Here is a 52,937-nt window from a genome sequence, read left to right on the forward strand (position 1 = left end):
GTCGCGGACGGCAAGCAGTCGGACCCGCCAATCGTCGTCGTCGAGGTCCGCAATGCCATGTTCTTCGAGCGTCCGATCAACCGTGAAGCTTGTTTCATCAACAGGGTGGAATGTGTGCGTCCGGATACGGTCGAGTACCGCCTCTACGGACAGTCCATCGGAGGAGCTCGCTTCGGTATCGTTCATACACCCACGAGGCGGCCGGACCAGAAAAGGATACGCGACGGCGAGAGACCGAGACGGCGGCGGACGCCGGTAACCGTGCTGTGAAATCAGACGACTAGCGTCTCGCCCGTTCAAAAAAGATGGATCGATCGGCGCGCCTTTGAAATGCGTTCGGAGCCGGCCTACGACGATCGGGCCGCGGTCTCGTCGAGACTCGAGAGCCGATCCCGGTCGTGGGGTTGGTCGTAATCGAGCCCCGGCCCGATCGGCGTGATCTCCCCCTGGTAGTAGCCGTCGTCCTTGATGTGCTCCATCCGTACGGTCTCGGCGACTCCCGGCGTCTGGTAGAGGTCACGCAGGTACGGCCAGAGGTTGTCGTACTGGTGGAGGTACTGCCGGTTGCACTTGAACGACGTATGATAGCACTCGTCGAACCGGATCAGCGTCGGGAATATGCGCACGTCCGCGAGGGTCAACCGGTCGCCGGCGAGATAGCGCTGGTCGGCCAGCACCTCGTCCCAGTGATCCAGCGCGTCGAAAACGTCGGTGACGGCCTCGTCGTAGGCGGCCTGCGACTCGGCGAAGCCGGCCCGGTAGACGCCGTTGTTGATCGAATCGTAGATGGCGTCGATGATGCGGTCGATCTCGTCGCGGTCGCCCTCGGGGTACAGGTCGCGGCCCGCGTCGCCGTAGTCGGCGAACTCGGTGGCGAACATCCGCATGATCTCGATGGACTCGTTGTTGACGATGGTCTCGTGCTCGCGGTCCCAGAGCACCGGCACGGTCACCCGGCCGGTGTACTCGGGGTCGGCTGCGACGTACACGTCTCGGAGGTAGTCACAGCCGTTGACCGTGTCGGGAGTGCAGCCGTCCTTCTCGGGGGTGAACTTCCAGCCCTCGTCCTCGCGCCACGGGTCGACGACATCCATCGAGACGACATCAGTCAGCCCGGCGAGGCGACGCGTCAGCGCGGCCCCGTGTGCCCACGGGCAGTTCCGCGCGATGTAGAGGTGGTACCGCCCGGCGGCCGGCTGGAACCTGCTCTCCGGGTCGTCGCGAATCCAGTCACGAAACGAGGTTTCAGCCCGATCAAACGCACCACTCTCGTCGGTGTACGGTTCGATATCCGTCTTCCACTCCCCGTCAACGAGCATATTCCGGCCCATACCCAGACCGATGGGCTTCTCGTTTACAATCCTGCCGCTCGGAGACACTACAACGTCCCTCGACAGGACGGACACCGGCGCGATGTCCGGGCGAGCCGGGGGTCTCCGAACTACGAACCGCGGTTGCAGTTACCGCCACATAAGTAACTTACCTCGATATTACTCCATAATTAAGTCGGTACACCCCATACAGGGTTACTGAAGGTAACTATGTCTGAACTCGAACTCAACAGTGATAGTACCGCCGTATTGATTACTGACCCACAAGTCGACTTCCTGAAGCCGGAGAGTGTCGTCTGGGACAAGGTCGGCGAAACCGTCGAGGAGAACGCTGTCGTCGATAAGCTCCGTCGCCTCCGTGACGCCGCGCGCGAGGGCGACATCCCCGTCATCTACTCCCCGCACGAGTACCAGGACGCCGAGTACGAGAGCTGGCAGCACCTCAACACCATCGACCAGATCATGTTCGACACCCGGATGTTCGATGTCGACGGCGACGGCAGCGACTTCGTGCCGGAACTGGAGCCCGACGACAACACGTTCGTCCTCTCGCCGCACAAGCAACTATCGGGCTTCTGGAGCAACGACGTCCAGACGCAGCTCCGCCAGCGCGGCATCGATACGCTCGTTCTCGCCGGCATGAGCGCCAACCTCTGCGTCGAGTCGCACCTCCGGGACGCCGTCGAAAACGGGTTCGAAGTCCTGACCGTCACTGACGCGACGGCCGCAGCCGGCGAAGAGGCACTGCAGGCCGCACTGACCAACTACGGGTTCATTGCTCACGAAACCGCCACGACCGACGAGGTCGTCCCGCGACTGGAGCAGGCGGCGTCCACGGTTACCGAGGCCGCAGAGTAGGCCCTTCGTCGAATCCAACCAGGGATTTCTTTTTAAATAGAATCCACACTCAGTTCCGGCTCAGAGTGTATACTGCGAAAGCCGGGGTCGCGTTCCGACGGCGCGTTCAAATGAACTCGGAGTTCTGGGGGCCGTTCGTGATGTGGACCTCGAACGGCTGTGTACTGACGTCGTCCTGTTCGACGAGGTGCCAGTAAGTCTCGGCCATTTCATCGGGATCGAGAAACGTCTCGTCCTCCCGGTCGGGGAACTGGTCACGAACGCCTGGCGTGTCGATCTGCCCGTCGATGACCACGTGCGCGACGTGAACCCCCTCGGGGCCGAACTCCTGGGCGATGTCCATCGCCATGCCGCGGGCGGCGAACTTCGCAGCCGTGAATCCGATTGCGCCCCCGAGGCTCCGTACTGCAGAGGTCGCGCCTGTGAAAATGACCGTCCCACCGCCCGTCTCAAGCATGTCGCCCACGGCTTCCTGCGAGCAGACGAACGCCCCTCGCCCATTAACCGCCCACGCCCGTTCGAATTCCGCAACGTCCACGTCCATGAGTCCCTTCCAGGAGGCGGCACTGGCGTGGTTCACGAGAATATCGACCGGCCCGAATTCATCGCGCACTACTTCGAACCCGTCTCGGATCTGATCGACGTCGGTGAGATCAGTCTGGACGGCAAGCCCCTCACCGGGGTCAGGAAGATCCGCTGCGAGGTCGTTGATGTAGTCTGCCGACCGAGCGAAGAGTGCGACCTGACAGCCCTCAGCTGCGAATTTCCGTGCGAGCGATTCACCGAGTCCTGGACCGACACCTGCGATGACTGCTGTGTGAGCCATGGGCCGGCCTACGAACCGGACCGGCAAAGCCGTGGTGACGGACTGCCTACTGGTCGGTCGACAACCGGGCAGCGAGTTCGCCACTCTCGCCGAGGTCGATGAGCGCGCGATTGAGCAGTTCCCGAACGACGAACTCCTCGTAGTGCTGCGTCTCGCAGTATTCACACGGCTTCATTTCCCGAGCAACGGCCTGAATCTCGTCGCCGTGTTCCTCGGCCAGCGTCTCGATCAGGGCAGCCAGTTCCTCGGTCGTTGTGTCCTGAGCCGAAGCGAGTTGCTCTGTGCTGCTTTCCGGGAGGTCGTACGAGAAGACCCGAGTGTTCGACTTGTAGTACTTCCGCGTCCCCCCACCAGCTTCCTCGAGCCGTGCGATCTCAACCATCCCAGCATCTTTCAGGACGTTCACGTGGTGGCGCACCGTCGTCTCGGCCTTCTCCTCGCCACGACGGTGCAGTTCGTCGTGAATCTCCTCGATCGTCATTTCCTCAGCAGCAAGCATGTCGAGGATCTTCGCCCGGACGTCGTTCTCTAAGGCTTTCGCTTTCTCCGGGTCCGTCGTCACGACCTCGCGAATCGGCACGTCTGATTCGAGGAGCGCCATTCTTGTGACGACGTAAGCGGACGACGACAGTAAGAGTAACGCCACACTCCCGACAGCGGTATTAGTACTTCGAGACCGCTACTATGTTTGTCGTAATGGTTATCCGCGTCGCGCGATAAGCAACATCCACGATGGGAGCGACACACGAACAATTCAACGTCGGGGGGATGTCCTGCTCGTTCTGTGCCGAGAGCATCAAGAAGGCCTACAGCCGCACCGACGGCGTCGAGGACGTCGACGTAAGTCTCGCCCACGAAGAGGTCCTCGTCCAGTACGACGACGACCTCCTGAGCGAGGTCGAGGTAAAGGACACGCTCCGGGACCTCGGCTATACTATTCGGGATCCGGACAAGACGAAGCGATACGAGCAACAGCAGGCCGAACTCGCAGACGGGAAGCGGCGCCTCCTCTTTGCAGGCGGCGCATCTATTGTGGTCGCTGCCCTGATGGGATGGATGATTTTCGCGATGGGACGCTTCGAGTCGGCATCGCTCGGGATGGATCTGGTGACGCTGGGGCTGGCACTCGAGACGATGTTCGGCCCCGGACGATATATCAAACAGAAGGCGTTCCAGAGTCTCCGTCGTGGGATTCTGAACCAGCACGTTCTCCTCGAAGCGGGCGCGTTCGCAGGGCTCCTCGGCGGACTGCTTGGCCTGTTCGTGTTTCCGGGCTTCCCGACCGTCCACTTCTTCGCCGTCTCCGTGTTCATCACCACCTACCACATCCTCTCGGAGTACACCAGCCTCATCGTCCGCACGCGCGCCTCACAGGCCGTCCAGAGTCTCCTCGACCTCCAGCCCGACACGGCACGCCGCGTCAGTGATGACGGTGGTGTCGAAGAGGTCCCTGTCGACGACCTCGACGTCGGTGATCGCGTCCGGGTCAAGCCCGGCGAGAACATCCCTGTCGACGGCGAGGTCGTCGAGGGCAAATCCACAGTCGACGAGTCGGTCGCCACCGGTGAGTCCATCCCCGAGGAGAAGACCGAAGGCGACGAGGTGATCGGCGGTAGCGTCAACGAGACCGGGATGCTGCTCATCGAGGTAACAGCAACCGGCGAGGACGCGTTCCTGAACCAGGTCGCCCGCGAGATCGAGGAGGCGCGGGCGATGAAACCCGGCATCATCCAGCTCGCCGACCGCGTCCTCAAGTACTTCGTCCCAGGTGTCTTGACGATTGCCGGTCTGTCGTTCCTCTTCTGGGTGGTTGCACCGCTCGCATGGGGGGCAGATCCAAACGTCCAGCGCGGGGCGTTCGCAGCACTGGCCGTCCTCGTGCTCGGCTATCCGTGCGCCCTCGGGATGGCGACTCCCCTCGCCCTCATCCGGGGCGGTGGGAAGGCCGCGAACCGTGGCATCCTGATGCGCTCCGGCGACGCGTTCCAGATCTTCCCGGACGTCGACCACATCGTGTTGGACAAGACCGGCACCATTACCGTCGGCGAACCCGCCGTCAGTGAGGTCGTCGCGTTCGGTGCCGACGAGGTGGATGTACTCACGACTGCGGCCAGTGCAGAGGCGTTCTCCGAGCATCCTCTCGCCGATGCGATCCTCGAGTTCGCCGACGAGCAAAATGTCGAGTACGCTGACCCCGATGCCTTCGACTCCGTGACTGGCAAGGGCGTCCGGGCAACCGTGGCCAGCGATGACGTGCTGGTCGGGAAACCGGGATGGCTCAGCGACGAGGGGATCGACCTGTCGAAAGGAGACGACGATATTGAGCGACTCCAGGGCCGCGGCCTCACCGTCTCTGGGGTCGTCCGTGGCGGTGACCTCATCGGCCTGATCGGCATCGGCGACGAAATCAAAGCCGATGCCGCCGAGACTGTTCAGCGGATGCGCGACACCGGCATCACGCCCGTGATGATCACCGGGGACAACGAACGTACCGCGAATGCAGTCTCCGAGGAGGTCGGCATCGACCGGGTTATGGCTGACGTCCTCCCTGACGAGAAACGCGAGGAAATCGGCCGACTACAGGATACCGGCCACCGCGTCGCGATGGTTGGAGACGGCATCAACGACGCCCCCGCACTCACGCAGGCGGATATCGGAATCGCCATCGGCGCAGGGACCGATATTGCCATTGAGTCAGCGGATATCGTCCTGATGGGCAACCGGCTCGGCGGCGTGATGGACGCCTACGAGATCGGGAACGAGAGCTATCGGAAGACTCGTCAGAATCTCGTGACGGCCTTCATGTTCAACGGCGTCGGCGTCGCCACCGCGACGACCGGGCTCGTACACCCGGTGTTCGCGATGCTCGCGATGGTGTTGTCCGTCTCGGCCGTTCTCGCCAACAGCTTCGCTGGTCAACTCCTCTCCGGTGAGGGTGTCAACACCGAGTTCGCCCTCGACGAACGCACAGAAGGTGACGTGAGAGACGGTCGAGCGGCGGCTGATTAGGCCTCTACGTCGTATCCAGCCTGTTCGATTGCCGCGTTCACGTCGTCGTTGGAGACCCCATCCTCGAGGACCACGTCGACCGTGTTAGCGTCGTGGTCGGCCTCGACCCGATTCACACCATCGAGGTTTCGCAGGGCGGTCTCCACGTTCTGTTCGCACCCATTGCAGGACATCCCGGTGACGGAGATCGTCTTTCTCTCCATACGGGCCTGTAAACACTCGCGGGGGATGACCATTACGGTAGCTGTTATACCGGTAGTATATCTATTAGAGAGGGGGCGTTATCGTCCGGAGAGTTGTTTGTGTCGGCCCCAAAGGGGTGGAGGCTTTTCGAATGGGAACCATTGACGACAAAGAGAGCGACGAATTCCCACCCAAGAAGCGTCTCGAAGCACCGAACACGCGCCTGATCAAGGCCGGTATCGCGACGATCCCGGATATGGAAGCCCTTCAGGAGTGTGTTTCCTACGAGAACGCCCACCAGAACCGAACGCAGATTCTGCGCCGGCTCAAATGGAAGGCTGAAGAGCTGCGTGAGGACGAAGAGTAAGTCCCGTTGTTAACCAACAGTCCCCGCATGAGTTTCCCTGTTGTTGGTTAACAGACTGCGCCTCGGTTTTTCAGGCCCCTGAAGGGGCGCGGGGCGGCCAACAGCGGCCTCGTGACTCCAATTATGTCCCTCGATCTGAGCTTCAGCGCCAGCACGGCGAGCGACATCGCTGCCGCCAGACAAGCCGATATTGTGGCGTTCCTCCATCGAGCGCCGTTCACTCTGGATGCCTATAAGCTCGGTTTCCTTCCCGGCTTTCGGGAGGACTGCGGGTATCAGGAGACCCAATATCAGAATCTCACCCTCCCCGTCGGGATGCTCGACAACGACTTCCGGAATCCCGATCTGGATCGATTCGTCGAACGGTTCTTCGAGTACGAGCCACAGGTCGGTGTCATCGGCGACATCTACGAACCTACTGACGTTGACGCCCACGTCGCTGCTGCTCGTGAGATTCAAGACAGCTTTCCCGATGCCGAGGTCATCATCGTCCCGAAATCACAGGCGGTGATTGACGCGATCCCAGATGATATCATCCTCGGCTATTCACGGGGGTACGCCGACCGCCTGGCGCACGAGTTCTCCGACCCAGCCGATTGGAGAGGGCGGCGCGTCCACATCCTCGGCGGGAGTCCGCCCAAGCAGCTCGATGCCATTCGACTGCTGACCCGGCCGACACTCACCGATGATCCGCCAGCCGACATCGTCGGCCTCGATTGGAACGGGCTGCATCGCGGCGCGCAGTTCGGGGAGTTCTGGACGGCTGACGGCTGGGATGATAGCGGCCGTGACGCCTCCCACGTCACAGTTCGGAAGACAGTCCGACACAGTCTCGCCCGCATCAAGGCCTTCTGGCAGTCTCACGGTGTCTGGCCCGATTCAACACCACATAACGACACCCTAGAAATCGAGTACGAGGGACCGTCACCGAGCGATCTCGATAGTGCTGCGTGTACCGAATGCGAAGCGAACGTCTGGACGACTCGGCGCGGTCCCTTCATCGCTGAGTATGATACCGGCGTGGTCTGCGGGTACTGCAGCTACGAGTGCTACTTTTCACATCGCCATCGGAACAACCTCGAGGAGATTGCCGGCGAGCAGAGCGTGTACCTTCCGCCGGCGTGACGCCACGAGTGGTTTTTCGCGCCCCGGAGAGGGCGAGGGCTCGATCCAGAAAGTCCTCCGAGAAGGTGATTTTCCGTGAGTCAACAACAGCGTCCGAACGATGTCTCGATCGACGATATTCCAGTCGACGTATCGAACACCCAATCAGGTGAGGTCGACTCCACTGAAGTACCCGAGGAAATCCGGTCGATCACTCGTGGACTCGCAAGCGAGCAACCGCCGACGAATCCGCTCGTCGTCCTGAAGGCCGCCCGCTGGTGGTATATACATGGCAAAGGCGGGACCGACCCCGTGTTCCAATGGGCGATCGAGTGGGCACGACACCTCGCGACGGATACACCCAGCGACGTCGACCAGTTCGATGCATTCCTCGAGTATCTCGTCACGATCGGTTTCGCTGACGAGAAGGCAGCGCTTCGATAACCGATCCCCCATTGACACTACGGGGTGTTTGACCGGACACTATCTCGAACAGAAACGAGCCTGACCGCAACCTGTTAGATAGGTGGTATGTTACTTAGAACCGGTAACATGCAACGTCTTCTCCACCACAGGTCGGACACGTTTCGGCGTCCTCGGAAAGGGTCGTTCCGCAGTGTCGGCACTCATACAGGGTAGACGGGCTGGACGTGCGAGTCCCAACGACCCCGCGGAGCGTTTCGACGAGACCCATTCTCCCGGTGATTGTGTCGCACTGGTTGTTAATCCCAGCCTCCGATAGCAACCCTAACATAAACCCCGCAGTCGCGCCGTCGTTTATTGTGCGCCCCCGAGGGGTGCGGCGCGTCCTGACTTCTCGGAGACGTCGTCGTACTCGATGTGATGCAATCCATGATGACAGCCAGTGAGTCGGGGATCTCGTTCGAGGAGACCGACACCCGACACGACGAGATGCACAGTACCATCGAAGACTGGATCGACGAGCTCGTCGCAGACGTCGACGAGGCAAAAGCCAGCCAACAGTTCCAGGAGTGGCTCGATGTCCAGTCCCGGTTCCACGACTACTCCCATCGCAACACCCTCTTGATCAAGCTCCAGTGTCCCGAGGCAACCCGCGTAGCGGGCTACAATACGTGGCGGTCGGAGTTCGACCGGCACGTCCAAGAGGGCGAACAGGCGATCTGGATCTGGGCACCCATTATTACGAAGCAGTGCCCTGAGTGCGAGAACTCACCGAGTTACCACGAGCAAAGCGACTGTGACTATGACGAGACGCCGCCCGAGGAGTGGTCCAAAGGACTGGTTGGATTCAAACCAACGGCAGTCTTCGATGTGTCTCAAACCGAGGGCGAACCGCTCCCCGAGTTGGAAACCGAGGCCACTGGTAACGCCGACGACCTGGTACCAGCACTCCTCAATGCAGCAACTACGCTCGATATCGACGTCCGTGTCGTCGACGCTGCTGAGTGGGAGCATGGCGACGCGAAAGGCGTCTGCAAACACCGGACTCTCCACGAGGGCCAGCCCGTCGTCGAAGCGAAAGCCCGCTCAAATCAGGCCGATCTCGCGGTGACGCTGATTCACGAGTATGCCCACGCGCTGCTCCATTTCGAGGGCGACGACGAGCCCGTGCGCGCAAAACGCGAGGTCGAAGCGGAAGCCGTTGCGTACATCGTCGGACGGTATTTCAACCTGGATACGAGCGGGTCAGCGTTCTATCTTGCCGCGTGGCAGGACGACGATCCGGAGAGCATTCAGGAGCGTCTCGGCCGGATCAGTTCGACCGCGCAAGAGATAATCGACACAGTTGTAGAGGGCTGAACACGCCTTCCCCGGCTGTTAACCAACATCTGGGGGTACTATCCCACTCTGTTGGTTAATTCGTTCGACGTCCGACCCTGCGTGTTTCGATCGGTCCCGAGACATACCCATCGACAGTCGATGTTATCGTTCAGAATCGATTCGGCGCTGCTGGTCACGAAGGAACTCGACGACGGCATCGATATCCTGGTCGGGAACCGTTTGCTGTTCGAAGACCCCTTTGAATGCGTCCGCGAAATTCTCCGACGTGAGTCGGTCGAGGACAGTCTCGATGCGACCAGTGAGCTTCGCAGATTCTCCGCGATGCAGATGGGTCGCGATGCGGTCGAAATCCGCGCCAGCAGCCAGCACCACCAGATCCCGGGAGTCTGCCTTGCGGCCACTGTGGAGTTTCACCGCGAACAGCAACTCCCGTTCCGGAATCCTGGCTGTTACCGGGCGCCCGGTTCGCAGTTCCTCGGTGACAGAGTGCTGGGCCAGATAGCGATACGACCACTCGGCCTCCGTCTGGCGACAGCCCAGCGCGTCCACCATCGCGTCGAACCGAACCGGATTCCCGATGTCCTTCTCAAACCTGATGGTACGGCCCTCGTAGAGCTCGTTTCGCTCGACACCGGCCGTTTTCTCGTAGCCACGGTCGGTGAGAAGGTCAGTGTAGTCGTCGACCGCTTGTGCCGGAATGACGACGTCGACGTCCGTCGTGAAGCGTTGATTGAACGCCGCGATCGCCCACCCACCGACGAGCACGTACGGCAGGTCAGCTGCAATAACTGCCTCCAGCGTATCCAGTAGTTCGTCTTCGCGTTCACCGAGGCTCATGCATTCAAACGCGGATCCTCGTGGGACGCGTCGATATCGCGGTCGTACTCGTCGGCGATCATCTCCAACGCCGGCTCGTAGTTCACCCGGTACTCCAACATGTGCTCGATCGTCTCGTCCAACGGAATAACCGGATTGCCGTCGACCCACTCGCGAGTGATGCCCCCACTCGTCGGGAACAACACGTACGAGACGGTCGCGTCGGAGTCGGTCGCGTCCGGTCGTTCTTCGATCCGGCTCGGAATCCCGAACTCATCAAAGAACGCCGTCCAACGTTCAACATCCTGGTCGGCGACCTGGATGAAGATGGGATAGTCGTCGTGGCCGCGGGCGATCTGATAGCCACCGTGGGTCCAAACGTAGACGCCGTCGATTTTCGTGTACGCAAAGGGCATCCCGGCAAAGTGCGGAATGACGTAGCCCTCGTCGATCGAGGGGGGAACAGCGCGAGAGATGGCCGCGACGAGATCGTAGTAGCGATCCCTGACAGCGTAATTCTCGATGTAGACGCCGTCCTCACGTCGGATGAACCCTGCGTCCTCCAACCGCTCGATCCAGTCGTACACCCACGAGTAGGAGCCGTCGATCTTCTGGGCGACCCGACGGATCGAGTCGCCCGGTCGGGCCGCGACCATGATCTTCGCCGCGGTCTCGTCGACGTACTCCATCATCGCTAGTTATCGGTATCACATCTAACTGTATTAGTCTTGTCCCCCGTATTCCCTGTAGAATTATCTTTATACAGATATCTTATTCTTGGCTCCGGTAATCCGATCCGGCTCAGCATTTGAGCAGAGATGAATTAACCAACAGGGAATTCTATTGGCCGCTATTCGTTGGTTAAGTCTATCAGCGCCCGCCGAGGGGCGGAGGCGCACTCCCGTCTCCACCGACCCATGACCGACCGATATCTAACGACCGTTCTCGACGAGGCAGAGCGAGTCGCAGAGCACCACGAGCAGGTCGCCCAATCATCAGACCATCCGGAACACGAGTATCTCCGGTACGCTGTTCTTCGGCTGCTCGAAGACGAGGCTGACGAAACATCGGTGGAGATACCGCAGATTGACGGCGTGACTGTCGGATACGGGGAAGACAAGGCGATGTACGAGAGCTGGGACGACGACGTCGAGTGGTGGGAGACGGTTCCGCCGCAGGAAGAGTGTACTCGCTTCCGGATGTTCTACCCCGACGAGTACGAGGCTGTTCCGCGAGTCATCGTCGACGTGATGGCAGCACTCGGGGCGTGGCGTGTCTGGACTGGGAGCGCTGCCGCCTGTGGCTCCTACGATCATCGCGAACGGCGGGAAGTCCACTACCTGTGGCCGGAGGGGCATCCGGTCGAGGCCTTGCTTGCGAATCAGATTCGGGGGCCCACGGCCACCGTTGCGCCAGATGGGGGACGAACAGGCGACGTTCGCGACCGGATGGTCATCGCAGAGCATTCGACACCGAAGGACGATCTCGAGCCTCGAACCAGACGTGCTGTCGACGAAGAGATGAACGTCTCGTTGCTCGAAAAAGGCGGTAAGTACGACGTTCAGTCAGCGTCTGGGAACTGGTATGAAGTCGACGTAATAAGCGAGTCGTGTACGTGTCCGGACTGGCGGAAGCGTACGCCCGAGGGCGGCTGTAAACACCTCCGGCGAGTCGATCAGGAGATCAAGCGGGGGCGGGTCCCACGACCTGATGGGCGCCTCCCCTCGAGGTCATAGCGTCACTGATCCTCGGGTAGTTTAGTCGAGAGTAAACTACTTTGCCGCTCCCCGTTGAACGCAAAGATATGGACAGTCGGTTGGGGAACGGAACCGAATCGGCAACACGGGACCTCGTCCATTTCGTGACTCAACAGACGCGGTTTTCGCTCATCAGCGATATTCTCGGTCATCCACAGCAGCTCCCCTCGATGTACGAACTTGAGGAACTCAACCCGAGCGTCAGCGAGGCCACGGTCTACAAGCACATCCAGAAGCTCATCGACGCCGGGTTCGTCACGGAGGTCGCCCTGGACGATGACCAGCGCCGACAGGGCTACCCCTGGAAGTTTTACGGGCTCACCGAGGCGGGACGCAAGTTCCTGGAAGAGCACAATCTGCTCGCCGCGGAGGAGACGCTCCAGCAAATTTACGAGTTGATTTCCGACAAGCCCGAGAAGATGGTCAAGTACGAGAACGCGCCACGTCCCGGCGAGACGTGACTCACTATCGCAGGAGTCACACGGGGCGTGGCGGGGTGAACGACTGACTGAGGTACTTGCCGAGGAAAACCGAACCGATCACGATGACAGCCCCACCGACGAGCATGGCGATCCAGACCACCACCAGCCGTTGTGACTCGACGGGTGCCAGATCAAACGTCGAACTGACGCCAATCGTGAGGCCGAACGTGACGCCCACACCGATTACGAACGGGAGACTCCACGCTAAGCCGGTGGTCACAAGGGCATCCACCCGGGTTAGCTCGGTTGTCTGGTGCAGGTAGATGCCGACTGCGGCGAGCGGCACGAAGACGATCGTCAAGAATAGGACGGCGAGGAGGACTGCTTCATCGTACATCGCCAGCACGCCAAACCCAGCAACCAGAAGGACGCCGCCGAGCACGGCAATCGAGACGTATTTGAGGAGTTGGGGGACGGTTCCTGTCCGTCGTCGAAACCCGACCACACCGATCAATATTAGGGAGAGGACCGCAGCCAGTCCCAGGAGGATCGCCAAGAGCGTTAACCCGAAGAAACCGGCTCCCAGCCCATTCGACATTAGCTATCGGTTTTAGGCCCTCAACCGTAAATCATCGGCCGCGTTGTCACCGAGCGGGAGAGAAATCGAATCTGGACAAATTTAACCAACAAAACTATGTTCCTACCACCAGTGTTGGTTAACGCAGAACGGCCAATGTCCTACGAACCACCGACGCCGCCAACGGAACTCCCGACAGACATTGTCGATACGCTCAACGGATACTCCCCAGACCAGCTCCAGCACGTTGCCCGCTACGCCGAGGAACTGGCCGAGCACAAAGCTCGCGAGGCCCGCCTCAAGGAAGAATCGGAGGAGGACGAGATCGAGGATCGGCCGAATGATCTCCCGGACGCCGTCCCGTCGAAAGCCACAATCACGATCAAGGAGATCAACGACAACCGATACTACTACTGGCAGTGGCGGGAGGGAGAAAAAATCAAGTCAAAATATAAATCGCCAGTCAATCCCGACGAATAAGACGAACTCTGCCGACAACTCGTGGTAGATCGGTCACTCTGTGGATTCGCGGGTTCGAGAACCTGCTGACAAACGGCGTTGATGATGAGCGACTTCCCCGTCCCTGACGGGCTGTAGAGGAGCATATTTAGTGGACGATCCCCTTGGAGTGCAGGTCGTAGGTAGGTAATGAATTGGTATTTAAACTCGAGCGAGACCCTGCCTCGAGAGGTGGGTGACACCCCCACCCCTTTTTCGAGTTGTAACGCACAACAGCGGGAGGGACAGATGAGCTGTTAGACGAGATCGAAACACCACGAATCTGCGGTAGAGAGCTTCAAACAGCGATTCTTACGGTGTTCCTCGAACAAACCCATGTCGATCCTACTACTCACGGATACGTAAGCTTCCTTACGTATCGTTCGTGAGAATCACCTAATGCGGATGTTGTTTGCTACCATAGGATATAAAGGTTCCTATCTTATAGTCTTATGTAGAATTTCGTGGTAAGGAGGCGTGATACCTCTAAAACCGGCTATTCGAGTTGTTTGTGCCTTCTTCGGCTTTCTCTCCCCACCCCACCCTTGTTCTGTTACAACTCGAAAAAGGGGTGGGGGTGTGGGGACTCTCCCGTGGAGTAGTGGTCAAGCTGGTCTTCGAGGATGGTTCGTGACTTCTCTTGGGTGGGTTCTCGACGGGTGGGCTGAACTACTTCCGACCAATACTATTGATATGACACGACTGGGCGTCGAGAATATCTCGAAACCGTGTTAGAAGCCCCCAATCCGTTACAACTCGAAAAAGGGGTGTGTTGCTAGATTCAATTTAATATTTGACACGACTATACAACTCGAAATAGGGGTGCGTCTCTGTATCGAAATCGGTTCGACACTTAGAATGAGGAGACTGCCGACTCAGTAACTCCACCGGGTGAATCTTCGAGATTACAAATCGAAATAGGTTGCCTTTACTTATTTATAGTAGGCCCCCAGAGGATTGGGGTATGGGTGATGAATCGCCGGTTACAGATAACCAGACGGAACAGTCTGAATCTATAACGGAGGTTCCCGGAGAGCACGGAGAGAGTAACTCCGAGGAGTCTACCAGCAGTCAAACTACGCTCGACGATTCTGGTAGCGGGATCTCGATTATGGACGAGCTCCAATCTGAATCTGTTGAGACTGTCTTCGAAAACAAGGATTTGGTTCGTCCGGATACGATAATCGACGAAGATCGGATCGTTGGTCGCGATGAGCAGTTGAAGACCGTCATCACAAATCTCAAACCCGCTCTCCAGAACCACGGCATTCCGGAGATGTTGCTGACTGGGCCGTCTGGAACGGGGAAATCCCTGATTATCCATGCTGTCTGTAAGAAAATCGTCGAGCTGAGTGAGGCTCAGGGAATGCGGTTCGGTGTGTTTTCAATAAACTGCGAGGGCCCAGGTACGACCAGTCGTGCAGTCTATCGTCTCATTCAAGAAGCGACGGCAAATATCGATGAAGAACCGGGAGTTCCCGAGAGTGGGGTCTCGACAGACCAGAAACTCGAGCGCCTGTGGGAAATCATGCGCGAACACTATGACGGCGTAATTTTCGTCTTAGACGAGGTCGACATGCTCGACGGCCCATACTCGGAACCAGAATATAATTCACTCCTCTACCAACTCTCGCGGGCTCGAGACCTCGGCCGGTTTGATGGCCCCGTTTCCGTCACTGCGATAACCAACTACGTCGATTTCATGTCTGATCTCAATAGTCGCGCGAATAGTTCATTCAATCCAGACGAGATCTTCTTCGAGGATTACGACGCAACGCAGCTTCGACATATCCTCCGCAATCGTGAAGACGCCTTCAAGCCTGAGGCGCTCGCGGATGACGTCGTCCCACTCGTCGCCGCGTTCGGATCTCAGACGCACGGTGATGCACGGAAGGCTATCGATCTGCTTCGGTGGTCCGGGGAATTAGCCGATAAACAGGGAGACGAGCGTGTCGAAGAATCACACGTCCGGACTGCCCAGGACCGATATGACTCCGATCGGAAATTACGGCATATCGGTGGACTCTCGACGCAAAAGAAGCTCTGTATCTTCGCCGTTGCTGCGACAGACCACTACTCAAATGCCAGTGTGGACTGGATTCCGGCCGGACCCTCCTACAGCCTCTACCAGTTCGTCTGTGACACTCTCGGAGCTGATTCCTATGGCCGAGAAACCTTCGTGAACCATGTTACTGAACAGGCGACCTATGGCATCCTTGAGTTCGACCGTCGTGGCCGAGGACGGGGAAAAGGTATCCACATGCACTTCGACCTCGCTGAAGACCCTGAGTCGATTATGGAACGAATCCTAGAGGACGATCGTTTTGCTAACCTGGAACAAGAAGAAGAGATGATGCGCTCTATCGCGAAATCGAAAATGAACGGGTTCCTGAACTAGAGTCCCTACTGAGGCCTCCAATTTGACCCCCCTTTCGTTTACAACTCGAAATAGGGGTGTGTCTCGGATATCGATCTTCGATACAGAAGCGGCCGTTCGCGTTACAACTCGAAATAGGGGGGTGTGTTTTTGCGATGTACTCACAAGTGGATGCTCATCGCGATCCGCAGCTGCCTTCGTTCCGAGTAGGCAACTGTGGACATCGTCCGTGAAGCTAGAATACCGGATAGATGGGCTGTAGAGGGCGTATGCGGCATATTTACAACACGAAATAGGGGTGTCTTACAACACGAAATAGGGGTGTCCACCGTACCCCTATCCCATTTACAACTCGAAAAACGGGGGCTGGTCAGGTCCAGTCCGTGATTCCGCGGACACGAGTTTCATCGAATTTCCGTCGAATAACGGTCCGATCCCACCCCAGGGGAGACAGCACGCTCTCGACAGCTCTGACGAGTTGAGTCTCATAGTACGCGGCGTCATAGGTCTCGATCGCTTCGTGGGCGAGCGCGACACAGTCTCGTGAGGATTTCTCGTCGTCGACGACCACGTACATGTTCGGGAACGTACTGGGAACCCTGACACCAATCGGTCGATAACGTCGTCGAACTCGTCCTCGAACGGCCACCACGGGAGGACCACCAAGACGCCCACCTGGACGAAGCGATGGCGACTGTCGTCGACAGATATGGCTCTGAGACTGTCTGAACCATTATCCAGCGAGTACTCGTCGACGCCTATCCGTTTCGAACTGCGACGGCGGGCCTCGACGTCGACAACATCGACGGCGTTCGAATCGGGACAACGGCTGTCCAGGTGCTTGAAGAGCTGAACGCACGATAGGACGATTCTTGATTTCACCCCTCGATGTGCAAGCTGTGTGCAGACGCCGAAATGGTTATCACTCTATGTGCAAGATATGCACATAGAATGAGTTCGAGTGACGAGCCGCGACGCGTTCACTTCCAGTCCCCGGAGTATCTCGTCGACCGGCTTGACGCGATTGCTGACCTCTTCGATAAGGATCGGACGGACCTGCTTGTCGAGGCCATCCGTGAATATATCGAGGAAACCGCCGACAGCGAGACGTTCCAAGAGCTGGTCGCGACGAAGTACTACGACGACCAGCTGGAGTTCGAGACCGTCAAGCAGCTGGTCGGCGCCGAAACTGCTCAGCGGCTGCGGCTGCTCAAGGCGGACCTCGACGACGAGCCACTTGATCTCGCGGCCCCTGAGGACGTCGACATCTATGGTGAAGACGCGGTGACAGTTGACACTACTGCCGACGAGCGATGAGTGAGCGGCGACTGCGGACGATCGTCGCTGATACGAGCGCACTGGTCAGTCTGGCCGTACCGCGGGCCGACGACACGTACGATACTGCCATCGAGCCCGACCCGCTCCAGTATCTGCTCACCTCCTGTGACGTGTTCGTGCCTCCGGAGGTTGTCACCGAACTTCAGGATCTTACCCAGTATCAGGATATCCACGGCGCCGCAGCGACGAACGTGCTCGCAGCTCGTGACTTCTACGCCGTCGAGGATCCCTACGAGCGTACCGAAACCCCGGACTCGCGGCCGACGTTCGGTCTCGACGACGGCGAAACCGACGGGATCGTGCTCGCGAACACACGTGACGTCGACGGCTTTCTCACCGACGAGTTCGGCGGGACGAATTTCCCGCTTATCCACGCGGTGCTACAGGGACCACGGATCGTGCCGACACCGCGGCTCATCAGTGAGTACGCCCGGAACGGCCATCTGACCGACGACGCGGCGAGGACGCTGCTTTCCGTGATTAGTCCGCATCGAAGCTGGGATACCAGTCCGTACGTTGCCCAAGTCCGAGACCGCCTTGAGGAGTAGTTCAGTTTCGTGGGCTGTAGGTTGTTGTACTGCCCTATGGTTTAGCTATTCCTATAGAAATACCTATAGTCAATATCAGGAGGAGTTATTCGCTCTCTTTGTCTACAACATCCTCAATTTCGTCCCAGTCGATATCTCGGTCAATCAACCATCTAAACGCTTCCAGGGCTGCGCGACCATCCTCAGTAAGGGTAAGGATCTTATTTCGACCCTGCTTTGATTCGGCGATGTAGCCTCGCTGTTTAAGCGGCTCAACAATATGAGCATCTAACAGCCGGTATTTGCCTTTTCCAGCGACGTTTCGCGAAATGTAGTCCAGGTTCAGGTGTTCGCTGAAATGGATCACATCTCCTTTCGTTGGAGGTCCCTCTCGTTCGGTAACACGTTCAATGAATTGCATCACATCTACTTGCTCCGAATCGGGTGCATCAATCGGATACGTCGGTAACTCAGTCGTCCCCCGAATATCGTCAGGATCATCCTCGTAATCACGAGCTCGCACATAGTATGGCGTACATTCCAAAACCATTGAGGCGATCATCCCAGCGATCGCTGTAACCTTGCTGCCGGTTGAAACATTCACGTAGATTTCGTCGCTTTGGTGTTCGGAAATGGATTCAGCAATCGTCCCCATTGAGGAATAGAGGTCAAAGATATCGCATTCTTTCGGTTCGATCTCGATTCCACGGTCTTCAAGCGCATTGATAGCTGCTTGTAGATGTTCGTCGCCCTCGTCGCCTTCTTGGTCTTCCTCGTGTCCAATCAGCACGACTCTATCAGCACGGAATTCCTCGGCTGGTTGAACGAGACGTTCGTACTCGTATCCAACCGGCATAATGTGGACTCGGTCAGGAACGTTCAGCCCCATAGATGGCATTACTACTGTGCTACACAAAAAGTTATGCTACTACCATACTATCGGACCATTCGGTACGATAGTACGGAAGTACGGATAAGGTTTTTATGTGCGACTAACGTACCAACGGAAAACGTCGGGGACCCCGATCTAATAGAACGATACGACGACAGAATGATTCCCTCCATGAGTGCTGCCAGGCAGGCATGGAGGACGGTGTCGGCTCGCCCATCAGCCACCCCTTCGCTCCGCCGTCAAGGGGTTTGGGGCCCTTACGGTGGGTGGGGTATTGGGCTTGGCCTGGATTTTGGCGGCCCTAATGATATACCTTACCCTTCGCTTAGGCGGCGAGCATCTGAGGTATGAGTTCGACTTCGGACACTCCATCCGACGACACAGAACACACACCGTGGGATGAACTCACCACGGCACGACAGCGAGTTGCAAAGACGATCGCCCACGTCCATGGGCCACAGACGTTCGAGCGTCCCGCGCTCCGCGACGACGTAGAGGACGCAGACGACGTTGAGGAGGCCATCGACGACAAGGAGCGAGTACTCACTTCTCTCAAGTATACTCGCCTCCTGAACGACCTCGTCGACGACGGCTATCTCGTACTGGAGTACCAGGGTGGGCGAAACCCGATCATCCTGGATGTCGAGTACGACGCAGACCGTGACACCAGAAGTGCGGCCCCGTTCGGAGACACCAGCGCGCTGCATACGCTGGTAGCCCAGGTCTGCGACCGCGAAGGAATCACTCGAGACCTCCTCGAGGAAGTCGACAACCCGTACGACTTCAACGAGGTCAAGGCGAAAGTGAACGAGGTCGTCGGTCGAACTGTTCTTCAACCGTACTCTGACCCCAGCAAGTATCGCTTCACGCAGGAGGCGTACGCTGTGGTGTTCGAGAAGGTCGAAGACGCAAAGGACGACGACGAGTAGGGCCTACGCCCTACTGTTGAGACAGCTGCGTCGATAGACTCTCGTATGTGGTTTTGAGTCCGGAAGCAACCGATTAGGAAAGCCCTCGGCCGCTCGACGCCCCGCGACCCACGCTGCGCGTCTCGTGGCTGCGGTGTAGTTCCGAATGATATCATCTTCTGAGAAGACCTTCAAGAGACAATCCTTAGTCCATTCCTCGAGCCAGTCACCGAACCGCAACTGAAATTCGCCCTGATACTCCGAATCGATCAAATCGTAGTAGAAGGTGTTGGCGAGAGCATAGAGAACGGTACGGGGAAGGGGAAGCAAGTACTCATCACCAGTTCGGACGAATGGCGCTCGCTCTAGTGGATTCACATCTACCGGCGTTCGAAATCCGGAAACAGTCCCTGGTTCGACGGTTAGTCGATCGAGGAAATTTTGGAAGCGTGGGCTGTCGTCGCACCAGTCCACAAGAGTCTCGTCGGACACCCACACCGCCTCGTCCGTGAGATCAATCGCTTTCTGAGGGAAATCTAGCAGTGAGGGCGACCACCTTGCGACCTTCGTATCCTGTCCCTCTAATCTCGGTGTAATCCAATCCGTGAGTTCACGGGTATAGTAGACGGCGTCCTCAATGGAAAAGCCGAGAAGCTCCTCCATCTCCTGCTCCCAGGGTTTGTATGCGCGGTACGCTTTTTCGAGCATTTGAAAACCATCTGCGTGACGCAGCGTCGTGAGTTCACGCCACACCATCCCGAAGTACGGATCCGCCATCGGTGAGTCGAGTGGGAGGTGTGAGCTACCCTGCCGAGCGTACCAGTTCTTGAGTTCGAGGAGGTATGTCGCAATCTGCTCGAACGACTGTGGATCGATCGTTTCAGTATCCGTCTGGAGGGTAATACCAACGCCGAACTGGACGAGTCGCGGTGGGAGACCAGGATCTTGCTGCGGTGAGAGCTCTAGGCCAGTCGGATTCGATGTTGCGCGACTTTGATCTCCGTGCCGCAATAGACTCATCCGAAGGAGATTGTGGACATAGAACTGTGTTAGCGTCCGGCGAGTCCCATTCGTGCGAATCGTCTGAAGGAGAGAAGAGAGAATCTCATCGTGGTCAGAGTGAGCGAGGGAGTGATTCCCGCGTTGGAGTTTCTCATCTCGGCGATGGACTTCAGAGGGGTCGAGATGTTCAGGAGAATTCACAAAGGGAGGGTCCTCATTCACGTCCATTATCGACTGATTGAGATGGTAATCCGATAAACCAACGCTTCCTGCTCTTACCAAACAATTTGTGCTATTTTGTTCCCAAGATTTGGTAAGATATCAAGAGAACCTCGTCAGCCCAAGGATTGAGCAACAGGATTATGGCTGGGAGAGGTTCTCAAGCCGCTCGATGCCGTTGATTCCCCACTCAGATTTGTGCCCGTCTTCCTTCTTTTCTGCTCGGAGCGGAGTGACGAATGAATCCTTGGTAGCGGGTGTGATAAGCTCAAAAAAGTAGGTGTCAGCTTTCTGGTCGCCAGCTGGTGGTTGAACATCAATTCGAGTCGTCGGGTTCTCTGTTTCGCTGTCAGGGAGAGACAACGATAGCGAGACTTCAGTTTCAAACGGAGAGCTTGGTTGATACTGGTGCGTACTGAAGCTCCCGTCAAAATGGAATCGTACCTTGTCACCGGTTTCAATATCGCGAGCCACGGCAGCAGGGTCAGTTGAATTCGACATTTTGCTTGTGTAATGGTTCGCTGTGCGTAATTAAATCATCCTCTGTAGAAGCGCCGTGAAGACGAGATCCATGCTCGAACGAATAGAATGACGTTCTGACTGGAGTCCCATCGGCCTACAGGTCATCTCAGTCCGGCTTCTGCCCGTTGAGACAGACACCAAAGTAAGACGCGCCAGTCGTCTCCGGGGATGGGGATCTCGCTTATGGGGAGACGAAACAAGTTATCGACGTCGAGCAGTACTGACTGACTCAGCTTCTTTTTCTGCGAAAGCGTTCTATCCAGCCAAATTGCGGATGAGCAATGTTGAAGCCCCGCTCGTTTTCATAGTCTATGTCTAAAGTGCAGGGATGAACGACTCACAAGACACGCAAAATATACGACAGGGACTGTCCACCCGTGAGAGCCGACTTCTCTCACGACTCGCTGGCGCGGGCAACCAGATCATCTCCGTCGACGACATCGAGACGACCCTAGAGGTCGCCCCGAATACCGCCCGCGAGATCGCCTCCCGGCTCACCGAGAAAGGATGGCTGGACCGACTGTTCCCCGGTCGATACCTCATCATCCCGCTCGCGGCCGGTGAAGAGGGCAGGTATACGACGCACGAATATCTTATCGCCTCGCATGTCGCCGAGCCGATGTACGTCGGCTACTACAGCGCCCTCGAGCACCACTGGCTGACCGAACAAGTGCCCCGGACGGTGTACGTCGTCACCCCGACACGAGCCCAGAGTCGGGAGATCCACGGCGTCCCCTATCACGTCGTGACGGTCACCGAGCGCAAATTCTTCGGCTATGAGCCGACGTCCATCGAGGGCACCGATGTGAACGTCGCAGACGTGGAAAAGACGCTCGTTGACTGTGCCGACCATCCCGAGTTCGGTGGTGGCATCTGCGAACTCGCACAGGCGATGGTCGCCGCGGACGATCGGGACTGTTCGTGGACGACGGTCGGTGAGTACCTCCAGCGACTCGACAATGGCGCTGCGACCAAGCGGATCGTCTACTTGGCAGACCAGCTGAGTATCGACCTACCGACGCGTGAGACGCTCTTCGAGTCATTCACGAGTGGGTACTCGCTGCTCGACCCAACGCGAAGCGAACAGGGAAGCTACGACAGTGAGTATCGTCTCCGAATCAACGTCGACCGGGAGAGATTCGGGTCGATGGAATCCTGATTCCATCCGGAATCTCGAGTAAACGGCGTGCGCTAATCTTGGAGCGCCGAGACTATTCGGCCGGTTTCCTCAGCCTCTTCGCTCCGCGACATCCCGTATGTTGCGAGAGCTTCTTCAACCGCGTCGTCCAGACTCATTGGTCAAGCGAATCTTGGCCCTGTCGACCGATAAAGTCTCGTACGATTTGCGTATCTGCCTAGGTACGCTCGGTTTTACGGTAGGCAACGTCAAGATCGAGGTCTTCGTACATTCGGTCAAGCATCGCCAGCCCCGACTGGAACTGGGCGTAGTTCTCGCGCATATACTCGATCGTCTCGGCTCTCGGGATCACCGGGTAGCCTTCAACGTGCTCGATGTCGAGTGACGCGCGTGGCTCGAGGACGACCTGTAGCGATCCATCCAGCTCCTCACGGGACCGGCGCTCGAATGCGGTCGGGAGGTCGAACGATTCGAAAAACGACTCCCAGGCGTCGACGTCCTGCTCACGAACAGCGAGGAATAGTGGATAGTCGTCGGGCTCGCGACCGACCTGGTAGCCGCCCTGAGTCCACACGTAGACGGCGTCGATCCGCGTGAACGCGAACGGCCAGTCACTGAACTGTGGGATGACGTATGTTTCCTCGATGGAGGGTGGACTGACGCCGGCGCTGGCAGCGACGAGCTCGAGTGCTGCGTCGCGTACGCGCTCGTCGACGACAGTGAGGCCGTCGTCATAGGAAACGTAGCCTGCGTCTTCCAGCCGATTGACGGCCTGTCTCACCGTCTCGTACGGCGTGTGGAGGTGTTGGGCGACACGACGGATGGAGTCACCACTCTCGATGGTGAGGATGACCTGCGCCGCGGTGTCGTCGAGCACCTCATACATCTGGTGGTTACCAATAATCCGGTAACAGTTAAAAGCCTTACTGGACCCACTATCTTTCAAGCCTGCTCTTCACTCTGGGGCATCTCTGTCGCGTATTGTTCAGCTAAATCGACTACGTCGTAGACGTGAATTCCAGTTTTGAACCACAGCACTCGATCGGCGGCGCTCCCGAACTCCTCGCTCGCACAATCCAGTTGCTCCGAGACAGCCAGTACGAAATTGTCGGCCTCTACCTTTCGAATCTTCTCCAGCTTTGCGTCCAGATACTCGGGTGTCCAGAAGCCGACGATCTCGAGGATCGCTCGCCTGCCATCGAGATGTTCGATTGCGAAGTCGGGGATCATCACCTCGGCACCCAGATCGAAGACATCGTCTTCCCGCACCAACTCCCAATCCGTATTCGCTCGCTCCCACTTCCGGGTGAGTGTCCGCTCGACATCGCTATCGAACTGGTCGCCGGCACTGTAGTGTGAATCGAGGTCCTCCGTGTGGTCGAGCGCGAACTGTCGCGTCGCGCCGGTCGTCTCGTCGACGAGGATCTCGGCAACCATCTCCCAGCGGTCACAGAGGGGCAACGCCGGCAGGAAGTTCGCCATGCGAATCCCGTACTTTTGTGATTTCGAGAACAGCGACGCCGGGCCGTCCAGTACTGCCTCATAGCCGGCGGCCTGATCCGTACTCGGGACACGCTCGCCATCGGCGTCGATCGGATAGATGCGATGCATTAACCCGAACAGCTTCACGTAGCTGCATACCGTCCCAAAGTGGTCCCAGACCCGAATCCGCATTTCCGTCGCATCGTAGAGCACCGCCTGGGCGAGCGCGAGGTTGTAGCGGGTCAACAACCAGTCCACGGTGAGATCCGTGTGTTCGTACTCCGCATCGCTGCTGCCGGTCAGATTGGTCGTCGACGTCGACGTATCGTCATCACTGGCGTACTGGGCGGCCGTCCGCGTGCCGATTCGGACGAGTCGTTTGTTGTCTTCGAGATCGGCGTACATCCCTCGATAGCACTCCTCGAGCGACACCCCGAGGTCGTCAGCGACCGCGCTGTACACCTCCAGTTTCTGTGTGTCTTCGCCGAGCGTCGGCTGTCGGACGATCGGATAGCGCTCGTTGGCTTTCTCGAAGAGTCGCCGGCGAATCTCACGTGGGTCGACGGCGGCCACGACCTCGAACTCACACTCGTCTTTGAGGAGCTTCGCGAGGCCCTGGACGATCTTGTAGTCGGTATCCGCGATGGTCAGCTTGTCAATCGCGTCCTCGAGGTTCCCTTTCGGCTCGCCGAGGTGGTTCTCGAACAGCTGGATGAGTTCTCGAGCGGTCTGTCGGTAGCGCTTCTCGTCGGGACCGATGAACAGCGGCGTGATCGTCTCGTCGGTCGTGCGCGAGCGTGCGAGGTCAGCCGTCAGCACTGGCACTCACCCCCTCCCGGCGGCGCTGGGAGACGTACGTTTCCATCGTATCCTCGGTGATGATTTCGTAGAGACGGGCGGGCTGACGGTCGTCCGTCGGTCGAAGAATGCGGCCGAGCCGTTGCGCGTACTGTCGTTTCGAGGCGCTCCCCGAGAGGATGATCCCGACGTTTGCCGCCGGGACATCGATCCCCTCGTCGAGAACCTGCGACGTGACGAGCATCGAGTATTCGCCGGTCCGGAACCGCTCGAGAATCTCGGTGCGTTCGTCCGTCTTCGTCTGGTGGGTGATACAGGGGACGATAAACTCCTGGGAGATGTCGTAGGCGAAGTCGTTGTTGGCGGTGAAGATAATCGCGCGGTCGTCGTGATGGCGCTTGATGAGATTGTCGAGCGTGTCGAGTTTCTTCTCAGCGGTGCGGGCGATCCGCTCGGCGCGTTGCTTGGCGATGAGCGCCCGCCGCCCCTGTGGATCGTAGGAGGTGCGCTTGAGGAACTCCTGGTAGCCCTCTTCTTTCCAGAGATCGAACTCGTGGCTGTCGACGTAGTCCCGATAGATCTGATACTCTTCGTCGTACTGCTCGCGCTCGTCGGCCGTGAGCTCGACCGACATGTGGATTGTTTCGTACTCGCTGAGGTATTCGCCGGCGAGTTCGTCGACGTTCTCCCGATAGACGACCGGGCCGAGGAGGTCCTCGAGGAGCTCGTGCTTGCCGTCTGGCCGCTCGTAGGTGGCGGTCAGCCCGAGGCGATACGGGGCGATCATCATCTCGGGAATCTGCCGGTAGGTCGGGGCCGGCAGGTGGTGTTCCTCGTCGACGACGAGCAAGCCGAACTGATCGCCGTATTCGTTGACGTAGCGATAGGCGCTGTCGTAGGTAGTGACGGTGATCGCGGTGACGTCGTGGCTGCCACCGCCGAGGACGCCGACTGGTTCTGTGAGCTGGTCGCCGAAGGCATTGGTGAGCGTGGCGTGCCACTGGTTCATCAGGTCGATCGTCGGCGTCACGACGAGTGTGCTGACGCCAGCGTCGGCGATGGCCTGCAGCCCGAGGAACGTCTTCCCGCTGCCCGTGGGGAGTATGACACTCCCTCGCCGATCGTGGTCGATCCAGGCGTTGAGTGCGGCCTGCTGGTAGTCGCGCGGTTCGATGTGGAGTGCTGGCGTGAGATCGAGATCGGGATAGGCACGGGCGGCGTCTTCGAGAGTGTGAGCGAAGCCCTCTTGTAACGTTGCCTGCTCGTTTCCGTCCGTCCACTTGCCGGCCCATTCGAGCAGGGATCGATATCGATACGCTTGGGTGCGGTACTCGTCGACGCGGTCGTCCCACTCCGCATAGGGCACATCGTCGGGAGCATTACGGAGCAGGAGCGTGCCGTCGTCGAATTCGATTCGCATTCGATGTTGGGACAGAGACCCCCGACCGGATTCAATATGTGGGTTTCTCGGGTTCCATAGAGGCGTGCGTCTGTCCTTCTACGGGTTCGGATGATTCTATTGTTCCGGAGTTACGGTTGTCAGCGATCGAGCCAGTACTGCCAGTCTGCGATCGCTTGGTTCGTGTTACTACTGGCTTCGATTGGCTCCAGTTGCTCCAGTGGCACGCCAAGTTCTCTGTCCATCCACTCTATCGTCACGAACATCTGGCTGAGAGTCGGATCTGTCGGGGACATCCCAACTACGCGTACTGTTTCGCCTTCCTCTAGCGGTGACTCCTCTCGCTCGGTGACACAGCGTGCTTCGAACGGGAAGTCCATCGTGTCGTCCAGATACGCGTACCATCCCCACGCTTGCTCTTCAGGGCTGTAAGTATCGACGATGATCCGCATCTTGATGCGCTCTTCCCGCTCCTCGTCCTTCTCGACCCGCGTCATGCTGACCAATACGCATCCTGACTTCAAGATATTCGGGGAGGCCGAAACCACTTATCGACCGATGCAGGACGCGCTCAATTCTAGCCGTGGAACGGCTCCGAGTCGCTGGACGAAGTTAACCAACGAATGCCCGACAAATCTGTTCACTGTTGGTTAAGCTGGGGATGGGATTGTCTGATGACGAACGTCGACGGCTCACGGCGTGCATCAGTCGACAGAGACCTCTATTCTTCTTGTTCCTGGGACGTGTCCATGTTAGCCAATCGGCGTTCGAGTTCGTCGATCCGGTCAGTGACGGATGATGGCTGTTCGAGGGAACCTTCGGCGTCTAGGGCCTGCTGGTACAGTTTAGCGGCGCGTTCCAGCTCTTCGACTGTTGGCTTGTCAGCTTCATCCTGCCAGTAGCTATCCGCGAGTTTCTTGTACGCCCAGGGATCTTCGGGATAGTCCCGAATGAGCGTCTCGAACTCGTTTCTGCTTTCGTCCAGTCGTCCTAGCTCTGTCAGCGAGTCAGCGATGAAGTGGCGGAAATCAAGGAGTAGCTCGTCAGGTGCATCCGGAAACTGGGTACAGACCTCCCGACAGAATTCGAGGCGTCGCTCGTGATAGGTCGGATCGTCCGCTGCCAGTGTGGCAAGGTCGTTGTCGACCGACCGCAGGAATGGTTCGAGCGAGAGCACATTCGGGAGGTGATCGTCAGCGGCCTCGAGTGTCGTGATGTCGTCCGGCGTGACGGCGATAATGGTCTCCCAGGCAGTCAGCCACCGCTGGCAAGCTTCGGCGTCGTCCCCCTGCTCCCGGAGTTCTCGCCCTTCCTGTACCAGGTCGTAGATCTGCTCTTGATAGGGGAGATCGGGTGCCCACCGGCTCCAGAGGACTTCAGCTGCCATCCAGATGAAATCCCGATCGTACCCCGACGCGTCGACGTCATGGTCGTTTTCCCACTGGTCGGCGAGTGCCATCGCGGAGTCAACCTCGGCCGCACGGTCACGGAACGACTCCTCAGTCGTATCGATACCGTGCTCGGCAAGCTTGTCCCGAATTTCCTCCGTCGATAGTGCTTGTACGTCATGTAACTCCCACCGCTCACCCGCATTGCGGTCGGACCCCAGGGACATATGTACCGCTTCGTCTGTGTCTTGCTGCGCACCGGTGGTATCGTCGTCGCTTTCTTCGAGGTCGTGGTCGTCGATGTACTGGTCAACCCGCTTGGTGTCGATCCGCCCCAGTTCGTCGTACTCGTGGGCTTCATAGAGATGTTTGCGGATATCGGATTCGTCCGCGAAGGATTGCTCGCAGTACGGGCAGTCGGCCATTGGTCGAGTGTTCGAGGAGTCTGGTAAAAAAGAGCGGGGCAACTGTCCGATCGTGGCCATTACTGGGGTCGTTTCTCGTCGATGATCGCGGCTGTCTCGGTCGCTACGATCGGGTCACGTTCTTCGAGGAGTTTCTCGATCTCCCCTGGATCGTACACCTCCTTGACGATGCAGTAGTAGTGAGAGGGGGTTCCAAAATCGTAGACCATGCTGAGCCGGTCCCCCTTCCAGAGCGTTGCGCATTCGGCGATATCGGCAGTCGTCATATCGCTTGCCTTCCTGTATGAGAGATCGTCGACTTCAGCGAACTGGAGGTCTGGGATAACGTTGAGTGTTGAGTCGAGGTACTCGTCTTCGAGTCCGTACATGCGAAGATGGAGATCATCGAGCGTCGTGAACCGGCAGACAAGTGCGTCGAGTTCTGCCATCGTCGTCTTGGGTCGGACGATAATGTCGTACCATTCTTCGCGGGCCCGGCCCTTCTGCTTCCATCGCAAGCGATACCCGACTGTTCCGATGCGTTCGTCGACGTCATCGCATTCGTGCTGTTCTCCTCGCTCAGCGTGTTCTACTACCGCTGTCCAGCAATACGAACATACCTCTTCAGGCGCATCACCTTCGAATGCCGTCTTGTCGAAACCTTTCCAGTCGGCGTAGTCCCGAAGTGTGATGTACTCGCTTGCGGGTGAGCGTGTACTCCGGTCACACAGCTTTTCACCCCGTAAGTCCTGTCGAGGTGCGTACGGCGACTTGCCCGTTGAGTCTGCTTCGAGGTCGACAACGTGGTCGACAGTACCCACTTGGCTGACTTCGATTACGAATCGATCTGTGGTATCTGTGTCAGTCATGGTCTTCGGTATCCTGTTGTCCTTCAAACTCAACGAGAACTGCATCGGTGGTCGCCAGTAGTTCATCGAGGAATGCTGTGATGAGATCATCGGGGTTGCGAGGAAGGCCATCCGGTGGCTCTTCCCAGAGTTCGACTGTAAATTCCCGCGCTGCCGTTGCCTGTCCCTTACTGGCGATAACCATCAGAATCGCCTGCTGATAGATCACGATCGTCCGCTGGTCGTCGACGTCGAGATACTCGATTGCGGCTGTCTCGAGTGCTGTCGGGAGATTCACCGGCTCATCCACCGTACAATGCTGGACCGGCTCATTCTCATCCGTCATAGCCGATTTTACTACCCGTTCGTACAAGTATGCGCGTGGCTTCGGCGACAGCTCGTCCGCTTCGCTGTTGATGCGGGTATGCGTACCGACAGTATTGATGAGTTGTTCGGAGAGAGTGGATCGCTATCGGGGTGTACGCCAGTGTGACGAGCTTCTGTCGACAGCTCTGACCACCCTGAATCTGGGCGAACTGGGGATTTAAGCTCTCAGCAGCGAGAGTATAGATATGTCGTTCAGTGAGAACTGGCACACGCTCCTCGAAGCGGCCGAGGAGCGTTCTCCGGAGGCCACTCTCATTACACCGCTTTCACACACCCAGTTTCGTATTACCGACACACAGGAATACCGCGTCATCATCGAAATTCTGGACTCGGATGATTCTCAGCCGCTCCAGCGCGACCAGTTCGAAACGCTCTATCGCCGAGTCCAGGATGCGGGCGGCGGCTTTGAGCTTGACCGGCTTCCCCCGGATGCCGAACCCTATGCTGCCGTGCTAACGCTTCATCCGCAATTCGAGATCGACGAAGACGCTGGGATCCTCGTTGAAACGGATGCCCCGACTGCCACCCAGGTGATTGGTGAGGCCCCTACCGAGACTGACGATAGAACTGAGCCGGATGTCGGCGTCTATGCTGATGCACTCCTGTTGATCGATGAATTAGAACGCCACGATCCGACCAGCATGGACACCCTGGATACGGAGACACTCATCGATCTTTACACGCTACTCTCGGACGTGCAACGTGGCGCGAACGACCTTCGGAAAGACATCGCCGATACCCTCCTTGATCGAGTCCATCACGACCAGCCAGTTCATGCCCAGTACGGCTCCGTCCAACGAACTTCGCGCCGGTCGAAGTCACTGAAGGACGACACAGAGGTCCTCGCTGCGTTGGAGGACGCCGGTATCGATCGGGATCGTGTCCTCGGCGTCGACCCGGACAAGGTCGAAGACGCACTTGACGTGACTGATCTCCACGAGCAGGACGTCTACGATATCGAAGAGCGGGCGTACGTCAGGAAAGCCGACGTCAACGAGGACGTGAAAGAGACGCGATTGCAGGGATTGAACGACCGACTCGCGGCCACTGAAAGCGAGGAGGCAGATGTCCTCCGCAGCGAGATCGAAGACTTGGAAGACCGAATCGACGAACTCACGAGCTTTCGGACAGGTTCCGAGGTACAATGAGTACAATGAGATCGCTCTCGGGTGACTCTCGCAGCAGCTCTGGCGAAGAGGTCTTCCTGGGGTGACCGCGAGTCCGATCAGTCCAGACGGTCGAGCGAGCCATAGAGTTCCTCGTTCTGAATGTGGGTACAGAACTGTGCGCAGAGCCGACAGCAGTCCGCGGCATCGGTGAACGTCCGGACACTGGCGTCCCAGCGCGCGTGGACGGCGCCAAGCATCGCACTTCGAACCGATGGTTCGGTCGCGACCATAACCCGTCGCGCACGCGTTTGTGGCGTTGCATCGGCCGCCGGCCCCTGCATTCCAGCTGTCGACAGAATATCCTCGAGGACGCTCCCGATCTCGATCCCGACACCGAGGTTGTCGCCGACCTGTGGAGCGATGAAGATCGTTGCATTACTCGCCGTCGCAAAGGCGATACTCTGTGTGGCGGCATCCATCTCGTCGAGCGGAATCCCGACGTCGATTGCGAGAAAAGCATTAAATCCGCGGTCGCGGAGGCAGTCCCGCGTTTCCTGCAGGAGCCGCAAGACCTCGTCTTCGGCGTACTCGCCGCTGGTCTCGTCCCACGTCGCAAACGATGGGGCATCGGTTTCGACATCGGCGTCCGCCGGCAGCAGCGCGTCGACGTCGAATGTCCGATATGGGCCCATCAGATAGACGAGAAACTGTTCCCGCCGGACTGGAGCGAGCGCATCTGAATCACCGGCGGCACAGGGGAGATTATCGATAATCCGTTGCCGCATTCGACTCGTCGATTCGGAACGGCAGTATATAAATATCGGTGTTCTCAGAAATATTCTAGTCGAGAACGACTAAGTACGTGGCGTCCCAACGTAGGACCCGAGGCACCCCCAAATGTCCGAAACCGATCGCCAGCCAACAGAGGAGGTTCGTCAGCCGGACCCGCCGCTTCCCGAAGAGAGCGGGCTGACGCTTGAGGAGTACCTCGCGATGCAACAGGCGATCGGCCACCCGACGCGGTTCCGGATCCTCCGCACGCTCGTCGCCAACGAGGAACTGAGTGCTGCCGATCTCAAGGCCGCGGTCGATGTCGAATCCCACAATTTCCACTATCATCTCGACGAACTGGTCGATGTCGGGCTTGTCGACAAGCGCCAGCGACGGACCGCTGACAGCCAGGGCTTTTACACGTACTATCGGCCGACGGCAATGGGGCGGGGGATTCTTGAGCACGGTGTCGAAGAGCTGATGCGCCGTGAACGGGAGTTCAACGACGCTTATTCGTAGGCTGTCATAGGATTCTCTGTCCCGATCGGTGATCCAGTTACCCTCTCGAATTCTTTTTGAGACCACAGTATTTCACGGCGTTAACCAACATGTTGGTTAATTTCTTTCGACGCGATGCTTGTAGATCCCGTGTGGCTGTACGAAAAGACCGCATTTTTCACGGTTCAATAGTGGCAGAACGGTGTCTTCACAAGCGGTCCGAGGCGGATGCACGGGGCTTGCCCCCGAGGTGGTGGACTAACAACCGACAGTACAGGAGGTCACTGTCTCATGCCGCTTCCGTGGAGTTAAGTTCTCTACTAGCCAGGTATAGACTATCGAATGGTCGAAATTCCGGACTCGCTTCGCTCTGTTTTCAGCGCGACTGTTCACGAGCGGGACGGGACATACGTTCTCGAGGTTCCGTCCGGAGAACTCAGCTATGACGCTGTCTCTCTCGGAGAAACGTATCGGATCGCTGTCTTCGACGCACCCACGTCGGAGCAGGATGAGCACGAGTCCGCGTCCGCAGATCGTGCCCAGTCTGACCGTCAGCGTGAATCTCCTGAGCCGCCTGTTGAGGAGGGTGAAGTACGCGAGGTGACAATCGAAACTGTCGGTGACCAAGGTGACGGGATCGCGAAAGTCGACCGCGGCTACGTCGTGATCGTACCCGATACCCAACCTGGCCAGCAGCCGACCGTGGAGATCGAGCAGGTGCAACAGAACGTCGCGTTCGCCAGTGTGGTTGCGTCTGATTCTCGTTCGCTCTGATTACGTACCTCTGGCCATGTATCGGTCCGAAGAAGGGATTGAGTCGTATCAGAGAAAAAACTCGGTCTGTGAGCCAGCGAGTTAGTGTTCAGTCGTCTTTGAATTCGTCAAGGACGTACTCTTCTAGTTCAGGATGATCGAGTCCAGCGCGTAACAAGCCCTCCATGAAGTGCTTGTGTTTCTCGACTTGAGCCTCATCGTTCAGTGTCCGCTGAGCATTGAACTTCTCGAAGCGATTCTGCACAGTCTCTTTCAAGTCGGGAGTTACGTACAGCGGGAACGGGGAGCGAGACCGGACGGTGCCTTCTTCCGTCTCTGACTCTGTCCCGTTCCCATTTTCGTCATCCTCAGAAGACTCATCTGTAGATTGCGTAATTTGCGTAGATTCCGTATTGTCTGGGGACGATGCTTCGCTGGCATCACTATCCGAGGCAGATTCTGTTTCAACTTCATTGCTGAGCTCCTCTGTGTCTCGCTCTTCATCCGCTGCGTCACCCTTGGTCCCCTTGATTCGATCCCCGAGCATCTGTCCAAGGGCGTCGTCGTCCTCTTCAGGCATAGTGTCCCTCCACGTGGTCGGCGAGGCGGTCGTAGATCTCCCGCACTTCCTCGGCCTTCTGATTACGGTGGCGGTTCGATGGCTCGAATTCGTATACTGAATGCCCTTGGTTGAACGCCCCTTCGATTGCGACAGTCTCTGGGACGATGAAGACGTTCTCTTCGCCGAGGTTATCCAAAAACCAGTCGAGGCGGTCATCGCTGATTTTGTTTCTCGTCACTGCGTTCACGACTGCGCCGACGATGCCGATATCGCGCTGGAATTCTCGTTCGAGCTGGGTAATCTCTTGGGTGAGGAGATTCATTGAGAAGGTCGCGATCGAATCCGCTCGTGAGACAAAGAGAACGTTTTCTGCCGCGAGAAGTGCTCCGTCGGCGAGTGGTCCAAGATTCGGTGGCGAATCGATTAGCATGTAATCGTAATCGCTTTCGACCTCATCAAGGATCATATCGAGTCGTTCGAGCGACCGGTTTGCCGACCAGAGTTCACGTTCGAGCTTGAAATTACTCCCGTGAGCAGGAAGGACATCGAACTCCTCGTGTGACTGTATAATATCGTTAACCTCACTAAACCGCTCGAAATCGAGCATGAGGTCGTACAACGAGACGGCGTCACCGCTCACGTAATAATCTCGGAAACCGAGTGTGATTGTAGCGAACCCCTGTGGATCAGCGTCGACGAGCAGGACGTCGTTCTCATCCGCGAGCGCTTCTGCGTACGCGAGTGCCCCACAGACATTGATTGTGGTGGTTGATTTCCCAACGCCCCCCTTCTGCATCGCAACTGTGAGCCTATTCGCCATCTCGATCACCGTTGATTGATGTGCTAGCTCGTGGGGTACACATAGTCCGTGTATTCCGTGATTTACGTATATTCCGTATTGTGTGGTGGCTCTGCAAATTGCGTAAATCACGAGTTGTACGCAATTGACGAGAGTCACGAGAATCACGACCATCGCGAATTAGACGTAATTTGCGCACATTACGATCACGGCCTCTGAATTGAATAGGTCTTTCTTGCGAGACTAACGGGCTCTCCCATCGTTTTCCGCTCCACATCAGTGGTGGCATGTCTCGTAATTCACGGAGATTACACATAAATCTGTGTCAGACGTCTATTTCGTAGATTTCGTAAATTACGGATTAGCCGTAATCTGCAGTTGTTGAACGACCACCCTGACTTGAACAGCGAGACTCAGTGCAAAAGCTGGGTGGGACAGACGAGATCGTCTCACAGCATTCTCTAAGTTCCAAACCGGTATGATTAGTCCTCCCGCCGTCCGTCGAAAATCGGGGTAAATGAGTTGACCACAGCTGATATCCTTTGGCCCGAAGCGACGCCAGGAAAATGATATAGCGGTATATGATTTATACTTGCCGATATACGCTCCACAGCTCTCAAATCCGTCGAATTTGGCGGTATTAGGAATATTACATTTGGTTCTGATTACACTGGTAATCACGACCACTTTGAAGTATCCCGCCGCCGTCGGGGAAGCACGAAACGTGGAACCGCACGAAGAGAGCCTTGAACCCGGGGAAAAGCCGGCGAACACCGCCATCCTCCAGTCCGTGTCGAGGACCCTGTCGATAAGACCTAATAGCTTCTAATACAAACCAATACTCAAGATGCCCATCTCAAAAGACGAGTTCCGCTCTATCGACGAGGACGGGCCGTCGCTTCCCGATCTCGCGCCGGACACCACACAGGGTGCAGTCTATCGCTTCCTCCTCGAGCACGCCGACCAGGCGTTCCGCCAGCGGGAGATCGTCGACGCCGTCGACGTGCCCGAGGGGAGCGTCGGCCCAACGCTGAAGCGCCTCGAAGAACACGGCCTCGTCGAACACCGTGACCGGTTCTGGACGATCGCCGACGCCGAGCACGCGGTCGCGTCGGCAGGGATTCACGGCGCCGCCACAGCCGACGACATCGACGGCGGATTCTCTGACGACGATGTCGAGGCCTGGATGGAGACCGCAGTCGACCCCATCGACTCAACAACTGACCAGGCAGACGAGGAGTCGTGATCCCGGATGGCTGACCGCGGAACTGTCGTCTGGGCTCCTGATCCGTTCAAAACGGATGGTGGGAATCCCCGGCCGTGGCTGGTTGTTTCCGGCGAGCGGATGCCTTATCCCGACGAGGAGTCGATCGCCGTCGCGTTCACGACGCAGTCCCACCACGCCGGCAGCTTCGCCGTGCCGAGCGAAGCGTGGGTTCGCGGGGAACCGGACCAGCAGAGCTACGTCCTCCCCTGGACTGTCGCCACACTGAAAGACGACCTCCACGTCGTCGGCCGGCAGGGCTCGGTCACCGACGAGTTCACCGACCAGGTTACGACGGCCACGATCTCCTACTTGGACAATTCGGAGGGTTCTGACTCCGCATGATCGACGACACCACCGGACAGGAACCTGGAGCACGGCCGTTGCGGAGTTCCTTCGACCGCTATCTCCAAGACAAGGGCAAGGGGCGCGGCGGCGAGGGTGGAAACTACCGCCGGAACGCCGCCCGCGAGCTCGATCGGTTCGCTGAGTGGGCCGCCGGCGAACGCGGCGACGAGGATTGGACCGGGATCACTCCCGAGGACGTCGACCGCGATCCAATTTTCGCCGACCTCAACGAGCGAGTTTTCCGCGAGTACGCTCGGCACCTTTCTGGTGACCGGGGGCTCAAGCAGAACACGGTCCAGACCTACTACGCATACATCTCGGCGTGGTGTGGCTGGTGCGTCAACGAGGGGTATCTCGAAGCACACTACGCCCAGCGGGCGAGCGCGACCGCGCCGCTCCCCGACGACGACGGACGGAAGCCTGGTGACCAGCAGGCCTGGACGCCCGAGCAGCGACACGCCCTCACCCGACACGTCGACGAGCAGGCGCGTGAAGCCATCGAGGCATACACCACCCTTCCCGGTGACGTGGATTCTCTCGACAAGCAACGAGCCCGATACGTGGCGCTGAAGGCGGCTCGCGACCGGGCGCTCGTGGTCGTCCTCGCGTACACAGCTGTCCGTGTGGGAGAACTCCTCCGTGATTCTGACGACCCGCGACGCCGTGGCGTCCGGTGGGAAGACATCTCTCTTGAAGACGGAAGCATGGACGTCTATCGCAAGAAGCAGCAGTGGGACGCTGCGTCCCTTCCTGATCCCGTTATCTCCCCGCTGCGGAGCTACCAGAAACTGATGGACCCGCCAACGGACCGGTGGCCCGTGTTCCCGACGTTCGACCAACGGAGCTTGGCGAACGTAGTTCGAGAGGAATTGACTGATCGGGGCGAACACGCCGAGGCTATACAGGAACGGCGAGACGCCTACACGAGGGATTTGCTATTGGCGCTTGAAGAGGATATCCGCCCGGCATCGATTACCACCGATGGCGCTCGTTCGATTCTTCGGCGGCTCACGGATACAGCTGGTATAGAGATCGCTCATCCGAAGCACGAGTATCTCGCTCCACACGGCGGGCGTCGCGGGATGGGCGAGGTCCTCGTTCGGGCCTTCGGGTACACAGTCGCCGCCCGGTATCTAGACAACTCCGAGGAGATGGTTCGGGAACGGTATTCCCACATCGAAGCCGGGGAACTCGGCGACGTAGCGACCGAGGCCCTCGACGAGATAGATCCAGTTTCAGGAATTGGCGACGACAGTTAGCTCTCCCGTCCTGATCGACGATATCCCTCGTAGAGGGCCGGCAGTCCCAGCGGGAGTGCTAAGGCCCCGAATCCGATAAGTACGTACTTGCTTTGCTGTTTTCGCTGGATAGTGAGGAGCGTGGCTACGACGCCGAGAAGCGCGATTGCGTAGGCTGCGTTGCTCCAGATGACCTCGTAGGTCGAACAGTACAGCCAGCAAACGAACGTGTAGGCGGGGGCATTCCAGGTCGGTGGGTGAAGCTTCGGCCAGAAAAACCGACAGTACGTGGTCCAAGCCAGCATTGCGACAGTCGGCAACCCTACGAGCCACACCGCTGGTCCCCGATTTGAGTCACCGTATCGCTTGTATCCCGCTAGGAACAGGGCCGGAAAGCAGAAAACCCACAGCCAGATTCCAACCGTGTAGGTGATGGGCCAGTGTTCGATTCTCGGTTGCGTGAGTGGGAGTTGCAGCGACTGGGGAAGCGTCGCCCACGGGAATGACGGGTCGGGAACGGGATTCGTGAACAGGGCGACGAGACAGAGAACCGTCCCGAGTACCAGTCCATAGAGCCCAGCCGTCGTGTATTGCTGTATCCGAGCCGGGAGTGACGGTGGTGTTTCTCCGACGGTGTCCATAGATGGATTTCGAGTTAGGAATCTTGTTCGAGTGCCTCTTTCCGCTGTTCGTACTCTTCGTCCGTGAGATCGCCACGAGCGTAGGTGAGTCGGAGTTCCTCGAGGGCTTGATCGGTCTCGCTATTCGAGGTGGCCACCGCGCGATAGATGAGGTACCCTGCGCCGACGATGGCAGCGATGAACAGAAGCTGCATCAGTAATCCGACGAGGACCATCCATCCGGGGACTGTTCCGTCACCCCACATATGACCACCCCACATTCCACCCATCATCGGGCCGAACCCCATCATCCCGAATCCCATGAAGAGGACGGGGAGAATGAGGAGGGCCCCGAGGACGACGAGGACGATGGTGACGAGCTGGTTGTCGGTTGAAGTAGTTGGCATGATTATCTCCTGAGAGTGTTCTCGGTTGAATATAGGGTTTCCTACTTGATGCTCGTTTCTCTTTATAAACCAAGGCTCAGAGGTGCTGATACTTTTGAGATATTGGATCTATTCTACGGATTCCCACCGAAGGAGAGGGTCAACAGCGACCGGTCGACGGCGCTGATACATCGAAGGAACTCTCTAAGCGGAGCAGGCCGAGTGCCTCGGGGCTTGACCCTGAGGGTGAAGGCCGTAAGCTCAGGTGGGTGTTCCACTTTCACTGTGGATGGCTGGCATTCAAGATAATCGCATTACTCCACTAGTACTGGAGCGAATGATCGACGCACAGGCTCTCGTCAAGACGCTCGACTTCCAACTCGACATCCAGAGTGATAACGAGGGCCTGCTGTCCGACGCCACACTTGAAGCACGGTGGGCGTACAACGAAACCATCCGACTTGCCAAAGAAGGTGTGGACTGGGACGCTATTCCCGACAGGGTAGCCGACGACGCTGACCTCGTGAAGAACACTACTCAGCGTGTCGTTGCGAAGGCACTCGGTGCGATGGAGAACTACTACGAATACGACGACTTCGGCCAGCCGAGCCACACCAAGGGCGGAACGTACCCGCTTCGTGCGAACTACGAGGAGGGGTACAACCTGTCGCTCACCGACAACGGCGACGTGGCGTTCCGAATCAGCGCGAAGCCGTACAAGCACGTCACGGGCGTTCTCGAAGGCGACGACGCCCACCTCGACGTTCTCAAAACCGCACTCGAAAGCGACAAGTGGAAGATTGGGACGGCGGAAGCCCTGTTCCACAACGACAACCCCGAATTGCACGTCAATGTCACCAACACCAAGCAGACCGTTCGAGACAAGCAGGACTCACGAACGGTCGTCGGCGTGGACGTGAATGAAGACAACGTGGCTCTCACCGCGCTCTCCGAGGATGGCATTGAGGACTCGTTGGTTATCGACTTCCCCGAAATCAAGTTCGAGCGTCATCGCTCCTTCACGATGCGGAAGCGCGTGCAGAGCGCGGGGAAGTCGAGTATGCACGACACGTTGGAAGGACGTGAGGAACGGTTCGTCCGCGACAGGCTCCACAAGGTGAGTCGTCACATCGTGGAGTGGAGCCGTCAGTTCGAGAAACCGTGCATCGTCTTTGAAGACCTCAAAGAGATGCGCGACAGTATTGACTACGGTACGCGGATGAACCGACGTTTGCACCACCTCCCGTTCCGCGCCCTTCAGTTCTATACCTCGTACAAGGCGTCGTTCGAGGGGATTCCGACTGGCTGGATTGACCCGTACAAGACGAGTCAACGGTGTTCGCTGTGCGGGCACGCCCAGCGTGCGAATCGGAACAAGAAGCGGTTCAAGTGTCGGTCGTGCGGGCATCAAGACCACAGCGACCGTGGTGCAAGCGTCAATATCGCCGTGAAAGGTATCGAGAAGCATCAGGACTGGAATGTGCCTGCTCTCAACAGCCTTCCCCAAGTGCGGAAGGTGCGACGGCGGGCATCGGGGGCCGTGGACGCCCCGACCGTGACCCACGACGCCGTTCGAGGCTATCAGACCGATGGTATCGTGGGAGTGTCCGATTAAACCACGGGAAGCCTCGGGGCTTGACCCCGAGGCGGTTCACGACCGTCGCAACACCTGATATGGACGAGACGTGTACGTACTGTGGGTCGCGTATTTTCGATCACGACCCTATCTGTGTTCGCGACTGTGACGACGACTGTGGCTCGCCCGAGTACTTCTGCAATTATGCCTGTCTCTCGACGTATATCGACGAGAACGATCTGACGACAGGGAATGCGTGTGCGTGGTCACCCGACGGCGGTGATTGCTGTTAATCAGGCTTCTTGCCGTGCTCTCGGTCGGCGCAGGGGTGAGTCCCCTCAGCAGCAGGCGGCGGTATCAGTCGACTACTGTATGTCGGCGGCCCACAGCCGTCAGACCCTCCACACGCACAGGCCCTGCCAGCCATCAGTTCTCTTGATTCTGTACCAATCGTTCACGGCGTCGCTGGAACTCCACTTCGTCGATTTCGCCGCGAGCGTATCGACGTTTGAGGGTTTCCATCGCGGAATCGTCACTTTCGGCGGGTGCATCACCTCGTCCGAGTGCCCAGTAGAGGAGTCCGCCTACTAAGCCGAGCATCCCGAGTGCTCCGCCGACGAACGGCAGCCCGCCGAACCAGCCACCGTTTCGGCCATTTACCATTCCAGGACCAGACCCCATCCCATGACCCATCATTCCGCCATCGGAGCTCCCATCACCGCCGGTGTTGGTTCCATACTCTATCGCGCCCTGTTCGACGATCGCGTCACTCTCGGGCACATCACCGTTCGGAATCGGACTCGTTTCGGCTGGCCCGCCGGGGCTCCCGACGACAATGCGACCGACCATCCCGACGGATTTGTGCGGGATGCAGTAGTAGTCGTACGTGCCCGGTTCCTCGAACGTGTACTCGAAGGCTCCTGACGAGATGGTTCCACTGTCGAATGCGCTGGCGTCGGCCGGAATCCGGTTCTCGTAAGCGGTCGCCGAGTGGGCTCCGGCCGCTAGCTCGAAGCGAACGGTCGTGCCGGGGTCGACGTGGAGCCCGATCGGGTCGAAGTAGTTGTTCCCCATCCTGACGACGGGTGTCTCCTGTGCAGCGACTGGCCGGGTGAGTCCCGCAGTCGCGACTGTGCCGGCCCCGAGCGCGCCCAGAAACTGGCGTCTACTGTAGTTTGTCATTGTAGCTGTTTGGCTTCTGTTATCCGAGGATGATGCTGGCGAGCCGGTTCGCGAGGCCGGGTGATTGCTTGCCGGCGCTCTCGATGGCTGCCTCCAGTTCGTCCCGGTCGACGATGCCGATGAACTCGGCAGTTCTCTCCCCGTTCGCATACACAAGCGTCGTGGGGGTTTTTCGGACACCGTACTCCTCGGCTGTCTCCAGATCGGTCTGGATGTCGACCTCGCGGAATTCGACATCCGGATACGCATCTTCGATGCCCTCGTTTTTCTCGCGCTGCGTTGCGCATGCTCCACAGGTCTCCTGCGTGAACAGGATTACTTCCGTCATAGTAGCTAGTATGGTCTTGTGCCTTTAGCACATTTCTATTTACATCCGAAAGCTGTGAGGGCCACAGATTTCGGATTCCAAGGGGGCGGACGTGAGTAACGCCGGAGGTTGGTGATCGGACCGTCACTCCGAGCGTTCGAGCCTGTCCCGGCGCGCCTCAAACTCTTCCTCGGTGAGATCTCCGCGGGCGTATGCCATACGCAGCTCCTCCATTGCAGGATTTCGCGACGACTGCGATGCCGTCACGCGACGGAAGACGAGGTATCCTCCACCGAGCAGGAGGAGGAGGAAGATCAGCTGGATGAGCATCCCGACGAGTGGCCACCAGCCGCTGGTCGTCCCGTATCCACCCATCATTCCACCGTATCCCATCATCCCGCCGAATCCCATCCCCATCGTGAGCATGGGGAGGAAGATGATCGCCCCGAGGATGAGGAGGACGATGGTTGTGGTGTCGAGTTGGTTTGATGATGCCATGGCTCAAATCTCGGCCGATGATTCGAGTTCGTCCGCGACACTGGCAAGAACGCGTTCGAACCGGTCGTGGACCTCGGTCGCGATCGAGTCGAGCGCCTCGTTGTCGGCGATGCCGACGAGCTGTTGCGGGTCGATGGCGCTCACCGTGATGTCGCCGTCGTCCGTCTCGTAGACGATGACGTTACACGGGAGAAGCGCGCCGAGTTCGATCTCCTCGTTCAGGCCCTCGTGTGCGAGTCCCGGGTTGCACGCGCCGAGGATGCGGTACTGTCGGAACTCCTCGCCGAGTTTTTCCTCGAACGTCGCCCGGACGTCGATGTCACACAGGACGCCGAATCCTTCGTCTTTGAGCGCGTCGATCGTTGTCTCAACTACGTGGTCGAAGTCAGCGGACACGGACATTTGTATTGTATAGTCCATACAATATTGTATACGGAGGGTTGACTTAAGGATGTGGTTCCGGGAGCAGTCGTCACGGGTGGAGTCTCCAGTGTTGGAACTGGGACCGAATGGCTCATTTGGACCGTTCCAGCTGTTCACGCCGCCGCTCGAATTCATCATCAGAGAGTTCGCCACGGGCGTAGCGGGCTTTAAGGACTGATAGCGGTCGCTCATCATTCCCATCGGTTTCTCGGTTGAGAAGCGCAAAGACGAGGTAGAGCGGAACGGCGATGAGGAGCCCCATCCAGAGGAGTCCCCAGAGCCCCATTGCTCCGCCGAAGAGGCCCCAGCCGCCGCCCATCATGCCGCCGCCGTAGCTCACACTACCGTGGGCAGCAGCCGTTTCAGTCGCCGCGACCAGCAGCGGGACTGCGAGGATCCCGAGTCGACGAGCAGTGCGTCCGATGTGAGTGGTGAGTTGCGTCATTATCTTGCGTTGGTGAATCGCGGTGTTCAGTTGGAGCGATCGAAACGGTCAGGACCGTCAGCAGTGGCCCTGCCCGTACATCCCGCGGTCGTGGTCGTCGTCAGCCCCGCCGTGGTATTTCTCGTCAGCCATGTCCTGGGCCATCTCGTCGACGGTCACACCCATGTACGACTCCATCCACTCGACAGCGCCCGGACCCATGTGTTCGCTCATCTGCGTTTCCATCCAAGTGGCCCATTCATCTGCGGTGGCATTGTCAGTGGGCGGGTCGTCTGCAGTCGTGTCGGTACCGTGTGCGCTGACCACGGGCGCGGCGAACGCGAGTCCGACGATCGCGAGTGCCACGAGCAGCCAGCCGCCGAGTTTGAAGTTGGTCATTGTCCTTCTCCTCGGTTACTCGTAGGACCGCCCAGGAGTTATCCCGATGGGTGTGAACTCGGGAAGGAGAACGTTCGAGAACGTGTATAGAGCGCTCTAACCGTTTCTCAGAGACACGACCGTTCACGAATGCCGAATTCGGCGGCGTCGAGTGAAGCGCCTCAACGGGGCCGCTGTAGACGTGCGCCTGTCCCCTCACGGACGAGTTCCCAGCGATACGAGGATCTCACGACCCATGCGGGAGAGTCCCCATACGAGGAGGACAAGGAAGCCGAGCGCGATAACGTGCGCTCGGAGGCGAGGGGTGAAAGACGTGTGGACGACCACAACGCCGAGCCCGGGGACGCGTTCGGTGAAGTGAGCGCTTCCGAGGAGCGTCTCGACGACGCCCATCACCACCAGCCCAAGGAGGACGAGACCGAGACCGGTGGCGAGCGCTGCGTCGTCGAGCCAGCCGTAGTCCGAGTGTGGTGGTGACGTGTCCATCATTTCCTCAGCCGAGTAGGTACCGCAGCCACGGTCTGTTTCGCACGAGATCGGTCGTCTCCAGATATGAGTCGACACCCCAGACACGCCCGGCACCGAAGACGATGATCGTCACGAACAGGACGAGCCCCATCAACTCGCCGTTGACGAGCCCGCGGCGCCAGTGTTCGGACCCGAAATAAAAGAAGAAGAGCATGAACGCGCCGAAAAACGCGGCCGTTCGAGTCAGAAGACCGAGAATCAGCCCGAGACCGATCAACACCTCGCCGGCCGGGACGACGAGTTCAACGGCCGCTTCCGTCGCGCCGCCTGCGAACGCGTTGAGAACGGGCGAAACCACCGTGCCCGTCTTTTCCAGAAACCAGCCGGCCCGGAACCGGCCCGGGGCGACGTACTTGTTCAACCCTTCGTGGAGGAACCACCACCCCACGAGCAACCGGAGAAAGACGAGCCAGTAGCCCGTCAGCGTCCCCGAGAGCTCGAGTGTATACTCTCGACCGAGAATAGTCGTCTGAAGCTGTTGTCTCATGGATGAGCGGGTCGTCAACCGGCGAGGCGTGTCGCGCCGCGAATTGGTGGGTGGTTCCGCTCCGAACCTCGGTGTGTTTCGCTTTGGCTACGTTTCGGTGTGCGTTTCCTCTTCGTGATCGTGACCGTCGTCAGTGTGAGTCTCTTCTTCGGTGTGCGTTTCCTCTTCGTGCCCGTGCCCGTCCTCGGTGTGGGCCTCTTCCTCCTCGTGGCCCTCACCCATGATCTCCCGAACCATGGTGTTGAGTTCCTCGAGTTTCCCATGCACTTCCTCGGGTTTGTTCTCCGGCATCGCCTGGAGCGCCCGCTGGTCTTCGAGGTGGGGCTTCCCGACGATGACGGTGGCCATCATTCCGAACTGCTCGTGGGGTTTACAGAGGTAGTGGTAGACGCCCTCGGTCTCGAAGGTGTGTTCGAACGTTTCGCCTTCCTCTGACAGCGTTCCGCTGTCCCAGGCCTCCGTCCCCTCGGGAACGAGTCGCGGTTGGTCGTTGCCAGGGTGGTACGCGGTCGCGGTGTGCGTGCCGCTCTCGAGTCGCCACGTGACCGTTCCGCCGGGCTCGACCCAGGTGACGTGAGGGTCGAAGTGATACTCGGTCGAACCCTCGGTTCGCGCCGTGTTCACCGCCACCTCGCGGGATGCCTTGGGTTCGCTCACCGTGTCGTGACCGTGGGCCTCTTCTCCGTGGCCGGGGTGATCGTCTCCGCCGGATTCTCCGTCCTCCGTGGAGGCGTCCCCTGTTGGCTGTCCGCCCGAGCCACTCGATGCGCCAGTACAGCCGGCCAGTCCAGTAACAGCTAAACCGGCGGTTCCTTCGAGCAGTCGCCGTCGAGTGAGTCGTTGATGGTTCATAGCACCGGTCACCTTACAGTTCGAGATAGGAGGACTGGGGACATAGGGGGGCTTCCTGTTTTGCACGCGACGCAAAACTGTTCCTCATTTAAGCATCTCCGAGTAAGTACCTCGTATTGCGAGGAATAGCCGTGTCCACTGACGACCACTCCGACGAGCTTCTGGAACTGCTCGGTCAAGAGCGCGTCCGGCAGATTCTAGCCGCGACGAGCCGCGACCCCAGATCGGCAAAAGAGCTCAGCGAGGAGTGTGACGTCGCCCTTTCGACCATCTATCGCCGAGTCGAGGACATGGTCGCCAGCGACCTGCTCGTCGAGCGGACACGGATCGAAGCAGACGGAAGCCATCATAGCGTCTACGAGGCGAACGTCGATCACCTCGACGTCGATATCGAGGACGGAACCATCGACGTCAGCGTTCACGTTCGTGAGGACGCCGCCGAGCGGTTCTCACGCATCTGGAGCGACATCCGGGAGAGTTGAACAAACCATGCACATCGAACTCGTCATCGCGAAGCTCATCACGGTTGGCCTGGGACTGCTGATAACGTACCAGGCGTACAAGGGGTATCGAACGTACGGCAGCGAGCCGATGCTCTACGTCGCCATCGGTTTCCTGTTCATCAGTATCGGGTCCGTCATAGAGGGCGTCCTGTTCGACGTCGCCGGGCTATCGATCTTCTTAGCGGGGACCATCCAGACAGCCATCGTCGCCGTCGGGATGCTCGTCATTCTCTACTCGCTGTACGGTCAAATCCCACAGCAAACGAAGGGGGAAGACGGCCTATGACCACTCACTGGGACCTCGCGTTAGTCAGTGTTCGTGTTCTCTTGCTTCTGATGGGTCTCGCGACGACAGTGATCAGCTTCCGTGCCTACCGTCGAGACAGAACCCGATACCTCCGTGACGCGACGATTGGGTTCGGGTTGATAACGCTCGGTGTGCTCATCGAGGGGTTCCTCTATCAGTTCACTGGATTGACGCTCACGCAAGTCCATATCGCTGAATCCGTGGCTCTCGTTCTCGGACTCGGCGTGCTTCTCCGCTCGTTTCTCGATTAGCCCGGCAGTCAGCGATCGATGTACCGCTTAGTTCATCCCCCGTCACTCACGAAGATGATGTTTCCGGCGACGATTCGGTGAGCTCCGCGGCTTCGACGACCGAAATGCCTGTTGACCACTCGTCAGAACCCCAGTCAAGACGGATAGTTGCTTCTTCGTTCTTCCCCACAATCTCGGTCGAGGCAGAAATCTCACGACGTGCCCCGGTGTCAAGTGTTGCAGTCACCGTATTCGATCCCGAGACGAAGTTCCCTTTGAGACTGGCACCGAAAGTCCCACGCCCGTCACCGGTATTCGCGAGATCGAACTGAATGGTCGCCGTTTTCTTTTCTCCAGCCTGAATCTCGGATAGAGAGGCAGATATATTTGAAAGCTCGAACACGGGTGGGTTGTTCAGACGACTGATTGTCGATTCTGAGAGAGGACGGAGCTCTGATTGCTTGAACACGATTCGTCCCCGTTCGAATGTCTCGGTTTTCGGGACAGCAAACGCGAGATCGACAGTATCGTGTTTCCAGGGGACTGGCTGTCGTTCGGCTAACTGGAGAGGTTCCTCGTCGAGCGTCAGCGTCAGTCGGTTTCGGACTGTGTCTAGCGATTTCGGCGTTGTTAACCGAACGATTACGTACTGCGTGTGTGCTCGGCGATAGACGTGAGGATGAGTACCCGCGAGTGGATAGAGCACGAAATCGGCGACGTCTATGGCCCCGACGCTCGGTTCGTCGTTATCATTCGACTCGGTGTTCGTCGTACCAGTCGTTGGTGACCGTCCTGACGAATTCGTCGATAAATCTGACGACCCGGGCTGGGATAGACAGCCTGCTATTCCGATGAGTGCGATGGGACTCGCTCTCAATATACGGCGGCGGGAGAGCTTTGTGGAGGGCATACTCCTCGTTTTTTGTCATAGGGTATAGGCCTCGTGGTGAGGACAAGGTACGTTGGTGTCGCTCATTTTGAGTGTAGCATCCACGACCACGGTTCCAAACAGTTCACGTAGTCTCTCCCGATCGTTAGTGCGCCTGGTTCTGCTGCAAATCGTCACTCGGATAGATCCGATAAGTTCGTCCTTGGCGCTCGCGGTACAACAGCCCACGTTTCTCGAGGGCACTCACTGTCTGGCTCACCTTGCTCTTCGAGAAGTCTGACCGATCCCGTAATTCGATCTGCGTGATGCCGGGTGAGGAAAGGATCGGTTCGAGGATGCGGCGTTCATCATCCGGCAAGAGGTCCAACACGCGAGCCTTCGGTTGTGACTCTGGATTGATATTCTCCTCTGATTGAGCGGCCTCTGCTATCGATTCGACACTCTCCGAATCGGTCGGGTCCACCACCTCCTCTTGTAGGCGGTCGTTTGCGTCTGAGCTCGTGAGGTCGTCCCGGATCACGAGATACCCTCCACCGAGGACAGCCGAGACGAGGAGGGTTCCGAGGACGTACCAGAGGGGATTCGTTCCGTGAACCGCCCCCATCGACGTGCCCATCATCGAGCCCATCTGATCGAATGCCTGCTGCCGCTGGTACGCTTGCCAGCTGAGTGCCCCGCCGACGATGAGGACGGCAGCGACGAGGAGCCCGACCACTATATCGGCTCGCCGCTGGTTCATTCATGCCACCCTGAGCTGACGTTATACTTGTTCATGCCTGAGTGTTGGCGAGACATCGGTGTACCAATTGTGATTGACCAAAGCAATACTCGGGTTGCTTGGGCGCGCTACTTGGTCTCCAGAGGCGGCATTCAGTGATGTTCATGACCCTGAGAGCTACTTTCCCCTGAAACCCGAGGGTGCTGGTGGGCAAACTCGGAGGGGTACTTTTCGAACGATTGTTTGCACCGACTCGAGCAGAAGTAGTATGTTTCACCGTCGTGGGTAAGACTCGGACCGCTGTCGTCGGTGCGCATTCCACAAACCGGGTCGCGGTACTGACCAGGTGCACCGAGTCCACGCCGGTAGACGTAGATGAGGAATCCGGAAAGTGCGAACGCGATGATGTTGAGGTAGAAGGTGTAGTTGAGTTCGAAGTACGTCTGCTCGGACGCCGTCTGCCCGCCGGCCAAATCCGGGACGATGCCGAGGACGTTGAACAATTCCTCCATAAGGAAGCCCGTAAAGGCCATCGTCACGAAGAAGATGCCGAGGATGTACAGCATCACCTTCCAGCCGTAGTACTTTCGGTAGACGTTCAGTACGGGAATCGTGATGAGGTCGGCGTAGACGAACGCGATGACGCCGGCGAAGCTGATGCCGCCGCCCCACAGCGCGACGGCAAACGGCACGTTCCCCATACTGCCGACGAAGCTGATGATAGCGATTGCCACGCCCATAATCGCGTTCTCGGCGCTCACGAGTAGCCCGTCGCCTCGGAGAAAGAGCGTGTTCCACACCCACTGCGGGACGAACACGATAACGAATCCCGAGATTAGAAAGCCCGCGATGACGTCTTTCCATATCATCGACCACTCCTTGCGGTACTGGTTGGCGACCTTGTACCAGCCGCCCCACGAACGAAGTTCGTCGCGCCACCCGCCGCTACTAGCAGCCTCCTGTTGATAGGTTTCCATACACCCCTCCGAACAGAACGTCAACCTCTCGCCGCCGTCGGTCGTGATCGAGTACTCGTCTTTGCCTTCCATCCCACACGTCGGATCTTCGCTGATGCCGTGTTCCTGATCGTGCTGGTTCAGTTCCTGTCGAACCTCATCAAAGAGATTCTCCGGGAGGGTCAGATTGACAAGGAGTGCCATGACGGCGATGAGGATGACGCCGCCGAGGAGTTCTGCGACCAGAAATTCCCAGCCAAGGAGGATGAGGATCATCAGCCCGAGTTCGACGATGAGATTCGTCGATGCAAACATGAACGCGAGGAAGTTCACCGTATGCGCTCCCTTCTTGAACAGCCCCTTGCCGATGGCGACCGCGCCGAAGCTACATCCACTACTTGCGGCTCCGAACACTGTTGCCTTCGTGAGACCACTCAGATTCCCCTCTCCGAGCACCTGAGCCATCCGCTCTTTGGAGACGTAGACCTGGACGAGGCTCGTAATCACCAGGCCCATAATGATAGCCCAGGCCGCTGTCCAGAGGAATCCGACGCCGATCCGTAGCGACTCGAGAATTCCGTCGACGAGGGCGGCTTGCATACGTAGACCTACACAGTCATCTGTTTTGTCGATTGTTCTTAGGCAAACGAAGTAGCGGACGGGATATCTCTCACATTCAAAGGTATCCAGTATCATCAGCTGCGGCAAACTGTTTGAGGACTGCGTTCGCGCTCAACAGTTGCCGTGTGTTACTGATTCGGGGCGGTAGGTGTTGCTTGTTCTTTCGATCGAATGGTATCGCAGAAGTGAGCGCTGTACCGCCATTTCACTCTCCGTTCTTCCCGTGCAAAGGTGACGGAATTGCTCATCCTTTCGAATTGTAAGAGAAACCTGAATGAAGGAGTCGACCGTATCTCCAGTTATGAGTACTACTACCACAAATCATGACGCGTACGAAACGGACTCCACTAATAGGAGAATGCAGCTTGACGCGCTGGCCCTCGCCGGAGCTGCATCTGTACTCTCCGCCGGCGTGATGCTCCTCCTCGGTGTCTTCGGAGTGATCGGCGTCTACGAGGGTGCGGTTGAGGCGATGCAACAGTGGCACCTGTTCTTCGAGCCGACCCTCGTTGGGACAGTTGCGGGCACGATCGAAGCTGTGGTGATTAGCTTCGTCTTCGTGTATGCCTTCGCCTGGCTGTACAACGTATTTGTCCGATAGAACAAGGGGTCAATCTATAGTCGATATCACAGTAGCGATCCGATGACCACAAAGAGGTAGTATATACCGACGTAGCTGATGGAGATTGTACTACCGATACCAATGCCGCCAACGAGTATGTTCTGTCTCACCCAGTAGTAGCTGGACGCGAACATGACCGCCTCTGCGACGACGATGAAGAGGGGTGCGTGTCCGATCCAGCCCAGCGGGGCCGTCAGATACGTCCAGCCCCCGCCCTGACTCGCGAGGGATTCATAGCCACTCTCTGCGAGGAACGCGAATATCGCTGGTCCGAGATACGCCGCTGCTGTCCCGTACTCGTCGGCCAAACGAAGGGCGACGTATCCCATGAATACGATGAGGAGCGCCCACGCGAACGGCATATACACCGGCGAACGTAGCAAGAATGGGTAACCCGACGGATAGACGAGTGTCCCGGCGATGGTGACGAGAAAGTAGTCCCCGAGCAGTTCAAGGAATCCACCGATCGTGCCGATCGCGAGAAGGTGCTTTCCCGTCGTATCGTACCGAGCGTAGACGACACCGACCCCGTAAGAGGCGAATGCATACACGTACGAAAGGGCCGTCGACTGGACGAAGAGGAAGTTGTGATAGTACGCGACGACGGTGACGAACATCCAGCTGCCGACGAAGACGTCGGTTGTCGTAAGTCGAGCGTGGATCCTGGTCAGGAGTGACGTGTTGCGGGACATCTCAGCTCCCAGTGCGTCTGCTGTGTTCTGTGTTGGTTCTGAACCCCGGTTACGGGACCGTCGTCGTGTTGGCTTCTCGTCCGTCAGGGCAGGGATGGCGCGTCACAGGTGAGTGGGTGGTGATATGGCAGTGACTATCGGTGGCGCCCGAGCAGTTTGTAGTCGTGATCGGGGGTGTACCGTCGGAATAGCAGGCTGTTCGACAGCACCGACACGCTGGAGAACGCCATCGCGCCGGCCGCGAGCACCGGTTGGAGCAGCCCGAGCGACGCGAGCGGAATCATCGCCGTGTTGTAGCCCAGCGCCCAGACGAGATTCTGCTTGATTTTCTGGAGCGTCGCGTCCGAGATGCGGATGGCTTTCACCACGTCGAGCGGGTCGTCGCGCATCAACGTCACGTCCGCAGCTTCGATGGCCACGTCGGTCCCCGAGCCGATGGCCGTCCCGACGTAGGCGACGGCGAGGGCGGGGGCGTCGTTGACGCCGTCTCCGACCATCATCGCTTTCCGGCCTTCGCCCTGAATCGATTCGACGGCGTCGGACTTGTCCTCGGGGAGGACCTCTGCGCGGACGTTCTCCGGGTCGATGCCGACCTGCTCGGCGACGGCACGGGCGGTACGCTCGTTGTCGCCGGTGATCATCATCACGTCGACGCCGCGCTCTTGCAACTGGCCCACGGCGTCTTTCGCACTCCCCTTGATCGTATCGGCGTCGGCGACGACGCCTACGAGTTCGCCCTCATAGGCGACCAGCATCGCCGTCTTGCCCTCGTTTTCGAGGCGCTCCATCGTCTCCTGCGCGGGCGAGGGGTCGATCCCGTTGTCGCGAAGGAGTTTCCGGTTGCCGACCAGCACCTCGCTGTCGCCCACCGTCGCTTCGATACCGTGGCCAGGGACGTTCTCGAAACTATCGGGCTCAGTCACGTCGATGCCCCGGTCTTTCGCCCCATCGACAATGGCACGGGCGAGCGGATGTTCGCTCCCACTCTCGGCGATGGCCGCGAGCCGAAGCACGTCCTCATCGCTGAGCCGGACACGGGCAGTCAGTTGGCCTGCATCGGCAGCTGGCTCTCCGCCGTCTGCGACAGGCTTGCCGTCGTTATCGAAGACGACGACGTCAGTCAGTTCCATCTCGCCTTTCGTGAGCGTGCCCGTCTTGTCGAAGACGACGGTATCGACGTCCTTCGCGCGTTCGAGGATGTCACCGCCCTTGAACAGGACGCCGTTCTGGGCACCGATTGTCGTCCCGACCATCGTGGCTGCAGGCGTCGCCAGTCCCAGCGCACAGGGACACGCGATGAGAACAGCCGATGCGAACACGATGATCGCGAACTCGAAGACTGAGACGCCGCCACCAGCGACCGCGGGGCCCCCCGCGACGAGGCCCCACAGCGGGAGCCAGTCGACGAATCCGGCCAATGCCTCGGGGAAGAGGAACCAGACGATACCCCAGATAACGGCGTTCGCGATGACTGCGGGCACGAAGTAGGCCGAGATCCGGTCAGCGAGGTTCTGGATGTCGGGCTGGCGCGACTGCGCTTCCTTAACCGTCTGAACGATCTGCTGGAGGGCCGTGTCCTTCCCGACCTTCGTCGCCTCCACGACGAGGACGCCGTTTTCGTTGATAGTGGAGCCGACCACCTCGTCGCCCTCGCTTTTCTCGACGGGGACGGACTCGCCGGTGACCATCGACTCGTCGACCGCCGACTGACCGTCGACGACGACGCCGTCGGTCGGGATCTGTTCGCCCGGACGGACCTTCATCCGGTCGCCGACCTCAACGTCTTCGAGAGGAATCTCTTCTTCGTTACCCTCTTCGTCGACGACGGTTGCCGTCTCGGCCTCCATCTCCAGCAACTTCCGGAGTGCTTCCCCGGCTTGGCCCTTCGAGCGGGCTTCGAGGTAGTTCCCGAGCGTGATGAATACGAGGATGAGCGCCGCCGTATCGAAGTACAGGCCGCCGGCAATAACATCGAGCAAGACCGCTAGGGAGTAGACGTACGCGGTGGTCGAGCCCAGCGCAATCAGCACGTCCATATTGGCGCGCCCGTTCTTGACGAGCGCCTTGTAGGAGTTCTTGTAGAACGGCCAGCCGAGGACCAGCTGGACGGGCGTCGCCAGCAGGAACTCTGCCCAGCCGAACTCGATCCCGAGAATAGTCTCCGGGAGGACGCCACCGCCGAGGAGGAACTTCTCAGCGAGGAAGAACAGCATCGGGGCCGCGAGCGCCGCACCGAACAGTGTCAGACGGAGTTGCCGCCGGATTTCCTCCTGCCGGGCTGCCTCTCTCGCATCACCTCCTGAACCCTCCGCGGAGTCAGCGTCCTCGCGGACGGGTGAGTAGCCAGCCTCCTCGATGGCGTCGTAGAAGTCCGTGAGGTTCGCCTCGGCTGGGTTGTACGTGACCTGTGCCTCATCGGTCGCGAAGTTCACGTCGGCGCTGATAACACCTGGCGTCCGCTCGAGTGTGCTTTGGACTGTCTCCGAACAGTTCGCACATGACATGTCCGTGATGCCGATGCTCACCGCGTCCGTGACCGCCGAGTAGCCGGCGTCCTCGATGGTATCGAAGATCCGTGCGAGCGACGTTTCGTCCGGATCGTACTCGACACTCCCCTCGTCAGTCGCGAAATTGATGTTCGCGTCGGAGACGCCATCGAGGGACTTGACGGCGTCGGTGATGGTTTGCGAGCAGTTCGCGCAACTCATTCCCTGGATGTTGATTTGGCTTCGGCGCTGACTCATTACGTACTCATACGGTCCCCTTGTTCAATCGATTTGCCCTTTCGTATGTTCGGGAATTGAGGCTGTGAAATTTCGAATCCAAACCAGACTAGCAGACCTCCCTGATCAATCGGCTCCTTGCTGAAGTTGCTCGTATTTCTCCTCGAATCGGGATTCACACGATGGACAACAGAACTGGTACAGCTCCCCGTCGATACGGGTTGCTGTCCCCTCAGTATCGACCGTATTCCCGCACTGAGCACAGGAGAGGGCGAACTCCGTCCCGCCGAGGTCGGGCGACCAATCAGCGCCTGCCAGGAGCGTCACTCCGAAATCTGCGATCGTTCCGTCTTCGAGTGTGTCGTCGAGCCAACTCGCAACGTCATTGTCCGGCACTCGCGCATAGACGACCAGATCGGCTTCAGCGGTTGTGAATACGTGTTCGACCGCTCCCTCATTGAGCAAGATCTCTCTGAGTGATGGGACTCCCGGCCCATCTGATGTGACCTCC

Annotated in this window: 64 protein-coding genes and 3 pseudogenes (2 of these 67 cut by a window edge); 27 read left to right on the top strand and 40 right to left on the bottom strand. The window is 58.5% G+C overall.

Translation table 11 applies throughout. The features are described from left to right. A protein-coding gene (locus tag ACV7GQ_RS18350; protein WP_470313201.1) for a redoxin domain-containing protein crosses the window boundary here: on the bottom strand, positions 1 to 186 show its 5' portion. The gene continues 930 nt to the left of window position 1, outside the view; 186 of the gene's 1,116 nt are visible here — the first part of the coding sequence; the start codon lies at positions 184 to 186; the stop codon falls past the left edge of the window. 161 nt (positions 187 to 347) lie between these two features. Next, positions 348 to 1,331: a glutathione S-transferase family protein gene (locus ACV7GQ_RS18355; RefSeq protein ID WP_470313202.1), complete on the bottom strand. Its 984-nt coding sequence runs from the start codon at positions 1,329 to 1,331 to the stop codon at positions 348 to 350. Positions 1,332 to 1,541: 210 nt separating this feature from the next. On the opposite strand from ACV7GQ_RS18355, the gene ACV7GQ_RS18360 reads away from it, so the two are divergent. Next, positions 1,542 to 2,189 carry a cysteine hydrolase family protein gene (locus ACV7GQ_RS18360; RefSeq protein ID WP_470313203.1) on the top strand — a complete coding sequence of 216 codons (648 nt, stop codon included), beginning with the start codon at positions 1,542 to 1,544 and terminating at the stop codon, positions 2,187 to 2,189. 106 nt (positions 2,190 to 2,295) lie between these two features. Here ACV7GQ_RS18360 and ACV7GQ_RS18365 read toward each other — a convergent pair whose 3' ends face one another. Continuing rightward, entirely contained in the window at positions 2,296 to 3,015 is a 720-nt protein-coding gene (locus ACV7GQ_RS18365) for an SDR family NAD(P)-dependent oxidoreductase (RefSeq protein ID WP_470313204.1), read from the bottom strand. A 46-nt stretch (positions 3,016 to 3,061) separates the two neighbouring features. Next, entirely contained in the window at positions 3,062 to 3,616 is a 555-nt protein-coding gene (locus tag ACV7GQ_RS18370) for an ArsR/SmtB family transcription factor (RefSeq protein WP_470313205.1), read from the bottom strand. A 131-nt stretch (positions 3,617 to 3,747) separates the two neighbouring features. Between ACV7GQ_RS18370 and ACV7GQ_RS18375 the strand changes: the two genes are divergently transcribed. After that, positions 3,748 to 6,024 (top strand): heavy metal translocating P-type ATPase, encoded by a 2,277-nt coding sequence (locus ACV7GQ_RS18375; protein ID WP_470313206.1) that lies wholly within the window; start codon positions 3,748 to 3,750, stop codon positions 6,022 to 6,024. Here the strand turns inward: ACV7GQ_RS18375 and ACV7GQ_RS18380 are convergent. Continuing rightward, the gene (locus ACV7GQ_RS18380; protein WP_470313207.1) at positions 6,021 to 6,227 is read right to left on the bottom strand and encodes a heavy-metal-associated domain-containing protein; all 207 of its coding nucleotides are present in this window, start codon (positions 6,225 to 6,227) and stop codon (positions 6,021 to 6,023) included. The two genes, ACV7GQ_RS18375 and ACV7GQ_RS18380, sit on opposite strands and share 4 nt — an antisense overlap. 131 nt (positions 6,228 to 6,358) lie before the next feature. Between ACV7GQ_RS18380 and ACV7GQ_RS18385 the strand changes: the two genes are divergently transcribed. The 4 genes from ACV7GQ_RS18385 (at position 6,359) to ACV7GQ_RS18400 (ending at position 9,460) form a co-directional block, all read left to right on the top strand. Beyond that, positions 6,359 to 6,574, top strand: a complete 216-nt coding sequence (locus tag ACV7GQ_RS18385; protein ID WP_470313208.1) for a DUF8129 domain-containing protein — start codon at positions 6,359 to 6,361, stop codon at positions 6,572 to 6,574. A gap of 123 nt (positions 6,575 to 6,697) precedes the next feature. Beyond that, positions 6,698 to 7,699: a DUF6610 family protein gene (locus tag ACV7GQ_RS18390; protein WP_470313209.1), complete on the top strand. Its 1,002-nt coding sequence runs from the start codon at positions 6,698 to 6,700 to the stop codon at positions 7,697 to 7,699. A 75-nt stretch (positions 7,700 to 7,774) separates the two neighbouring features. Continuing rightward, positions 7,775 to 8,122 (top strand): DUF8013 domain-containing protein, encoded by a 348-nt coding sequence (locus tag ACV7GQ_RS18395; RefSeq protein WP_470313210.1) that lies wholly within the window; start codon positions 7,775 to 7,777, stop codon positions 8,120 to 8,122. A 408-nt stretch (positions 8,123 to 8,530) separates the two neighbouring features. Continuing rightward, the gene (locus ACV7GQ_RS18400; RefSeq protein ID WP_470313211.1) at positions 8,531 to 9,460 is read left to right on the top strand and encodes an ArdC-like ssDNA-binding domain-containing protein; all 930 of its coding nucleotides are present in this window, start codon (positions 8,531 to 8,533) and stop codon (positions 9,458 to 9,460) included. A 123-nt stretch (positions 9,461 to 9,583) separates the two neighbouring features. On the opposite strand, the gene ACV7GQ_RS18405 is transcribed toward ACV7GQ_RS18400, so the two are convergent. After that, positions 9,584 to 10,279: a hypothetical protein gene (locus ACV7GQ_RS18405; RefSeq protein ID WP_470313212.1), complete on the bottom strand. Its 696-nt coding sequence runs from the start codon at positions 10,277 to 10,279 to the stop codon at positions 9,584 to 9,586. Then, on the bottom strand, positions 10,276 to 10,947 hold the full coding sequence (locus tag ACV7GQ_RS18410; RefSeq protein WP_470313213.1) for a helix-turn-helix domain-containing protein: 672 nt from the start codon (positions 10,945 to 10,947) through the stop codon (positions 10,276 to 10,278). The genes ACV7GQ_RS18405 and ACV7GQ_RS18410 overlap by 4 nt, the downstream gene beginning before the upstream one ends. A 228-nt stretch (positions 10,948 to 11,175) precedes the next feature. Between ACV7GQ_RS18410 and ACV7GQ_RS18415 the strand changes: the two genes are divergently transcribed. Continuing rightward, positions 11,176 to 11,994, top strand: a complete 819-nt coding sequence (locus ACV7GQ_RS18415; protein WP_222609074.1) for a hypothetical protein — start codon at positions 11,176 to 11,178, stop codon at positions 11,992 to 11,994. 68 nt (positions 11,995 to 12,062) lie between these two features. Continuing rightward, the gene (locus tag ACV7GQ_RS18420; protein ID WP_222609073.1) at positions 12,063 to 12,476 is read left to right on the top strand and encodes a MarR family winged helix-turn-helix transcriptional regulator; all 414 of its coding nucleotides are present in this window, start codon (positions 12,063 to 12,065) and stop codon (positions 12,474 to 12,476) included. A 16-nt stretch (positions 12,477 to 12,492) separates the two neighbouring features. On the opposite strand, the gene ACV7GQ_RS18425 is transcribed toward ACV7GQ_RS18420, so the two are convergent. Continuing rightward, entirely contained in the window at positions 12,493 to 13,035 is a 543-nt protein-coding gene (locus tag ACV7GQ_RS18425) for a hypothetical protein (RefSeq protein WP_222609072.1), read from the bottom strand. A 135-nt stretch (positions 13,036 to 13,170) separates the two neighbouring features. Here ACV7GQ_RS18425 and ACV7GQ_RS18430 point away from each other — a divergent pair, with 135 nt between their 5' ends. Continuing rightward, positions 13,171 to 13,494, top strand: a complete 324-nt coding sequence (locus ACV7GQ_RS18430) for a DUF6788 family protein (protein ID WP_470313214.1) — start codon at positions 13,171 to 13,173, stop codon at positions 13,492 to 13,494. A gap of 29 nt (positions 13,495 to 13,523) precedes the next feature. Here ACV7GQ_RS18430 and ACV7GQ_RS18435 read toward each other — a convergent pair. Further along, positions 13,524 to 13,664: pseudogene (locus ACV7GQ_RS18435) on the bottom strand (cell division control protein Cdc6); the annotation flags it as partial. A gap of 812 nt (positions 13,665 to 14,476) precedes the next feature. Here ACV7GQ_RS18435 and ACV7GQ_RS18440 point away from each other — a divergent pair. Next, a complete protein-coding gene (locus ACV7GQ_RS18440) occupies positions 14,477 to 15,910 on the top strand; it encodes a Cdc6/Cdc18 family protein (RefSeq protein WP_222609070.1) in 1,434 nt (477 codons plus the stop codon). A gap of 349 nt (positions 15,911 to 16,259) precedes the next feature. Here ACV7GQ_RS18440 and ACV7GQ_RS18445 read toward each other — a convergent pair. Then, positions 16,260 to 16,463, bottom strand: a pseudogene (locus ACV7GQ_RS18445) (hypothetical protein); the annotation flags it as partial. Between the two features lie 3 nt (positions 16,464 to 16,466). On the opposite strand from ACV7GQ_RS18445, the pseudogene ACV7GQ_RS18450 reads away from it, so the two are divergent. From ACV7GQ_RS18450 to ACV7GQ_RS18460, 3 genes and pseudogenes are all read left to right on the top strand, one after another. Further along, positions 16,467 to 16,753, top strand: a pseudogene (locus tag ACV7GQ_RS18450) (DUF8158 family protein); the annotation flags it as partial. An 87-nt stretch (positions 16,754 to 16,840) separates the two neighbouring features. Next, positions 16,841 to 17,206: a hypothetical protein gene (locus tag ACV7GQ_RS18455; protein ID WP_222609069.1), complete on the top strand. Its 366-nt coding sequence runs from the start codon at positions 16,841 to 16,843 to the stop codon at positions 17,204 to 17,206. After that, positions 17,203 to 17,775, top strand: a complete 573-nt coding sequence (locus ACV7GQ_RS18460) for a hypothetical protein (protein ID WP_222609068.1) — start codon at positions 17,203 to 17,205, stop codon at positions 17,773 to 17,775. Before ACV7GQ_RS18455 ends, ACV7GQ_RS18460 begins: the two co-directional genes overlap by 4 nt. A gap of 85 nt (positions 17,776 to 17,860) precedes the next feature. Here ACV7GQ_RS18460 and ACV7GQ_RS18465 read toward each other — a convergent pair whose 3' ends face one another. After that, positions 17,861 to 18,643 (bottom strand): HFX_2341 family transcriptional regulator domain-containing protein, encoded by a 783-nt coding sequence (locus ACV7GQ_RS18465; protein ID WP_225935443.1) that lies wholly within the window; start codon positions 18,641 to 18,643, stop codon positions 17,861 to 17,863. Between the two features lie 350 nt (positions 18,644 to 18,993). On the opposite strand from ACV7GQ_RS18465, the gene ACV7GQ_RS18470 reads away from it, so the two are divergent. Next, positions 18,994 to 19,575, top strand: coding sequence for a hypothetical protein (locus ACV7GQ_RS18470; RefSeq protein WP_222609067.1), 582 nt, complete (start codon positions 18,994 to 18,996; stop codon positions 19,573 to 19,575). A gap of 3 nt (positions 19,576 to 19,578) precedes the next feature. On the opposite strand, the gene ACV7GQ_RS18475 is transcribed toward ACV7GQ_RS18470, so the two are convergent. Beyond that, positions 19,579 to 20,784 (bottom strand): hypothetical protein, encoded by a 1,206-nt coding sequence (locus ACV7GQ_RS18475; protein ID WP_470313215.1) that lies wholly within the window; start codon positions 20,782 to 20,784, stop codon positions 19,579 to 19,581. Between the two features lie 132 nt (positions 20,785 to 20,916). Beyond that, positions 20,917 to 21,249, bottom strand: a complete 333-nt coding sequence (locus ACV7GQ_RS18480) for a hypothetical protein (RefSeq protein ID WP_470313216.1) — start codon at positions 21,247 to 21,249, stop codon at positions 20,917 to 20,919. 376 nt (positions 21,250 to 21,625) lie between these two features. On the opposite strand from ACV7GQ_RS18480, the gene ACV7GQ_RS18485 reads away from it, so the two are divergent. Then, a complete protein-coding gene (locus tag ACV7GQ_RS18485; RefSeq protein WP_470313217.1) occupies positions 21,626 to 22,456 on the top strand; it encodes a type IV toxin-antitoxin system AbiEi family antitoxin domain-containing protein in 831 nt (276 codons plus the stop codon). 196 nt (positions 22,457 to 22,652) lie between these two features. On the opposite strand, the gene ACV7GQ_RS18490 is transcribed toward ACV7GQ_RS18485, so the two are convergent. The 7 genes from ACV7GQ_RS18490 to ACV7GQ_RS18520 all read right to left on the bottom strand — a co-directional run bounded on the left by ACV7GQ_RS18490 (position 22,653) and on the right by ACV7GQ_RS18520 (position 29,100). Then, positions 22,653 to 23,321: an RNA polymerase subunit sigma-70 gene (locus ACV7GQ_RS18490; RefSeq protein ID WP_470313218.1), complete on the bottom strand. Its 669-nt coding sequence runs from the start codon at positions 23,319 to 23,321 to the stop codon at positions 22,653 to 22,655. A gap of 56 nt (positions 23,322 to 23,377) precedes the next feature. Continuing rightward, positions 23,378 to 24,736 (bottom strand): DUF790 family protein, encoded by a 1,359-nt coding sequence (locus tag ACV7GQ_RS18495; protein WP_222609048.1) that lies wholly within the window; start codon positions 24,734 to 24,736, stop codon positions 23,378 to 23,380. Next, a complete protein-coding gene (locus ACV7GQ_RS18500) occupies positions 24,723 to 26,135 on the bottom strand; it encodes a DEAD/DEAH box helicase family protein (RefSeq protein WP_222609047.1) in 1,413 nt (470 codons plus the stop codon). The genes ACV7GQ_RS18495 and ACV7GQ_RS18500 overlap by 14 nt, the downstream gene beginning before the upstream one ends. Positions 26,136 to 26,254: 119 nt before the next feature. Beyond that, entirely contained in the window at positions 26,255 to 26,611 is a 357-nt protein-coding gene (locus tag ACV7GQ_RS18505) for a calcium-binding protein (protein ID WP_222609046.1), read from the bottom strand. A gap of 224 nt (positions 26,612 to 26,835) precedes the next feature. Beyond that, positions 26,836 to 27,927, bottom strand: coding sequence for a tetratricopeptide repeat protein (locus tag ACV7GQ_RS18510; protein WP_470313219.1), 1,092 nt, complete (start codon positions 27,925 to 27,927; stop codon positions 26,836 to 26,838). Positions 27,928 to 27,986: 59 nt separating this feature from the next. After that, positions 27,987 to 28,775 (bottom strand): hypothetical protein, encoded by a 789-nt coding sequence (locus ACV7GQ_RS18515; protein ID WP_470313351.1) that lies wholly within the window; start codon positions 28,773 to 28,775, stop codon positions 27,987 to 27,989. After that, positions 28,768 to 29,100 carry a hypothetical protein gene (locus ACV7GQ_RS18520; RefSeq protein ID WP_470313220.1) on the bottom strand — a complete coding sequence of 111 codons (333 nt, stop codon included), beginning with the start codon at positions 29,098 to 29,100 and terminating at the stop codon, positions 28,768 to 28,770. The genes ACV7GQ_RS18515 and ACV7GQ_RS18520 overlap by 8 nt, the downstream gene beginning before the upstream one ends. Positions 29,101 to 29,326: 226 nt before the next feature. Between ACV7GQ_RS18520 and ACV7GQ_RS18525 the strand changes: the two genes are divergently transcribed. Further along, positions 29,327 to 30,289, top strand: a complete 963-nt coding sequence (locus ACV7GQ_RS18525; RefSeq protein ID WP_470313221.1) for a DUF7983 family protein — start codon at positions 29,327 to 29,329, stop codon at positions 30,287 to 30,289. A 77-nt stretch (positions 30,290 to 30,366) separates the two neighbouring features. On the opposite strand, the gene ACV7GQ_RS18530 is transcribed toward ACV7GQ_RS18525, so the two are convergent. After that, positions 30,367 to 31,035: a DUF7509 family protein gene (locus tag ACV7GQ_RS18530; protein WP_470313222.1), complete on the bottom strand. Its 669-nt coding sequence runs from the start codon at positions 31,033 to 31,035 to the stop codon at positions 30,367 to 30,369. Between the two features lie 112 nt (positions 31,036 to 31,147). On the opposite strand from ACV7GQ_RS18530, the gene ACV7GQ_RS18535 reads away from it, so the two are divergent. Both ACV7GQ_RS18535 and ACV7GQ_RS18540 read left to right on the top strand, forming a co-directional pair. Continuing rightward, positions 31,148 to 31,540, top strand: a complete 393-nt coding sequence (locus ACV7GQ_RS18535) for a winged helix-turn-helix domain-containing protein (protein ID WP_049934367.1) — start codon at positions 31,148 to 31,150, stop codon at positions 31,538 to 31,540. A gap of 321 nt (positions 31,541 to 31,861) precedes the next feature. Continuing rightward, positions 31,862 to 32,293 (top strand): TRAM domain-containing protein, encoded by a 432-nt coding sequence (locus tag ACV7GQ_RS18540; protein WP_222609040.1) that lies wholly within the window; start codon positions 31,862 to 31,864, stop codon positions 32,291 to 32,293. An 88-nt stretch (positions 32,294 to 32,381) separates the two neighbouring features. Here the strand turns inward: ACV7GQ_RS18540 and ACV7GQ_RS18545 are convergent, their stop codons facing one another. Both ACV7GQ_RS18545 and ACV7GQ_RS18550 read right to left on the bottom strand, forming a co-directional pair. Beyond that, on the bottom strand, positions 32,382 to 32,852 hold the full coding sequence (locus tag ACV7GQ_RS18545) for a hypothetical protein (protein ID WP_470313223.1): 471 nt from the start codon (positions 32,850 to 32,852) through the stop codon (positions 32,382 to 32,384). Continuing rightward, a complete protein-coding gene (locus ACV7GQ_RS18550; RefSeq protein ID WP_225935452.1) occupies positions 32,845 to 33,654 on the bottom strand; it encodes a ParA family protein in 810 nt (269 codons plus the stop codon). The genes ACV7GQ_RS18545 and ACV7GQ_RS18550 overlap by 8 nt, the downstream gene beginning before the upstream one ends. Positions 33,655 to 34,480: 826 nt before the next feature. Here ACV7GQ_RS18550 and ACV7GQ_RS18555 point away from each other — a divergent pair. The 3 genes from ACV7GQ_RS18555 to ACV7GQ_RS18565 are packed head-to-tail and all read left to right on the top strand — an operon-like array spanning position 34,481 to position 36,504. Beyond that, complete coding sequence (locus ACV7GQ_RS18555; protein WP_255153128.1) at positions 34,481 to 34,879, top strand: helix-turn-helix domain-containing protein; 399 nt, start codon at positions 34,481 to 34,483, stop codon at positions 34,877 to 34,879. Between the two features lie 6 nt (positions 34,880 to 34,885). After that, entirely contained in the window at positions 34,886 to 35,242 is a 357-nt protein-coding gene (locus ACV7GQ_RS18560) for a type II toxin-antitoxin system PemK/MazF family toxin (protein ID WP_255153130.1), read from the top strand. Then, positions 35,239 to 36,504 (top strand): tyrosine-type recombinase/integrase, encoded by a 1,266-nt coding sequence (locus ACV7GQ_RS18565; protein ID WP_255153131.1) that lies wholly within the window; start codon positions 35,239 to 35,241, stop codon positions 36,502 to 36,504. The genes ACV7GQ_RS18560 and ACV7GQ_RS18565 overlap by 4 nt, the downstream gene beginning before the upstream one ends. Here ACV7GQ_RS18565 and ACV7GQ_RS18570 read toward each other — a convergent pair. Further along, complete coding sequence (locus ACV7GQ_RS18570; protein WP_255153133.1) at positions 36,501 to 37,124, bottom strand: hypothetical protein; 624 nt, start codon at positions 37,122 to 37,124, stop codon at positions 36,501 to 36,503. The two genes, ACV7GQ_RS18565 and ACV7GQ_RS18570, sit on opposite strands and share 4 nt — an antisense overlap. 14 nt (positions 37,125 to 37,138) lie before the next feature. Next, positions 37,139 to 37,510: an SHOCT domain-containing protein gene (locus tag ACV7GQ_RS18575; protein ID WP_255153134.1), complete on the bottom strand. Its 372-nt coding sequence runs from the start codon at positions 37,508 to 37,510 to the stop codon at positions 37,139 to 37,141. Between the two features lie 316 nt (positions 37,511 to 37,826). Between ACV7GQ_RS18575 and ACV7GQ_RS18580 the strand changes: the two genes are divergently transcribed. Together ACV7GQ_RS18580 and ACV7GQ_RS18585 are read left to right on the top strand one after the other, a co-directional pair. After that, entirely contained in the window at positions 37,827 to 39,104 is a 1,278-nt protein-coding gene (locus ACV7GQ_RS18580; protein WP_255153136.1) for an RNA-guided endonuclease InsQ/TnpB family protein, read from the top strand. 59 nt (positions 39,105 to 39,163) lie between these two features. Beyond that, positions 39,164 to 39,358, top strand: a complete 195-nt coding sequence (locus ACV7GQ_RS18585) for a hypothetical protein (protein ID WP_255153137.1) — start codon at positions 39,164 to 39,166, stop codon at positions 39,356 to 39,358. A gap of 133 nt (positions 39,359 to 39,491) precedes the next feature. Here ACV7GQ_RS18585 and ACV7GQ_RS18590 read toward each other — a convergent pair whose 3' ends face one another. The 9 genes from ACV7GQ_RS18590 to ACV7GQ_RS18630 all read right to left on the bottom strand — a co-directional run bounded on the left by ACV7GQ_RS18590 (position 39,492) and on the right by ACV7GQ_RS18630 (position 43,970). Then, the gene (locus tag ACV7GQ_RS18590) at positions 39,492 to 40,247 is read right to left on the bottom strand and encodes a plastocyanin/azurin family copper-binding protein (protein WP_470313224.1); all 756 of its coding nucleotides are present in this window, start codon (positions 40,245 to 40,247) and stop codon (positions 39,492 to 39,494) included. A 19-nt stretch (positions 40,248 to 40,266) separates the two neighbouring features. Then, on the bottom strand, positions 40,267 to 40,575 hold the full coding sequence (locus ACV7GQ_RS18595; protein WP_255153140.1) for a thioredoxin family protein: 309 nt from the start codon (positions 40,573 to 40,575) through the stop codon (positions 40,267 to 40,269). 123 nt (positions 40,576 to 40,698) lie between these two features. Then, positions 40,699 to 41,052 carry an SHOCT domain-containing protein gene (locus ACV7GQ_RS18600; protein ID WP_255153142.1) on the bottom strand — a complete coding sequence of 118 codons (354 nt, stop codon included), beginning with the start codon at positions 41,050 to 41,052 and terminating at the stop codon, positions 40,699 to 40,701. Positions 41,053 to 41,055: 3 nt separating this feature from the next. Next, positions 41,056 to 41,472 carry a DUF302 domain-containing protein gene (locus ACV7GQ_RS18605; RefSeq protein WP_255153145.1) on the bottom strand — a complete coding sequence of 139 codons (417 nt, stop codon included), beginning with the start codon at positions 41,470 to 41,472 and terminating at the stop codon, positions 41,056 to 41,058. 94 nt (positions 41,473 to 41,566) lie between these two features. After that, positions 41,567 to 41,920, bottom strand: a complete 354-nt coding sequence (locus ACV7GQ_RS18610) for an SHOCT domain-containing protein (protein ID WP_255153147.1) — start codon at positions 41,918 to 41,920, stop codon at positions 41,567 to 41,569. 57 nt (positions 41,921 to 41,977) lie between these two features. After that, the gene (locus ACV7GQ_RS18615) at positions 41,978 to 42,298 is read right to left on the bottom strand and encodes a hypothetical protein (protein ID WP_255153149.1); all 321 of its coding nucleotides are present in this window, start codon (positions 42,296 to 42,298) and stop codon (positions 41,978 to 41,980) included. Between the two features lie 195 nt (positions 42,299 to 42,493). Further along, positions 42,494 to 42,784 (bottom strand): hypothetical protein, encoded by a 291-nt coding sequence (locus ACV7GQ_RS18620; protein WP_470313225.1) that lies wholly within the window; start codon positions 42,782 to 42,784, stop codon positions 42,494 to 42,496. Between the two features lie 7 nt (positions 42,785 to 42,791). After that, a complete protein-coding gene (locus ACV7GQ_RS18625; RefSeq protein ID WP_470313226.1) occupies positions 42,792 to 43,331 on the bottom strand; it encodes a DoxX family membrane protein in 540 nt (179 codons plus the stop codon). A gap of 69 nt (positions 43,332 to 43,400) precedes the next feature. Beyond that, positions 43,401 to 43,970 (bottom strand): plastocyanin/azurin family copper-binding protein, encoded by a 570-nt coding sequence (locus ACV7GQ_RS18630; protein WP_350356188.1) that lies wholly within the window; start codon positions 43,968 to 43,970, stop codon positions 43,401 to 43,403. Between the two features lie 326 nt (positions 43,971 to 44,296). On the opposite strand from ACV7GQ_RS18630, the gene ACV7GQ_RS18635 reads away from it, so the two are divergent. Genes ACV7GQ_RS18635 through ACV7GQ_RS18645 form a run of 3 tightly spaced genes read left to right on the top strand, consistent with a single transcriptional unit; the run spans position 44,297 to position 45,226 of the window. Beyond that, positions 44,297 to 44,647: an ArsR/SmtB family transcription factor gene (locus ACV7GQ_RS18635; protein ID WP_255153155.1), complete on the top strand. Its 351-nt coding sequence runs from the start codon at positions 44,297 to 44,299 to the stop codon at positions 44,645 to 44,647. Between the two features lie 7 nt (positions 44,648 to 44,654). Then, the gene (locus ACV7GQ_RS18640; RefSeq protein ID WP_470313227.1) at positions 44,655 to 44,954 is read left to right on the top strand and encodes a DUF7521 family protein; all 300 of its coding nucleotides are present in this window, start codon (positions 44,655 to 44,657) and stop codon (positions 44,952 to 44,954) included. Continuing rightward, on the top strand, positions 44,951 to 45,226 hold the full coding sequence (locus tag ACV7GQ_RS18645) for a DUF7521 family protein (RefSeq protein ID WP_434084217.1): 276 nt from the start codon (positions 44,951 to 44,953) through the stop codon (positions 45,224 to 45,226). Before ACV7GQ_RS18640 ends, ACV7GQ_RS18645 begins: the two co-directional genes overlap by 4 nt. Positions 45,227 to 45,272: 46 nt before the next feature. On the opposite strand, the gene ACV7GQ_RS18650 is transcribed toward ACV7GQ_RS18645, so the two are convergent. The 3 genes from ACV7GQ_RS18650 to ACV7GQ_RS18660 form a co-directional block, all read right to left on the bottom strand. After that, the gene (locus ACV7GQ_RS18650; RefSeq protein WP_255153161.1) at positions 45,273 to 46,115 is read right to left on the bottom strand and encodes a hypothetical protein; all 843 of its coding nucleotides are present in this window, start codon (positions 46,113 to 46,115) and stop codon (positions 45,273 to 45,275) included. A 124-nt stretch (positions 46,116 to 46,239) separates the two neighbouring features. After that, positions 46,240 to 46,833, bottom strand: coding sequence for a helix-turn-helix transcriptional regulator (locus ACV7GQ_RS18655; RefSeq protein WP_255153163.1), 594 nt, complete (start codon positions 46,831 to 46,833; stop codon positions 46,240 to 46,242). 131 nt (positions 46,834 to 46,964) lie between these two features. Further along, on the bottom strand, positions 46,965 to 48,368 hold the full coding sequence (locus ACV7GQ_RS18660; protein ID WP_255153165.1) for a permease: 1,404 nt from the start codon (positions 48,366 to 48,368) through the stop codon (positions 46,965 to 46,967). A gap of 295 nt (positions 48,369 to 48,663) precedes the next feature. On the opposite strand from ACV7GQ_RS18660, the gene ACV7GQ_RS18665 reads away from it, so the two are divergent. Then, positions 48,664 to 48,990, top strand: a complete 327-nt coding sequence (locus tag ACV7GQ_RS18665) for a hypothetical protein (RefSeq protein ID WP_255153166.1) — start codon at positions 48,664 to 48,666, stop codon at positions 48,988 to 48,990. 26 nt (positions 48,991 to 49,016) lie between these two features. Here ACV7GQ_RS18665 and ACV7GQ_RS18670 read toward each other — a convergent pair whose 3' ends face one another. The 3 genes from ACV7GQ_RS18670 to ACV7GQ_RS18680 form a co-directional block, all read right to left on the bottom strand. Then, on the bottom strand, positions 49,017 to 49,703 hold the full coding sequence (locus ACV7GQ_RS18670; RefSeq protein WP_255153167.1) for a DUF6989 domain-containing protein: 687 nt from the start codon (positions 49,701 to 49,703) through the stop codon (positions 49,017 to 49,019). A gap of 134 nt (positions 49,704 to 49,837) precedes the next feature. Beyond that, positions 49,838 to 52,447: a heavy metal translocating P-type ATPase gene (locus tag ACV7GQ_RS18675; RefSeq protein ID WP_470313228.1), complete on the bottom strand. Its 2,610-nt coding sequence runs from the start codon at positions 52,445 to 52,447 to the stop codon at positions 49,838 to 49,840. 105 nt (positions 52,448 to 52,552) lie between these two features. Then, on the bottom strand, positions 52,553 to 52,937 hold the 3' portion of the coding sequence (locus tag ACV7GQ_RS18680) for a winged helix-turn-helix transcriptional regulator (RefSeq protein ID WP_255153097.1). The gene runs 215 nt beyond the window's last position; only the last 385 of its 600 coding nucleotides appear in the window; its start codon lies off the right edge, out of view; its stop codon occupies positions 52,553 to 52,555.

The sequence above is a fragment of the Haloarcula sp. MBLA0163 genome, assembly GCF_055632435.1.

Coding starts and splice junctions, on each gene's coding strand:
- ACV7GQ_RS18380 (WP_470313207.1), bottom strand. CDS start 6,227: ATGGAGAGAAAGACGATCTCCGTCACCGGGATGTCCTGCAATGGGTGC.
- ACV7GQ_RS18595 (WP_255153140.1), bottom strand. CDS start 40,575: ATGACGGAAGTAATCCTGTTCACGCAGGAGACCTGTGGAGCATGCGCA.
- ACV7GQ_RS18490 (WP_470313218.1), bottom strand. CDS start 23,321: ATGTATGAGGTGCTCGACGACACCGCGGCGCAGGTCATCCTCACCATC.
- ACV7GQ_RS18540 (WP_222609040.1), top strand. CDS start 31,862: ATGGTCGAAATTCCGGACTCGCTTCGCTCTGTTTTCAGCGCGACTGTT.
- ACV7GQ_RS18410 (WP_470313213.1), bottom strand. CDS start 10,947: ATGGAGTACGTCGACGAGACCGCGGCGAAGATCATGGTCGCGGCCCGA.
- ACV7GQ_RS18615 (WP_255153149.1), bottom strand. CDS start 42,298: ATGACCAACTTCAAACTCGGCGGCTGGCTGCTCGTGGCACTCGCGATC.
- ACV7GQ_RS18580 (WP_255153136.1), top strand. CDS start 37,827: ATGATCGACGCACAGGCTCTCGTCAAGACGCTCGACTTCCAACTCGAC.
- ACV7GQ_RS18565 (WP_255153131.1), top strand. CDS start 35,239: ATGATCGACGACACCACCGGACAGGAACCTGGAGCACGGCCGTTGCGG.
- ACV7GQ_RS18620 (WP_470313225.1), bottom strand. CDS start 42,784: ATGGACACGTCACCACCACACTCGGACTACGGCTGGCTCGACGACGCA.
- ACV7GQ_RS18585 (WP_255153137.1), top strand. CDS start 39,164: ATGGACGAGACGTGTACGTACTGTGGGTCGCGTATTTTCGATCACGAC.
- ACV7GQ_RS18675 (WP_470313228.1), bottom strand. CDS start 52,447: ATGAGTCAGCGCCGAAGCCAAATCAACATCCAGGGAATGAGTTGCGCG.
- ACV7GQ_RS18385 (WP_470313208.1), top strand. CDS start 6,359: ATGGGAACCATTGACGACAAAGAGAGCGACGAATTCCCACCCAAGAAG.
- ACV7GQ_RS18650 (WP_255153161.1), bottom strand. CDS start 46,115: ATGCCCTCCACAAAGCTCTCCCGCCGCCGTATATTGAGAGCGAGTCCC.
- ACV7GQ_RS18475 (WP_470313215.1), bottom strand. CDS start 20,784: ATGGACGTGAATGAGGACCCTCCCTTTGTGAATTCTCCTGAACATCTC.
- ACV7GQ_RS18665 (WP_255153166.1), top strand. CDS start 48,664: ATGAAGGAGTCGACCGTATCTCCAGTTATGAGTACTACTACCACAAAT.
- ACV7GQ_RS18470 (WP_222609067.1), top strand. CDS start 18,994: ATGAGTTCGACTTCGGACACTCCATCCGACGACACAGAACACACACCG.
- ACV7GQ_RS18420 (WP_222609073.1), top strand. CDS start 12,063: ATGGACAGTCGGTTGGGGAACGGAACCGAATCGGCAACACGGGACCTC.
- ACV7GQ_RS18640 (WP_470313227.1), top strand. CDS start 44,655: ATGCACATCGAACTCGTCATCGCGAAGCTCATCACGGTTGGCCTGGGA.
- ACV7GQ_RS18550 (WP_225935452.1), bottom strand. CDS start 33,654: ATGGCGAATAGGCTCACAGTTGCGATGCAGAAGGGGGGCGTTGGGAAA.
- ACV7GQ_RS18355 (WP_470313202.1), bottom strand. CDS start 1,331: ATGGGCCGGAATATGCTCGTTGACGGGGAGTGGAAGACGGATATCGAA.
- ACV7GQ_RS18655 (WP_255153163.1), bottom strand. CDS start 46,833: ATGAACCAGCGGCGAGCCGATATAGTGGTCGGGCTCCTCGTCGCTGCC.
- ACV7GQ_RS18390 (WP_470313209.1), top strand. CDS start 6,698: ATGTCCCTCGATCTGAGCTTCAGCGCCAGCACGGCGAGCGACATCGCT.
- ACV7GQ_RS18405 (WP_470313212.1), bottom strand. CDS start 10,279: ATGAGCCTCGGTGAACGCGAAGACGAACTACTGGATACGCTGGAGGCA.
- ACV7GQ_RS18660 (WP_255153165.1), bottom strand. CDS start 48,368: ATGCAAGCCGCCCTCGTCGACGGAATTCTCGAGTCGCTACGGATCGGC.
- ACV7GQ_RS18365 (WP_470313204.1), bottom strand. CDS start 3,015: ATGGCTCACACAGCAGTCATCGCAGGTGTCGGTCCAGGACTCGGTGAA.
- ACV7GQ_RS18555 (WP_255153128.1), top strand. CDS start 34,481: ATGCCCATCTCAAAAGACGAGTTCCGCTCTATCGACGAGGACGGGCCG.
- ACV7GQ_RS18600 (WP_255153142.1), bottom strand. CDS start 41,052: ATGGCATCATCAAACCAACTCGACACCACAACCATCGTCCTCCTCATC.
- ACV7GQ_RS18560 (WP_255153130.1), top strand. CDS start 34,886: ATGGCTGACCGCGGAACTGTCGTCTGGGCTCCTGATCCGTTCAAAACG.
- ACV7GQ_RS18535 (WP_049934367.1), top strand. CDS start 31,148: ATGTCCGAAACCGATCGCCAGCCAACAGAGGAGGTTCGTCAGCCGGAC.
- ACV7GQ_RS18455 (WP_222609069.1), top strand. CDS start 16,841: ATGAGTTCGAGTGACGAGCCGCGACGCGTTCACTTCCAGTCCCCGGAG.
- ACV7GQ_RS18525 (WP_470313221.1), top strand. CDS start 29,327: ATGTCGTTCAGTGAGAACTGGCACACGCTCCTCGAAGCGGCCGAGGAG.
- ACV7GQ_RS18400 (WP_470313211.1), top strand. CDS start 8,531: ATGATGACAGCCAGTGAGTCGGGGATCTCGTTCGAGGAGACCGACACC.
- ACV7GQ_RS18500 (WP_222609047.1), bottom strand. CDS start 26,135: ATGCGAATCGAATTCGACGACGGCACGCTCCTGCTCCGTAATGCTCCC.
- ACV7GQ_RS18505 (WP_222609046.1), bottom strand. CDS start 26,611: ATGACGCGGGTCGAGAAGGACGAGGAGCGGGAAGAGCGCATCAAGATG.
- ACV7GQ_RS18425 (WP_222609072.1), bottom strand. CDS start 13,035: ATGTCGAATGGGCTGGGAGCCGGTTTCTTCGGGTTAACGCTCTTGGCG.
- ACV7GQ_RS18485 (WP_470313217.1), top strand. CDS start 21,626: ATGAACGACTCACAAGACACGCAAAATATACGACAGGGACTGTCCACC.
- ACV7GQ_RS18575 (WP_255153134.1), bottom strand. CDS start 37,510: ATGCCAACTACTTCAACCGACAACCAGCTCGTCACCATCGTCCTCGTC.
- ACV7GQ_RS18415 (WP_222609074.1), top strand. CDS start 11,176: ATGACCGACCGATATCTAACGACCGTTCTCGACGAGGCAGAGCGAGTC.
- ACV7GQ_RS18465 (WP_225935443.1), bottom strand. CDS start 18,643: ATGGGGCTGAACGTTCCTGACCGAGTCCACATTATGCCGGTTGGATAC.
- ACV7GQ_RS18375 (WP_470313206.1), top strand. CDS start 3,748: ATGGGAGCGACACACGAACAATTCAACGTCGGGGGGATGTCCTGCTCG.
- ACV7GQ_RS18510 (WP_470313219.1), bottom strand. CDS start 27,927: ATGGCCGACTGCCCGTACTGCGAGCAATCCTTCGCGGACGAATCCGAT.
- ACV7GQ_RS18545 (WP_470313223.1), bottom strand. CDS start 32,852: ATGCCTGAAGAGGACGACGACGCCCTTGGACAGATGCTCGGGGATCGA.
- ACV7GQ_RS18460 (WP_222609068.1), top strand. CDS start 17,203: ATGAGTGAGCGGCGACTGCGGACGATCGTCGCTGATACGAGCGCACTG.
- ACV7GQ_RS18590 (WP_470313224.1), bottom strand. CDS start 40,247: ATGACAAACTACAGTAGACGCCAGTTTCTGGGCGCGCTCGGGGCCGGC.
- ACV7GQ_RS18430 (WP_470313214.1), top strand. CDS start 13,171: ATGTCCTACGAACCACCGACGCCGCCAACGGAACTCCCGACAGACATT.
- ACV7GQ_RS18610 (WP_255153147.1), bottom strand. CDS start 41,920: ATGACGCAACTCACCACTCACATCGGACGCACTGCTCGTCGACTCGGG.
- ACV7GQ_RS18530 (WP_470313222.1), bottom strand. CDS start 31,035: ATGCGGCAACGGATTATCGATAATCTCCCCTGTGCCGCCGGTGATTCA.
- ACV7GQ_RS18360 (WP_470313203.1), top strand. CDS start 1,542: ATGTCTGAACTCGAACTCAACAGTGATAGTACCGCCGTATTGATTACT.
- ACV7GQ_RS18520 (WP_470313220.1), bottom strand. CDS start 29,100: ATGACGGATGAGAATGAGCCGGTCCAGCATTGTACGGTGGATGAGCCG.
- ACV7GQ_RS18605 (WP_255153145.1), bottom strand. CDS start 41,472: ATGGACTATACAATACAAATGTCCGTGTCCGCTGACTTCGACCACGTA.
- ACV7GQ_RS18440 (WP_222609070.1), top strand. CDS start 14,477: ATGGGTGATGAATCGCCGGTTACAGATAACCAGACGGAACAGTCTGAA.
- ACV7GQ_RS18645 (WP_434084217.1), top strand. CDS start 44,951: ATGACCACTCACTGGGACCTCGCGTTAGTCAGTGTTCGTGTTCTCTTG.
- ACV7GQ_RS18370 (WP_470313205.1), bottom strand. CDS start 3,616: ATGGCGCTCCTCGAATCAGACGTGCCGATTCGCGAGGTCGTGACGACG.
- ACV7GQ_RS18515 (WP_470313351.1), bottom strand. CDS start 28,775: ATGACTGACACAGATACCACAGATCGATTCGTAATCGAAGTCAGCCAA.
- ACV7GQ_RS18570 (WP_255153133.1), bottom strand. CDS start 37,124: ATGGACACCGTCGGAGAAACACCACCGTCACTCCCGGCTCGGATACAG.
- ACV7GQ_RS18670 (WP_255153167.1), bottom strand. CDS start 49,703: ATGTCCCGCAACACGTCACTCCTGACCAGGATCCACGCTCGACTTACG.